Here is a 41,203-nt window from a genome sequence, read left to right as displayed (position 1 = left end):
GGGCAACGGCGACGCCCCGCCCGAAACGGGGCGGGGCGCGGGGTGGAGGGTGCGGGGCTGTGGGGGTCAGGCGGCGTGGTCGATGACGTTGGGCGGCATCTCCCACGCCCACTCGCTTCGTGCGACCGGCGCGGGGGCGGGCGGCTTGCCCTGGGCGGCGTCGCGGCGCCGGGAGGTGAAGCACAGCCGCTTCTCGTAGTCGGTCACGAGGGTCTGGACGAGGTTGACGTGGCGTCCGGTCTGCCAGATGGCCTGTCCCCGGCCCAGCAGCGGGATCTGCCGGACCGCCCAGTCGGGCAGGGAAAACAGGCCGCGGCACTGCTCCGCTTCCCCTTCATCCATCTGGTGCAGGACCCGGGTGGAGGCCAGGCGAAGGAGGTCTTTGGCCTCTTCGGAGGTGGCGTCCTTGGCGCTGTGCGCGACGGAGGTGACGGAGAGGCCTTCGCGGCGGGAGTACTTCATCATGCGCTGCAGCAGTGCGGCCGTGGCGGGGTGTTTGAGGATCTGCCAGGCCTCTTCGACGATGAGCGTCGAGTGGATGCCGTGGTCGGCGCCGCCCTGGGCGAGCCACACCGACTCCAGGAACACCCCCACGACCGACATCAGCGCGGGCAGGGCGATGGAGGTGCGGTCGATGTGGGAGAAGTCGAACACGGTCAGCTTCGCATCGAGCGAGACCGACGTTTCCCCGTCGAGCATGCCGCGGGTGGCGGAGCGGATGAACGGGGACAGCGCCTGCACCACTTCCTGCCCGAAGGCGAGCAGTTGCCCGGCATCGAAGCGTCCGGGGATCGCGTCGGCTTCCAGGGAGGTGACCGCGCCCATCAATCCGGACAGGGTGCGGGCCGCGGGGGATTCCATGGCCGCGTCCAGCGCCATGCGTGCTCCGGGCGACAGTGGCCGGTGCCCGCCGAGTTCGGCGAGCACCGCCACGAGCTGCACGCGGTGCAGCGGGGGGATCCGGGGGTCGAGGGGGTTCATGCACACCCCGTCGCCGAAGCGGACCGGGGTGACGTGCAGGGCCGCGGCGACCGCATCCCATTCCCCCACCCCGTCTTCACCCTTGGCGTCCAGCACGGCGTAACGGCGCCCGGTGCGGGCCATGTCCCGCAGGGACATGACCTTGGTGTTGGTGGACTTCCCGTTGCCCAGCGTCCCCAGCAGGGCCATGCCGGTGGAGGGCAGTACCTCCTGGTCGCAGTCCACGGGGGTGAGGCGGAAGGGGGAGCCGTCCAGCAGTGAGGCGCCGATCAGCGCCCCGTCGGTGACCGGCTTGCAGGCATAGCCCGGGAACAGGCCCGCGGCCTGGCGGGTGGTCGTGGTCAGCATGTGATCTCCCCTCCCGGGAGGGGCTGGGCGGCGTGCCAGCCCTTTTCGTGTTGCCGGTCCATCCACATCAGGTGCGCGCCGGCCGATACCGCGCCCTGCTCCACATCGCGGCGAAACTCCTTCAGTTCCGCCGCATCGCGGGCCTGGACCATCACGTGCGCGGCGACCTTCACGTAGGCGGCGCCGTCGGAGATGTCCTGCTCGTGGAGTTCGGCTGCGCGTCGGCCGGTGCGGGTGGAGGTCTTTTCCCGGCGGGCGTCCTGCTCGTCGCGGGCGGTCGCGGTGCGCAGCATCTCGCCGGTCTCCAGCCGCTTTTCCGCCTTGCGGCGGTCCAGCGGCAGATACTCCACGACGGTGGTGCGGGTGACCCGCGGCAGCGTCGTGATCATCGGGCGCCAGAAGTCCGCTGCCCGCTCGCCCCGGCGGAAGTCGGTGACAGCCGCGGTCGCGGTGACGAAGTCACCGGACCGGAAGAGGCTTTCGTGGATCTCGTAGGGGTCGCTGCCCTGGATCGGTGCGAGGGCGATGTCGAAGGTGGCGCGGTCCCACATGCGGCCGGTTTCGATCCCGCACACCCGCGCCTGCTCGTAGGCGGCCTGAGCCCACGCGGTCTCCTCCTCGACGTCGGGGCAGTGGGCGGGCACGGACAGCAGGATCACGGTGGAGTGCACATCGCACGCCCCGTTCACCAGGTCCATGAGCTGGCGGTAGGAGTCGGCCAGGTCGCCGTCTCCTTCGGCGCGCACGTCGTGCCCACCGGTGTAGGGGCTGACGGCGTGCACGATGCGCACGCAACTGCCGTGGCCGGTGGCGGCGACCCATTCCAGGAACGCGGCCAGTGCGTCGTGCGCGCGGTCGCGGTATGCGCCGTCCTTCAGCGCGGCGCCGTCGGTGACCCACTCGAACGCCGCCAGCAGCCTGCCCGCCCCTTGCGGGAAGGCGTATCCGTCCCGTTCGTGCCAGACCACATCGTTGATGTGGGTGAAGGCGGTGTGGCGGGGCAGGGCCCCCTCCGCATCATCTGCGAAGGAGGCCTGCTCACTCTCATACCGGCGCACGGCCCGCTGCAGGGCGCGTTTCCTGAGCGCATGACCGCCGCGGCGGCCCAGCCGGTCGACCACGGTCGACCCACCCGTCTTGACCAGGGACAGGGCCCCGGCCAACGCGGCGGGCACGATGCAGGTCAGTGTCCCCAGGATGCCGGGGACAGCCATCCCATGGACGGCGCTCAGGGCGACCCCGGCGCCCATGACGGTCAGGTCAGTACGTGACGGGGGGAGCTTGAGCGTCTCGGTCTCGTAGAGCGGGTCGAGCAGATACGTCCGTGACCCGGACATGGCGGATCCTCTCCTGTCGTGCGGGCGTGGTGCGGGACGGGCCGGACGGAGTGGGCTGAGCGGGGTTCGCCGAAGGGCCGGGCGCCTTCAGCGCGGCCCGGACTCCCTTGCCGCCGCCGGGGTAGGGGCGGCGGCCCGGCGCGTGTGCGGACGCCGCCTGGCGGGGCGGCTTGTGCCTGCCGGGGTTGGCCTGCGCGGCGGCCAGTCGCTTGGCGTGGGCCTGGCGTTCGGCGTCGGCGGGCATCTTGGTGACCGCGGTGCGGCCCTCGCTCTGCGTCTTGAGCTTCGGGGCCCGGGTGACGGCCGCGGCGACGCTCTTGGCCATCTCTGGCAGGCTCAGCAGGATGTACAGGCACACGACCGTCGTGGCGGCGGTCAGCAGCAGATCGGTCAGTGCGCTCTTGGGCAGCACCTTGCGGAAGATCAGCACGATGGCGACCGGCACCCTGGCCAGGAACACCGCCGCGAGCAGATGCAGCAGCGTCTTGCCGCTGCGTGAGCGCATCCAGCCCTTGCCCACCCCCAGTGCGGCGGACAGCGGCAGGAACACCATGGCGGCCAGCACGGCGATGGGTGCGATGACGCACAGCAGCCACAGCGGGCCGACCGCGAACAGCACGACCGCGGCCTGCGCCAGCCGCCCGTAGGGGTTGCCGGTGGAGCCCAGCAGGGACTTTTCCATGCCCTTGAAGGGGTGGTCGGCCAGGTCCGCGTAGATGAGCGCGGAGAACTGGCCCAGCGCGAACGCGATCAACGCCACCGCCACCGGAATGACCGTCACCAGGAACAGCAGACCGAAGAACCGGCCCCCGGCCGAGCCCGCCTTCTTGAAGGCGGGCCCCGAAGGGCGGGCGATCCAGAAGATCAGCCCGCCCACCAGAGCAATCGCACCGATCAGCAGGGCCAGGCCCGCCACCGGGTTGTACACCTTGGCCAGCGTGCCGCCCTTGAGGCCGGCCAGCGGATCGGCGGCCGCCATCATCGACTTGTCCATCAGCCGGTACAGGGCGGACGCCTGGTCGGAGAGCCAGTTGGCGGCGGCGCCCAGCGGATCGAGCGCCTCGGGCATCTGTGGCGTCAGGTCGTCCGGCCTGCCTCCCCTGCCGCCGCTCTGGCCCCGCTCGCAGTATTGGTGAGCGGGGCCTTTGATCAGGCTGCACCGGTCGTCGGCCATGCTCAGCCGCCCAGCGCGGTGGCGATGGACGGGCCGATGGCCAGCACGCCGAGCAGCAGCACGATCAGACCGCCGACGGTGACCGCGGTCTTCTTCAGCGCCGAGCCGTCCTTCTTGAACCCGGCCTGGATGCCGCCGCGTCCGGCCGAGATGACCGCCCCGGCCGCAATGGCCAGGATGACCGCGCCGACCAGCACGCCCATGATCACGCCGTACAGCGGCAGGAACCCCGAGACGGGCGCGAGGTCCGGGCCGGTGTCGTTGACCGTCTTGACGACCTGCTTGGCACCCTTGGAGCAGTCCTTGGAGCCGTCCGACTTGGTGATGCACCCATCACCAGGACCGGCGACGACGATGGTTCCGGTGTACTTGCCCATACTCAGTACTCCTTCTCAGACGTGCGGTTGAAAGGTGCGGGCTGCTGCGCGGAGAGGCGCTTGAGGGTGGAACCGAGCCGGAACGCGACGACCACGGCCCCGGCACACATGAGCCCCAGGAAGACCACCAGGACCGTCAGGACGGTCACCGTCGTTTCCAGGCTCTGAGCGGACGAGGCCACGGAATACATGGCCTGCGTCGTCGCAATGCACTGTCCGTTCCCCATCACACCTCCTTGGTGTTCGTGGTTTTCGGGTAGACCCGGCCGGACCCCATGTAGGTGTCCCACCAGACCTTTTCGATACGGACCTTCGCCCCGGTACGCGGAGCGTTCAGGAAATAGCCTTTGCCGAGATAGATCCCGACGTGGTCGATGTCAGCGGGCGTCGCCTTGCCCGTCCGCTTCTTCTGGCTGAAGAAGATGAGGTCGCCGATGCTGAGGTCGTCCTTGTCGACGAGCGCCCCGTCGTTTTCCAGGTACGTGTACTGGGCGCTGGCGACGCGGGGCAGGGTCACCCCAGCCTGAGAGAAGGCGGCTTTGGTGAGACCCGAGCAGTCGAAACCGCCATCGGTGTCCCCGTTGCCGCCCCAGACGTAGTCCTTGCCGATCTGAGCGGACGCGTAATTGACCGCTTCCACGGCGATGTTGCCCTGCCCGCTCACGGCCTGGCCCATCTTCGCGGCCGACGCCATGATGGTGGCGACGTATTCTTCCGTTTCCCTGTATGGCGGTATGCCCCGGTACTTTTGGACTGCTCCGGGACCGGCGTTGTATCCGGCCAGGGCAAGCCGTGTCTTGTCGCCGGGAATGCCCTTCAACTCCCGGGAGACCGAGCACATGTACTTGGCGGCCGAGGGGATCGCGTCTTCCGGATCCCACACGTTCTTGTCGCCGTCGCCATTGCCGTCGAATCCTGAGCTCTCCCAGGTTTTGGGCATGAACTGGGCGATGCCCCGGGCCCCGGCTGGAGACTTCGCCCGGGGGTTGAACTGCGATTCCTGTTTGATCTGTGCGGCCAGAATGCTGGGGGTGAGGGCGTCACACTCGTTGCCCCAGGCGCTGAACAGCGGCGCGTAGGTGTCGGGCACCGACCCAGGCGTCGTGCGGTTGGCCACCGACGTGGCCTTGCCGCTGACCGCCGGGTTGCCGGTCAGGCTCGTGGCAGTGACCGCCAACAGACCCGACCCGACCACCACAAGGCCGATCACGGACCCTTTCATGAACTCCAGCTCCTTCACTGTGTTTTCGCAGGTAGGGCCCCGTGCCACGTGCCGTGACAAGCCTGTGCCGCCCCCTGTGACGGCACGGCACTGGAACGGGGGCGGCACGGGGGTGGCACAAGGGGTGGCACGGATCAGCGACGGAGGATCTCCGCCAGCTCGCGGCCTCTGACACGCTGGCCTTCGATCCGCTTCTGCGCCTGCGGCACGTCGCGGCCGAAGTGCTCATGCAGCCATTCGCCAACGGCTGTCCCGGTCTTCCCGGCGTCTTCTCCACCGGCGATATCCACCCCCAGCTCACGGAGCCGGGACGCGAATTCGACAGTGGAAAGAAACGCATCGTCGCCGTACGCCTCACGGACCAGACGGACGTGTTCGGGCTCCGCCTCCAAGAACTCCTCCGCGCGGGCATCGATGGCCGCCTGGAGTTCGTCGTCGGTGATAAGGAAACCGCGCAACTCCCGGAGCAGGTCCTTGAACTGAAGGATTGCTACGCCGTCGATTCCGGGGAGCTTGGAGGCGTCGTGTCCAGTTGCCGCTGTACCGCTGCCCAGAATCACGTCCGACTGTTTGGTTTCGGCGCATCCGAAGGCCAGTCGCACACGGTGATTCGCGCGAATCGATGTGTTGATGACTTCAGCTTTCGGGCTCTGCGTTGCCAGCACGACGAGGATCTTCGACGAGCGGAACTTCCGGGAAGCCTTCTTCAGCTTCTTCTCGAAATCCGCCGCCTGCTTTTTCGAGTCGGCCTCATCGGTGTAGGTGCTGACCTCATCGATGATGAAGAGCAGAGGCCGGTGTTTCACCTTTCCGTTTCCGGCTTTCACCGATGCACTGTTCTCCGCGGCGCGCTGTGTGTGCCGGTCTTCCACGAAGGAGATGATGTCCATCATCCGGTCGTGGTCGGGGACCTCCTCATAGATGAGGCATGCCTTTTCCGCATAGGCGAGGTCACCGTCTCCCTTGGCGTCGACCAGGACGACGTCCCAGCCGTTGACCAGAGCGAAATAGACGAGCCACTTGATCTCTTCGGTCTTTCCGGCACCGGCCGATCCGGCGATCAGCATCTGGGTATCGCCGACCGGCGAGCGGATTTCGACGATGACGCCGTGCATGTCATACCCGAGAGGGATCACACCTCGGCGGGTGGCCTCCAACGGGTCGGGGAGGGCCGGGGTGCGGCTGTAGACGGGATGGTCCAGGACCGTGATGACCACATGCCGGGAGGTGGGCCCCGGACGCATGGTCACCTTGGTGGCGTCCACGCCGAGCCAGGAGATCACCCGCTCCGACTTGGCCGCCACATCGCCGTACACGCCGCCGGGCGGCAGCTCGATGACCCACTCTTCCCCGAGCTCCACCCGCGCGCGGCTGAGCGTGCGGGGCTTGCCCGCCGCGTAGTCGAGCTTCAGCGCGGCGGCCAGCTTGGGCGCCTCATCACGCTGGAAGGAAGCAGGCGCCGCCGGTGGCTGTACCTCCGGCGCGAGGGGGACCGGGGAATCGGGCCCCTCTTGTGGCGGTGCATCTGGTGTGACCGGGTCCTGTGGCTGTGCATCCAGTGTGACCGGGGAGGCTGCTTGCCCTGTCGTCTCCGGGGAGGTGGTCGGCCTCGTGCCCGGATCCCCGCTGTCCAGGGCGCTTTGCGCTGCGGGGCTTTGGAGGCCTTCGGAGGCGAACGCGGCCACGGCGCGCGCCTGTTTACGCGGACGCGCCCTGCGGGAACGCCGGTAGGCCCGGGTCATCGCCAGCACGCACGATCCGACCAGCAGCACGGCGATGCCGAGCAGCCAGTAGCGGTTGTCGTAGACCCAGGACTCGACCTCGTCGCGGTAGACCAGCCCGGAGGCGGGCACCGTGACAGCGAGCCCGCCGATCAGCCATCGGGACTCCTCCGACATCGGCTTGCGCGCCGCGGGCCGGGGCGGCTTGGTGGTGGGTGTTGCGTCTTTCGTCGCTTCGACCGCTTCGGCGGCCATGCATCCTCATCTCTCAGGTGGGGTGGGAAGGACGAATCCCCCCGTGGCCGGTGCCGGATCTGCGCGGCGGACCTGCGGGACCTGCGGACCGTGTCCGCCAGCCCGCCAGCCGCCGGCCAACCGATGGCCCGGGGCGGTGGTGCACTCGACTGTCTTCCGGCAGTCGTGACGAAGGCCGTCCCCCACGTGCTGGGGGACGGCCTTCATCAGTGGTGCCGGGGGTGTCTGGGGTCAGAGCTGGTTGGGCTCCAGGGCGAAGAAGGTGACGTTGGCGCGCGCCAGGTCCGGATTGCTCCGGGTCATCTCGTTCCTGATAGCCGTATAGGCGTCGTAGCGGGTCCAGCCCCGCGGCGGGGTGAAGGTGCTGGACCCCGTCACGGCCAGGCGCCCGGGGAGGTCCAGCGTCATCACCCAGTGATGGCTGCCCTGCGGCTGCACGGTGGTTTCGGCGCTCTGCTCGGTCTCGGTCGGTACGGGCATGGCGGGCTCTCCTGGTGACTGGTCAGCCTGAGGTGTGCGGGACTATGCGCTCGGCGCGGCGAACTCCGCCTGCAACTGCTCGTAGGTCTTGGCCATCCGCTCGTAACTGGCCGTGGCGCCCTGCGCCTTCATCGCGTTGATGAAGCCGTTGAGCGACTTCGGCGGCGCCAGCTCGGTGAAGATCCGGCGCCCCGTCAGGTACAGCGACCTGTCGCTGATACTGGGCTTGCGCCCCGGTCCCTCGGAAAGATCCGAGGGACCCTCGCAATCCTCCGAGCCGGATTCCGAGGGTTCGCCTCCAACGGGGCGTTCGCGCAGGTCAGAGGATTCCGAGGATTCCGAGGACGCCACCTGCCGACTGGTGGGTGCCGGTGTGTGCGGATCGAGGGCCGTGGACAGATCCGCGTCCCCTGCACTAGCACGGGGGGCAGGGGGAGCAATTCCGAAGGGGACTTCCGAGGGCGCGGTGAGGACGTGCAGCTCGCGGGCGGTGAAGGCCCCGGCCGCCACCCCGTGCTTGTCCTCGGACGACTTCAGCTTCTCCTCGGCGTTGGCGCGCGCCTTGTTGATCTTCTTTTGCATGCCGGTCAGCGCCCTGGCCTTCACCGCCTGCCGGTGTGCCTCGGCGAGCGTTGCGGCCGTCTCGATGACGACCTCGTTCTCGGCGCCCGCCTTCAGCTGGCGGGCATCGGCATAGGTCAGGGCCAGGGTGTTGCGGGCGGCGGCGGACTGATCGGCGATGACGCGAGAGGTCGCGTCGTCCGCGAGCATGTGGTCGGCGAAGATCCGCAGCCCCATGAACACGGCGGCGGCCACCGGGACCAGGGCGAAGACGCGGGCGTGCCCCATCAGCAGCAGGATCGCGACCGACCCGGCCATCGAGAGGGCGGCCACGGACAGCATCACGGCCATCCCCACGACGCTGCGCTGCCGGATGGCCTGCTCGCTCATCTTCAGCGCGCCGATCCACAACGCGTCAAAGACCAGCGCGATGAACCAGGCGACGATGGTGCCGAGCCGTCCGTCCAGACCCAGGATCGGGGCGAGCTGGCCGCCGACGGTGACCGCCACGACGGTCAGGGCCGCCAGCGTCAGCAGCTTCTCGATGACGGCGAACGGGTTGATGCCCCGGATCTTTGCGAGGACGCGCGAGGTGCGCGTCGCCTGCGCCGGTTCGGCGGTCGATGTCTTACGCGGCATGGCAGCCTCCCACCACGTTCAGGGTGCGACGCAGCACGTCGCCGAAGGCGTACAAGGTCACGCGGGCACCGGCATAGTCGGTGTCGGCGCACAGCACCCACGTACGACCGTCGCCCTGCGTGTGGAAGTCGATGTCCTCGCGGGCGATGCCGAGCGCGAGCCGCCACGGCTCGAACGCCCCCAAGTCGCCGTGCAGGGACAGATCCAGCACCGCCGGGAAGACCGGCGAGACGCGCACGGTCGGCGCGGGCATCTTCGCGAAGTCCACGGCCAGCAACCGCAGCGCCGCCAAGGCAGGCGACAAGTCCTGCACGCTGTCGGCGTAGTTCATGGGGTCCTGCCTTCCGGTGCGCAGTGGGTACCAGGGCGCCCTGCGCGGCGGCCGTTGACCGTGCCGAGCGCCGGGCGGTGTTCGTGCGTGGGGGCGATGCTGAAACCGCCGCCTTGCTGCTTGATCCGGTACATGTGCTCATCGGCCAGCCGCAGCAGAGCCGACAGCTCAGCCCGCTCGGAGCGAGCCACCCCGACCGACACGCGCACGTCGATCACGCGCCCCTCGAAAACAACGGGCTGCTCAAGTCGGCCGATCAGATTCAGCAGCTTCGCGCTGAGGGTGCCGGTGACGGTGTCCCTCGTACCGCTCACGTCGGTGATGGCGGCGAACTCGTCCCCGCCCAGTCGTCCGGCCACGCCGTGATGCGCGGCCGCCCATGCGCCCAGGCGCTGGCCGGTCGCGCTGAGGACCGCATCCCCGGCCGCGTGGCCGTAGGTGTCGTTGGTCTGCTTGAACCGGTTGAGATCCAGCACCAGCACGGCCCACTGCTGCTTGTGGCTCAGGCTCTTGCGGGCGTGTTCCTCGAACGCCTCGCGGGTCCACAGGCCGGTCAGCGGGTCGTGGCGCGCGGCCTCGATCCGGCGACGCAGCCACCGGTTGTTCACGGACCATCCGGCCGCGAGGGGCAGGGCGGCGGACAGGGCCGCCATGGTCTGGCTCATGCCGCTACCGCCAAGCCCTGCGCGGTGCACACCGGCGTCCGACGTCCCGCCCGGGCCCTGCGCGAGCGCGGCGCAGGCTTGGGGAGGTCGCTTGCCTTCAGCAGGGCGCGGGCGTAGGCCGCAGCCACCGGATCGGCCTCGCGCAAATCCGCGAGCACCTCGCGCGCCACGGCCAGCCGCGCCGCCCGGTCCTCTTCCGACTCCGTGGCGGCGCCGGTGAACAGTTCCGTATCGAACCCCGCCGAACGCTCGGCGACGCCCATCGCCAGTTCTGCTAACTCCTTTGCGGTAACGGCGGTATGACCGGCAACGATGCACTTCATGGGTCGTACTCCTCTGGGATCAGACGGGATGGGAACGGCCCAATGGCGCCCCCGGAGTAGCCGCTCCGGGGGCGCACGCCGTTGAGGGGGAGTTCAGAAGGTCTTTGAGGCTTCGCGGACCAACCGCTCACAGGCGTCTATCGCCCTCTGCCTTGCGGTATTCAGAGCCTGCGGCGACCCTGCGCCACGCAAGCCATAAGCGGCATCGACCGCGTCCTGCGCCACCCCCGCCAGCACCGGGGCAAGGATGCACAGCGTGGTCAACGGTGCGGTGATCGCGCTCCGCGTCACGTGGCTTTCACCCCGGGCCGCCTCGTAGACGATGTCGTCCACGCCGGTAAGCCGCAGGTCTTCGCGAACCCACATGGCACGACGGTGATCGGCCAGCGCCACCGTCAACGCGCACACCGCCATCAGGCGGTCACGCCGTAGCGCCGCCCGGTCAGAGCCGCGCTGTTGTAGGAAATACGCGGTGATGGACCCCAGCAGGGTCCCGGACACAGCAATCACGCTGGCCCACATGAACAACTCCCTTCGAGTGGAGCGTCGGCCTGTTCCGGCTCCCCTCAACCCCGCCCGTACGGACGCGCCCCGAAGAGCGGCCGGACGGACGGAGGAGGCAACCGGCGCGGCGCTAGCCGCCGCGTCTCGGTAGAAGACGACCGGTTGCCCGGGAGCGTCCTGCTGTGCTCGCGGACCACAGATCAAACGACGTCGCCGTGCCGGTCGACCACGGCGACGCCTTGCGATGTCGTCGGTTCACACCGACCCCCTCAATGAAGTCGGGACACGGCTTCACCGGCAGTTCGTTGCTGCGAACCGCCGGCCCCGAGCCGGGAGAATCGGGGCGTCATCATCACTGCTCTGACGCCAGCAGGGCGGCCCACACCGGGCGGCACCCCCACAGTGCAGGGGTTTATCCGGAGCCGGTGGGCTTGGCGTTGCCGCCGACGACATCACCCGGTCGCCGCGGGGGCGGTCTCACTCTTGCCGCCACATGCATTGGGGCTCCGCTGTCCTTCCCCACACCCGAGACCGGGTGGCGCCTGCCAGGCGCGTAGGGGGAGAGCCACGGTTCACCACGGCGGTTTGCCCCCGGACCCTCGCCCTAGGCACCTACCGTGACTGCCACTCTCGCGTCAGCCCCGCACGATCCCTCTTGAGTTCTCAAATACAGCCAGTCGCTTCCTTCGAGGCGATCCGCCTAGTACGGACCTCTCCGGGCGTTTATGCAGGTCAAACAGGCCTTACGTGTGCTCTGCCGTTACGGGCGAGCAACTGACACTGTTCTAGCACGACTGATACAACCAGCACAAGATTCCGTGCTGTTCGTGCTGGCTGTGCTAGATCAGTAGGCGTTAACATCGGGGCATGACACCGACTGCTGACGACGCGCGACGGGTGAACGAGCAGATCGCTGAGGCCCTGCGGGAGGAGATCAATACCGGCAAGGTGAAGGTCGGGGACAAACTGCCCTCGGTCCGTGCGATCGCTGAACGCTTTGAGGTAGCTCCCGGGACAGCGACAAAGGCTGTCCAGCTACTCACGAAGTGGGGATTGGTTGCGCCGGACTCGACTCGCGGCTACTTCGTGAGCGCTCGCAGTCCAGCAGATCAGGAAGTATCGGCCCCAAGTGACGAGTTCACCGCGATCATGCGGGAGATCGAATCGATGCGTGAGCATCTGGGCCGCTTGGACGGACGCCTGCGGCAGCTGGAGGAGCAGGGCAGGGCGGAGTAACGGGCAATGCCAACCGTTGCGCCCTCTGTGCAAGGGCGCCCACTTCCATGGAGAGCTCTGCAAGGGCCACCATCACTTGGTGCCGTTCCTTAGCCGTCAGAGACATAGCCGCGCCTCCTTGCCACCATCGTTGGCGTCTCGATCTCGACACCCATGACGCTATGGCGCGACCCTGAACTGACCCCGGAAAATCCTTCCGGGGTCCTCATGTCAACTGAGGTGACGCTGAAGTCATGCGAGGAATGACGCAGCAACTGACGATCGGTGAGCGGGTCGCGTGGTACCGCCATCGCCGCGGCGTGTCCCAAGAAGTGCTGGCCGGACTGGTTGGGCGCACTGCCGATTGGCTCGGCAAAGCGGAGAACAACCGCATCGAGCTCGACAGACTCTCTGTCATCCGGGCACTGGCTCACGCGTTGGACGTGTCCATCGGTGACCTCATCGGCGAACCGACGCTGTTGGAGTGGTCCGCAGACAGCGGGCGACGCACGGTCCCTGCCCTACGCGAAGCGCTCATGGACTACCGGCAGTTGACCCCGCTCCTTGGCGCGCCGGCGGACGGCGAACCCCCGAGTCTGACCGCGCTGCGATCCGACGTGAGCGAGGTGTGGGACGCCTACCAGGGGTCCCAATACGGCTTCGCCACACGCCAGTTGCCCCTGATCCTCTCGGATGCCCTGCTCGCCGTGCGCACCTGCGTCGGGGAGGAGCGGGAGGAAGCGAGCGCGCTACTCGCTTTGACGTACCAGGGGGCGGCGATGGTCCTCGGCAAGTTGGGGGAAAGCGAGCTTGCTTGGATGGCTGCGGATCGCGGTCTCGCCGCTGCACAGCAGAGCGGGAACAACGTGGTCATCGGATCGCTCTTCCGGTCGGTGACGCACTGCCTGCTGTCCACTGGACGCTTTGAGACCGCAGTGCAGCTCGTGAGCGATGCCGCCGGGTTCCTTGAGCCTGGGCTGGGGGAGGCGACCCCCGCGTACTTGTCCGTCTACGGAACCCTCTTCCTGACGGGCTCAATGGCCGCAGCTCGCGCAGAGGACCGTGCGACAACACAAGCCTTTCTGCGGGAAGCGGAGGCGACGGCAACGCGTCTCGGGGCGGACGGAAACCATATGTGGACGGCTTTCGGCCCCACCAATGTCGTGATCCACAGGGTGGCTACCGCTGGTGAGCTGGGAGACTTCCAGGTCGCAGCGGATCTGGGGGCTCAGGTCGATACGAGCGGGCTTCCTGTCGAACGCAGAGTTCGGCACGACCTCGAAACGGCGCGGGCACTGACGGCTCGGAACCGCATTGACGACGCGCTCAGCGTGGTTCTGGATGCGGAAGAGCTGGCGCCGGAGCAAGTCCGACATCACTACATGGCCCGAGAGATCGTGCTCGGCTGGGTCCGCGGTACTCGTGGGCGGCCGAGCCGCTCCGTGGCCGACCTGGCCGAGAGGCTTCGAGTGGTGTGACCTGGTTAGGCTCGGTCATGTGAGCGAGACCGAGAACGAACACGAAGCGAAGATGGCGCGCCCGCGGATGGCCTCGGGCGCGCTCTTCTTTGATGACCATGGCCGCGTCATGCTCCTTGAGCCCACGTACAAGGACTACCGGGACATCCCAGGAGGGTACGTGGATGCCGGCGAGTCGCCGCTACAGGCGTGCGTCCGTGAGGTTCAGGAGGAACTCGGCATCGCGCCGGAGATCGGGCGCCTGCTCGTCGTCGACTGGGCACCTAGCCCTTCCGAGGGGGACAAGGTTCTGTATCTCTTCGATGGAGGCACTCTCTCAAGTCAGCTTCAGGCGCAGATCAAGCTGCAAGCCTCCGAGATCAAGGCGTACGACTTCCATCCCGTCGGGGCTGTGGACGACCTCACGATCCCCCGACTAGCGCGCCGCATCTGTGCCGCTGCGGTCGCTCGCAATGAAGGCGCGGTGGCGTACCTGGAGCATGGCGTGCCGCCCGAGTAGTGATGCTGAGTGGGCGCGGGTGCCACGCTGGACGTCCGCGCCCCACGCGCCCGGCCGGTGCCCGTGCTGCGCACAGAACAGTCAGCCATTTGGCGTGAGAAGGGTACGTCGCGGCTGGGGTGGACGACTCCACGGCTTTAGACCGACCGGCGATAGGCAGTGATTGCTGGAGCGGGCACTACTCGGCGTCGGCTCGGCCGCACTCACACTCAGTGGTTGCGGTCTTTGGTCTGGTCAGGAAGTGAGTCCGGCGTCTCGGGCGAGGAGGGCGGCTTGAACCCGGTTGGTGACCTCCAGCGCGGCGAGGATGCGGCTGACGTGGGCTTTGACGGTGCTTTCACGCATGGCGAGGCGGGTGGCGATGTCGGCGTTGGGGGCGCCCTCGGCGAGCAGGGCCAGGACGTCGCGTTCGCGGGGGGTGAGTTTGTCGAGGTGGGCCCGGGCCGCGATGGCGTGGGGTTGGTTGGTGGCGTGGTAGCGGTCGATCAGGCGCCGGGCCGCGTTGGGGTGGAGCATCGCGGAACCGGCGGCGACGAGGTGGACGGCGCGCAGGATCTCGGCGGGGTCGGTGTCCTTGAGCAGGAAGCCGTCGGCGCCGGCGGCGAGGGCGTTGTAGACGTACTCGTCGAGGTCGAAGGTGGTCAGGGTGATCACCCTGGGCGGCTGGGGCAGAGCGCGCAGCCGGGCGGTGGCGGTGATGCCGTCCATCCGGGGCATCCGGACGTCTACCAGCGCAACGTCGACGCGGTGCGCGGTGGCCTGCTCGATGGCCTGGAGCCCATCGGTGGCCTGGGCGACGACCTCGATGCCGGGGTCGCCGTCGAGCAGGTCGGTCAGGCCCAGGCGGACCAGGGCGTCGTCGTCGACGATCATCGCGTGGATCACGAACACTTGCCGTTCCGGTCGGAGGATGTGGGGTGGGGCAGCCGGGCCGCCAAGCGCCAGGACCCCGCACCCGCCGGGCCGGCGTCGAGGTGGCCACCGAGCGCGGCGACGCGCTCGCGCAGGCCGACCAGGCCGTAGCCGGAGCCGGTCGAGGCACCGGGGCCCGGGAAACCGGTGTCGTTGGTGACCTCGACCAAGGTCGCGGGCGGCAGATAGCCGACCCGGACGGCCACCTGACCGCCGTGCGCGTGCTTGCGGGCGTTGGTCAGCCCCTCCCGGACGATCCGGTACGCGGCCAGGCGGTGCGTGGTCGGTGCCTGCGAGGGATCGCCGTCGACGGCCAGGGTGACGTCCTGTCCGGCGGCACGTGCCTGGTCGACCAGGTCGCGGACGTCCTTGAGCGCGGGCTCCAGTGGACCGGGGCCGTCCTCGGAAGCGGGTCCGCGCAGCGCGCCGAGCACCTCGCGCAGGTCTGACAGAGACTCGACGGAAGTGTCGCGCAGCAGGGCGAGGCGCTCGGCGACCCGGGGCGGCAGATCGAGGGAGCGGGCGGCGAGGACACCGGCGTGCAGGGCGATCAGGCTCAGGCGGTGCGCGAGGACGTCGTGCATCTCGGCGGCGATTCGCGATCGCTCGGCGGCCCGGGCGGCGTCCTCGCGCAGCCGGGCCTCCACCCGCAGGTGGTCGACCTGGTCGGACAGGGTCCGCAGCAGGCGGCGGCGGTTGCCCTGCCACAGCCCGACCACCAGGCCGAACAGCAGCACCGTCAGCGTCGCCGCCCACCGCCGGTCGGTCCAGATCGAGCCGGCCTGCACCCCGAGCAGGTTGCCCGCCAACGCGAGCGCCGCACACACCAGGGCGATGCGGGCGCGACGGGCCACTGCCAGGTCGAACAGGACCACGGCCAGGAACGGGGCGACGACCCACCCCCACCAGGCAGTGGCGACGGTGACGACCACCGGCGCCACCGACCGGCGCCCACGGGGCACCGCAAGGACGACCGCGCACACCGCAGCCGCGATCAGCACCGGCACTCCGAACCGGGCCCCGGCCGTCGCGGTGCCGTTCTGGTAGGCCGTCCACACCAGGAACGCCAGAAACGCCGCCCGGCCCACCGCGGCCCACTGCGGGCTCCTCCACCACTTCACCCTCACCATGCTAGGCAGCCCGCCGCACGCGGGGACGGCACGAAATGCGACGCCCAACCCCTACTTTCGTCGGGGAGGACCGTCACATAACGGCAGGTCCGAAGGGCGTACCGGATTCCTAGCGTCGAAAGCATGGACCACAGGCCCCCCTCCCCCCGACTTTCCCGGAAGCCCGCCGCCCGGCAGACCGCCGAGAGCTGGACGTTCCTGCGCGAAGCCGCCCGCGACCTGCGCACCACCGGCGCCGTCGCGCCCAGCAGCCGGGCCCTGGCCCGCACCCTGACCGACCCCGTGACCACCCGCGGCCCCCGCCCGCTGTCTGTTCTGGAGGCGGGCGCCGGCACCGGAGCCGTCACCCGCACCCTTCTCTCCCGCCTCCCGCGCGGCAGCCACCTCGACATCGTCGAAGCCAACCCGCGCTTCACCGAGCGCCTGCGCCGCCTCGTCGACCACCACCCGGCCCCGGTCATCCGACATGTCCGCGCGGAAGTCCACCAGGCGTACGTCGAAGAACTCGACACCGGTCGGCGCTACGACGTCATCGTCTCCGGCCTGCCGCTGACCAACTTCGCCCCCGAACAGGTCGACCGCATCATGGCCCTCTACCTGGACCTGCTCCACCCCGGCGGCACCCTCACCTACTTCGCCTACCTCGGCACCCGCCGCGCCCGCACCCTGCTCGCCCCTCGCGCCGAAGCCCGCCGCCACGCCGCAGTCGACCAGGTCGTGGGCGCCTACCAGCACCGCTACGCCACTGCCCGCTGGACGGTCCTCGCCAACCTGCCACCCGCCCACGTCTGGGAACTGCGCTGCCCCAGCGTGGACGCCGCCGTCCCGCCGCACCCGCTGCCCCTCCTGCCAGGCGTCGAGCAGTGAACCACCTCACCGACGCCCTCGCTCACCTGCCGCCGACCGCCGTCTACACGGTCCTGGCCCTGGTCGTCCTCGCCGAATCCGTGCTCCTGCTGGGCACGTTCGCCCCCACCCTCGCCCTGCTGCTGACGGCCGGAGCCATGGCCCGCGCCGGCGCCGTGCACCTCCTGCCGGTGATCGCGGCCGCCACCGCCGCGGCCATCACAGGCGACCGCCTCGCCCACTGGACCGGCCACCTTCTGGGCGAGCGCCTGCGCACCGGCCGCCTCGGTCACCGCATCCCCGCCGGAGCCTGGCGGCAGGCCGAGACGCTCATGACCCGCCACGCCGGCCGGTCCGTCTTCCTCGGCCGCTTCCTGCCCATGGTCCGCACCCTCGCCCCCCACCTGGCCGGCGCCGCCCGCCTGCCCTACCGCCGCATCGCCCCCTACAGCGCCACCGCAGCCGTCCTGTGGGCCGCCGCCGAAGCCGGCATCGGCTACAGCGCCGCAACCTCCCTCCAGCAGATTCTCACCGTCGGCGGTCCGGCCCTTGCTGTGGTCGCCCTGGCCGCCCTCGCCACCACGCTCTGGTGGCGGCGCTCCCGGCGCTCCGCACCAGGTGCCGCAACCATCCCGCGCGGTCACCCGGGCCGCAAGAACGAGGCCCCGGTGCGCTGACCGCCCCTGCCGCGAGACCCGCGCGTCCGCCGCACTCATCCTCAACACGACCCCGGCGTCATCACGACGGGGAAAGCCCCAGTGATCAGGAAGGGACGGGCTGTGCCCACGCTGCCAACCAGCCTGCTCGAACCGTTGTGGGCTCAGTTCGCCGCCCTTCTGCCCGCACGTGAGGAGTTCGCGGCAAGCCATCCATTGGGCTGCCACAGGCGCAGGGTGCCTGACCGTACGGTCTTCGAGCATGTGGTCCTCGCTCTGGTCCACGGCTCGGGCTACGAACGCATCTCCACCCCCGGATGTTCCGACCGCACCATCCGCCGACGCGTCAAAGAGTGGGCCGAGCAAGGGATTTCGCAGGCCGTGCATGCTCTCGCCCTGGAAGCCTACGACCGCATGATCGGCCTCGGGCTCGGCGAGATCTCGGTGGACGGGTGCATCACCAAGGCCCCGTCCAGCGGTAGGAAGACCGGTCGCTCTCCGGTTGACCGGGGTAAGCAAGGACTGAAACGCTCCGTCGCTACCGACGCCTGCGGCGTCCCGCTCGCAGTTGTCGCCGCTGGGGCTAACCGGCACGACTCGCTGTTGCTCGGCTCCACCCTGGACGCGGCCAGGGCACAGGTCGGCGCGATGCCAGAGACCGTCAACATCAACCTCGACCGCGGCTACGACAGCAACAAGTCCCGTCTTTTTATAGCCGAGTTGGGCTTCACGGCCGAGATCGCCCACAAGGGCGTGCCCGCCCCGATCCAGGCCGCCAAACGCTGGGTGGTCGAGCGCACCCACTCGTGGATGAACGACTACGGCAAGCTGCGGCGCTGCACCGAGAGAAGCGGCGCGGTCGTGGACTTCTACCTCTACCTCGCCGCCACTCTCGTCACGCTCCGCATGCTCATCCGACGCTCCACAAGCCACTACCGCTGGCAGGGCCGCCCGACCACCCGACGCCTCAAGTGATCCATTTGCCGGTCGGTCTTAAGGCGGCCATTTTGGCGCGAGCATCGAAGATCATGCCCTCAACGTCGTACTTCACCGGGCAGACTCACACACTGCCCGACGTGCCGCAAGATTATGGGCCGTGATCACTTGTGCTAAGCAGTGCCACTGCAAAGCCGCTCCACCGACGTTGAATTGGCCTCGACTGCGGCGAGTTGAAACTACGCGTCGTGCATTCCTGATCCTTGCTGGAATTCAACCTCGACCCTGGGCAGCATTCCACTCAATACCTCGCGATAACTTGGATCGAACGGGCCTGATAGGTAGCGAACTTCGGGGAATACATCAGTAAATCTCTGCATCGGCAACTCATCCAAGGTATTTCGCCTCACGAGTTCGATATTTAGTTTCACCAGGTTTGAGAATGAATGCCCGCTCTGGAGGAATGCGTTGAGCCCTATAGGGTCCAGGCGCAGGCGTCTCAGGGTCGGATGCAAGAACACCTCGTCCCATGCAATGACAGGATCTGTTGCTCCTTCATTACTCCAGCGCATAGCTAGCGCTTCTAGGCCTCGTATGTCGCGTAGGCCGCGCAGTCCGGTCGATGCGATTGCCCCTCCAAAAAGAATCAAAGACCTCAAGTTTCCACTCTTAGGCAGCAGTGAGAGATTAGATTGGGAAACAGGCTGCAGGATGCCGAGTCGGACGAGACCGTGTAGGGTATCCAGGCCTCGCAGGTCCAAGAGGCCCTTCATATCATTCAGGCTCAACTCTTCAAGGCGATCGAGCCTGCCCAGGTCAGAAAGATCCCGGATTTGAGGGCAACTATATAAGAACAAGGCCTTAAGGCGAGAAAAAGGCAGGTGCACAAAACTGTCAATTTCCTTGTTATTGTGTAGCCCTAGCGTAACCGGACCATCTCCAGCGATGGCTTTAGTGAGGCGATCAGAGGAACAACTGCCTACGAGAATGAAATTTTCACGTCCGCCGATCTCCTTAAAGAACTCTAACTGCTCAATTGAGTCGAGCCAGAACATTTGCCCTTTCTCTAAATGGGCAACAACTTCCCGGCCGTATTGGCCAATGTCGAACTTTCTCCAAGAACTGATCAGCTCATTTTGCACGGCTACACTCGGGACTTGCCGGTATCGCGCAAGAACTGGCACGGCCGCGTCAGACGCTATCTGGGTAGCTGTAAGGACCACGGCGTAAGCTTGCTCATCACTGAGCGAACTTGGGCCGGGCAGGAGATCTAGGACCATGGGCCCTGCCGACGCCAAGGCTTCTGCAGATTGGTAATCGTCGGGAGGTATTAGCTTTGAAGCGCGATCCTCGACTTCGCGGCGAACATGAATATCGAGCTCGGTTGCATGCTCCAGACAAGCCATAGCGAGTAAGTGAAGTCGCATGCGGTGTTTTTTCACCCGATCACCACGCTTTAGTAGCTTGTTAAGAATCCGGCCTCGTTCCACCGGATATGCGTGAGCCACCGCCATACGTATGACGTCTTCCCACTGATCATGATGAGCATTGCGCACCATGAGGTCGAAGTCGCGCTCTTCAACGGCAGCTTTAGCGCCAAGGTAATCTTGAAATGTTCTATGGATGAAATCCATAGCTCCTTGAGTTGGTTCGCGAAGAAGCCCGCTACGTAGCAGCAAGTAGTCGTAAACTTGTTTGGGGCTCCCGATATCGGCAATGGATGGAATTGCAGGCAACGTCGCATTTATTAGATCGATCGCGTCCGATCGATCCATCTCAACCTGACCGTTCTTAATCAGCCAGTAGGCCAATTTCTGCAACAACCGTATTTGCGGCTCTTCGGAAAGCCGAACCTCTAGGTCGCGCTCACGGTCGCGACGTGCAAGCAGCATGGAAAGGGCTGCATCGTAAAGCTGTTTCCGCCCCTCTGGTAGGTAGCCCCTGCGATCACGATGCAAGGCACATATGAGCCCGCACATGAGTGGATTGGTAGCTAAACGCCCAAGATCTTGTTTGGTTCTAATCGCCTCAATGAGTGCAGATTTGTACGTCCTGAGACGGTTAATTTCTTCTTCATCCTGGCATGCTGCGATCGCCGCAGCATGCCAACGTTCAATGAAAGCCGCAATATCATTGCGGCCCATTGCGCTTAGAGTGAGCTCGACGAAGCCTTCAGTAGCTAGCCAATCATCAGTGACCGCAGAAGGGCGGGAGGTTACTAGCCACATGTTCTGCGGGAACACCAGCATGAGATCGCGAAGCCATTCTCTGACCCGTTCACGATCCCGCTCCGAGATTTCGTCAATCCCATCTATCAACATCAGTCCGCGTTTATGTGACAGGATACTCTCGATCCAACCCTTAGGCTGAATTCCAGCGAGTGGGTTACGCACCGCTGCCAAAAAGTCACTTGGCCCCGGCAATTCTCCGTACCGGATCAACGTCCTCAACGGCAGCACAATGGGTACGCGACTGTATAGGTGATGTAGGTTTTCCCCGAGTTGCTGTTTAGCGGCAGAGACGGCCAGCCACTGCACTAGCGTTGTTTTGCCAGAGCCTGCAACCCCACGCAGAAGAACACGATGGTGGCCGGCGAGAGCTTGATCAGCAGGTTGCACCTGGATCGGATTTCGAGTTGCCAGGCCATCGGTTCCGTCACGTCCGACAGACTCATCTGTTGCCAGTGCTTCAAGACTTAGGTACGCAGCATCCAGGGGCCACTCGGCATTAGTGCGATCTGAGAGATCAATGCCGAATATGGTCAAGGTGCCGTATTTTGAAATGACGTAACCCTGATATCGCCGCTCAAAAGCGGTGAATTCTGGGTTGCGGGTATCGTTCAAGTGAACAACGGATATCTGCACCCCTGCCCGCTCTAGAATTTCCCTAAACTTCAGGTCGGCTTCCAGCACGCCAGTTGAAGTAACTTCGAGCCGGCCGTGCTGCCAGCCAGAAGGGTCGTGGGCTATAACCCCAATCATTGCGTCTTGCTTGAATACAACAGCGCCAGAAAATCCGGCCCAAGGTGATTTTTTGTCCGTGCGCTCAGTAGGAGGATTGTGTGAACTATCCAATACGTAGCGCCCACTCAGTATCTTGGCGCCTGGCTTTAAAGTGCCGACAAATTGCTCTGTATCTAGCTCGCCATGTGGGCTGCGCTGCACGCTAGGGTAACCGATAGCCTGACAGTTAGATATCGGCTCTAGCGAGTCGCGGACAATCGCAAAGGGTGCATCCTGTGTGCTGAATGCGGGGCCAAATGATCCGTCCTGAGGGGTAACTAGTGCAGCATCACATCGTTCATCATGACGCATCCAAATTACCCGACAGCGTATCTGCTCTGCCTGGCCCGGAAGTGCAACGCGTACATCATCAAGTTCTTTCAACACGTGAGCAGCAGTAAGTACTAAGCTAGGGCAAAGAACGTAACCACTTCCCTGACTGCCTGTAGAAAGCACTGCCGCAATTCTGGTGCGCCCTGGCGCTCGCTCATTCATTCGGCGAATCTCCGCTTGCGCCGAACTTGCTGGTGCGCCCCTCCTCGTCACTGGAAACATCCCAGCCTTGATCAGTGAGTGCATCCTTTGGTTTTAATGTAAAAGCAACCCGATGCGTGTGCGTTGTGCCACTGCCGCGCTCTGCCGCTGCATCTATAACCCAGGCCTTCACCCCAGCTCTACCGCGAGCGTCTCGCCGAAGCTCGACAGTGAAATCCATCTCTATGTCCCCGAGCTCAAAGCGCAAGGGCGAGCCAGCACCCTGCTGTGTTGCGGTGAGGATGTCGTCACGGATTGCCGAGATGGCGTCTGCGAGACCAATCTCGCCGATGGTCGCGTCCATGGCCAACACGGTAGGGCTTGTAAGCGCCCTGGCGCCATGGGCTCGGGATAGACGATGGCAGGCACGCAACGGCTCCTACCCGATCCTGTGGCTGGCTCCCGCGTGGCCAGGTGGAGCGTAGTCAGCTACTAGCAACCTCGTTGCATGCCCGACTCAAGAGCCGTGGGCTGAGAGGCGTGCCAGCGTTGGTCGCCGACACCGCAGGCGCATGAGCCGGATGGTCACACTTGCGAGACGCGAGCCAGAGCGTACGGGTAACTGCGGGCAGTCGCTCCACCGCCCACCAGACGCCAACGTCGCTTCGGACCGGGTCATGCCTAACGAAAGCCCTAGCTGCTCTGAGCTTCCCAAGCTGAGAGCCCGAGTTCCGCCTCGTGCCCCACTCCCAGAAGCGACGCCTTGCGTTATGCGGCAGGAGGCGGCGAGCAGTGCGCTCACCTGGATGGACGCCGCCTTAAGGAGGGGCACGCCGGGCCGTCTGTGGGCCGTGCGAGGAGGGCCCACGACGACCAATGACGGGCAGTGACGACCCACACTAATCTCCGTGAGCCCAGGTCAGCGATGTGGATCTGCGACACTGGAAGGACCATGCCTGTACCCGGAGAACTCACTTTCGTCGCGCCCCGCGGTGCCAAGAAGCCCCCGCGGCACCTCGCCGACCTCACGCCCGCCGAGCGCAAGGAAGCCGTCGCCGCCATCGGCGAGAAGCCGTTCCGTGCCAAGCAGCTCTCGCAGCACTACTTCGCGCGGTATGCGCACGACCCGGCCGAGTGGACCGACATCCCGGCCGGGGCGCGGGAGAAGCTTCGCGAGGCGTTGCTGCCCGATCTGATGTCCGTGGTGCGGCACATCAGCTGTGACGACGACACGACGCGCAAGACGCTGTGGCGGCTGTTCGACGGGACGCTCGTCGAGTCGGTGCTCATGCGGTATCCGGACCGGGTGACCATGTGCATCAGCTCGCAGGCGGGCTGCGGCATGAACTGCCCGTTCTGTGCCACGGGGCAGGCCGGTCTCGACCGGAATCTGTCGACCGGTGAGATCGTGCATCAGATCGTCGACGGCATGCGCGCGCTCAGGGACGGCGAGATTCCCGGTGGGCCTGCCCGGCTGTCGAACATCGTGTTCATGGGCATGGGCGAGCCGCTCGCCAACTACAACCGGGTGACCGGGGCCATTCGCCGCCTCACCGACCCGGAGCCCGACGGGCTCGGTCTCTCGCAGCGCGGGATCACCGTGTCGACGGTGGGCCTCGTGCCCGCCATCCACCGGTTCTCCGACGAGGGCTTCAAGTGCCGCCTCGCGATCTCGCTGCACGCGCCGGACGACGAGCTGCGCGACACCCTCGTGCCGGTGAACACGCGGTGGAAGGTGCGGGAGGTGCTCGACGCCGGGTGGGAGTACGCGGCCAAGTCCGGGCGCCGGCTCTCCATCGAGTACGCACTGATCCGCGACATCAACGACCAGGCCTGGCGCGGCGACCGGCTCGGGCGGCTGCTCAAGGGCAAGCCGGTGCACGTGAACCTGATCCCGCTGAACCCGACGCCGGGCTCGAAGTGGACGGCCTCGCGCCCCGAGGACGAGAAGGCCTTCGTGGAGGCCATCGCCGCCCACGGTGTGCCCGTCACGATCCGGGACACCCGGGGCCAGGAGATCGACGGGGCGTGCGGCCAGCTCGCCGCCGCCGAGCGGTAGGCCGAGAGGTAGTCTGGCGGGCGTGCGGTTCCGACAGTTCCGTACGAGCACACACATCTGCATATTCCGACAGGGGAGCGCCACAGCGCTGAGAGTGCGGCACCTTGGACAGGTGGGCCGCAGACCCTCTGAACCTCGCCCAGGTCATTCTGGGTAGGAAGTTCGGGCATCACTCAAGCTGTAGCGCCCTGCCCGCGTGCCGTCGGTGCGCGGGCGGGGCCGCGTCTTCTCCTGGTCACCCAGGAGGAAATTCAGTGAGCAGCACCAAGAAGGTCTCGTTCACCGCCGTGGCGGTGGGCATCGGGCTCGTCGCCGTCTCCGCGTGCGGCAGCTCCGACGGCGGTTCCGGAAAGTCCGACTCGAAGAGCGTGACGCTCGTCAGCCACGACTCCTTCAACGTCTCCAAGGACGTGCTGAAGGACTTCGAGAAGAGCTCCGGCTACAAGGTCAAGGTCCTCAAGGACGGCGATGCCGGCGCCGCCGTGAACAAGGCGATCCTCTCCAAGGACAACCCGCAGGGCGACGTCTTCTTCGGCGTCGACAACACGCTGCTGTCCCGGGCGCTCGACAACGGGCTCTTCCAGTCGTACGAGGCCAAGGGCTCGGACAAGATCAAGCCGGAGTTCCGGGTGGACGGGGACAAGCACCGGGTCACGCCGGTCGACAGCGGCGACATCTGCGTCAACTACGACAAGAAGTACTTCGCCGACAAGAAGCTGGCGCCGCCGAAGTCCTTCGAGGACCTGACCAAGCCCGCGTACAAGAACCTGCTCGTCACCGAGAACGCCTCGACCTCGTCCCCCGGCCTCGGTTTCCTGCTCGGCACCGCCGCCAAGTACGGCGACGACGGCTGGGAGAGCTACTGGAAGAAGCTCAAGGCCAACGGCGTCAAGGTCGTCGACGGCTGGGAGCAGGCCTACAACGAGGAGTTCTCCGGGTCCGCCGGGGGCAAGAAGGCCAAGGGCGACCGGCCACTCGTCGTCTCGTACGCCTCCTCGCCGCCCGTCGAGGTCCTCTACGCCGAGCCGCAGCCGAAGCAGGCGCCGACCGGCGTCGCCACCGGCACCTGCTTCCGCCAGGTCGAATACGCGGGCCTGTTCAGCAACGCCGGGAACGAGAAGGGCGGCAAGGCACTCCTCGACTTCCTCGCGGGCCGGCAGTTCCAGGAGGACATGCCGCTCAACATGTTCGTGAACCCGGTGCGCGAGGGCACCAAGCTGCCGAAGCTGTTCACGGAGCACGGCGTGACGGTGGACGAGCCCGAGACCCTGGACCCGAAGAAGATCGCCGACAACCGCGAGCCGTGGATCAAGTCGTGGACCTCGCTCGTACTGAAGTAACCGACGGAGCCAAGTCCCGCTTCCGCGCGGGCTCCGGTCGCGGGAGCGCGGCGCGGCTCGGCCTGATGGCCCTGCCCGTCGCGTTCTTCGCGCTCTTCTTCGCCTACCCGGTCACGGCGATCGTCGCGCGCGGGCTGCACATCGACGGCGGATGGCAGTTCGGGCGGATCACGGACGTCCTCGGGCAGTCCGACATCCGCCACGTGCTGTGGTTCACCACCTGGCAGGCGCTCGCGTCGACGGCGCTCACGCTGCTGATCGCGCTCCCCGGCGCGTACGTCTTCGCGCGCTTCGACTTCCCGGGCAAGCGGGTGCTGCGGGCCGTCGTCACCGTGCCGTTCGTGCTGCCGACGGTCGTCGTCGGCACGGCGTTCCTCGCGCTGATCGGGCGGGGCGGGCTCTTCGACGAGCTGTGGGGCGTGCGCCTGGACACCACGGTGTGGGCGATCCTGCTCGCGCACGTGTTCTTCAACTACGCGGTCGTCGTACGGACCGTGGGCGGGCTCTGGTCGCAGCTCGACCCGCGGCAGGAGGAGGCCGCGCGGATGCTCGGTGCCTCCCGCTGGACGGCGTGGCGGACGGTGACGCTGCCCGCGCTCGCACCGGCGGTGGCCGCGGCCGCGCTCATGGTCTTCCTGTTCACCTTCACCTCCTTCGGCGTCGTGCAGATCCTCGGCGGTCCCGCGTACTCGACGCTCGAAGTGGAGATCTACCGGCAGACGGCGCAGCTGCTCGATCTGCCGACGGCCGCCGTCCTGACCCTCGTTCAGTTCGTCGCGGTCGGGCTGATCCTGGCGATCCACGCGTGGACGGTGCGGCGGCGCGAGAGCGCGCTGAAGCTGGTCGACGCCTCGGCGGTGACGCGCAGGCCGCGCGGCGCCGGGCAGTGGACGCTGCTCGGGCTCGTCATGGCGACGGTCGCCCTGTTGATCCTGCTGCCGCTCGGCGTGCTGGTCCAGCGATCCTTCGACGGACCGGACGGCCCCGACGGCTTCGGGTTCGCGTACTACCGGGAGCTGACCTCGGCGGACGGCGGTGCCTTCCTCGTGCCGCCGATCGAGGCGATCTGGAACTCCCTGCAGTACGCGGTCGTGGCCACGGCCATCGCCGTGCTGATCGGAGGGCTCGCGGCGGCCGCCCTCACGCGGCGCGCCGGCCGTCTCGTGCGCGGCTTCGACGCGCTGCTCATGCTGCCGCTCGGGGTGTCCGCGGTGACCGTGGGCTTCGGGTTCCTGATCACGCTCGACGAGCCGCCGCTGGATCTGCGGGCCTCCTGGATCCTGGTGCCGCTCGCCCAGGCGCTGGTCGGAGTGCCCTTCGTCGTACGTACCATGCTGCCCGTCCTGCGTGCGGTGGACGGGCGGCTCCGGGAGGCGGCGGCCGTGCTCGGGGCGTCGCCGCTGCGGGCGTGGCGGGAGGTCGACCTGCCGATGGTGTGGCGGGCGCTGCTGATCGCCGCCGGGTTCGCCTTCGCCGTCTCGCTCGGCGAGTTCGGGGCGACGGTCTTCATCGCGCGGCCCGACAACCCGACGCTGCCGGTCGCCGTGGCACGGCTGCTCGGACGCGCGGGTGACCTCAACTACGGCCAGGCGATGGCCCTCTCGACGATTCTCATGGTGGTGTGCGCGGTGTCCCTGCTGCTCCTGGAACGCGCTCGCACCGACCGCACCACGGGGGAGTTCTGATGACGGACGCACTGCTGAGCCTGCGGGACGCGACGGTACGTTTCGGGGCGCGGGCCGTGCTCGACGCCGTCGCCCTCGATGTCGCCGAGCACGAGATCGTCTGTGTGCTCGGGCCGAGCGGCAGCGGCAAGTCGACGCTGCTGCGGGCGGTCGCCGGGCTCCAGGGGCTCGACGCCGGGCAGGTCCTCCTCGACGGGCGCGACCAGCGCGGGGTGCCCGCGCACAAGCGGGGCGTCGGCCTCATGTTCCAGGACCACCAGCTCTTCCCGCAGCGTGACGTGGCGGGCAACGTCGCCTTCGGGCTGCGCATGCACGGCGCCTCGCGCGGCGAACAGGCCGACCGGGTCGCCGAGCTGCTGGAGCTCGTCGGCCTCCCGAAGGCGCAGCGCCGCGGGGTCGCCGCGCTGTCCGGCGGCGAGCAGCAGCGCGTGGCGCTGGCGCGGGCGCTCGCGCCGCGGCCCCGGCTCCTGATGCTCGACGAGCCCCTCGGCCAGCTGGACCGCTCGCTGCGGGAACGCCTGGTCGTCGAACTCAGGGAGCTCTTCGACGAGTTGGGCACGACCGTGCTGGCCGTCACGCACGACCAGGGCGAGGCCTTCGCGCTCGCCGACCGCGTCGTCGTCATGCGGGACGGCCGGATCGCCCAGTCCGGCACCCCGCTCGAGGTGTGGCAGCGCCCGGCCGACGAGTTCGTGGCGCGCTTCCTCGGCTTCGACAACATCGTCCGGGCGGCCGTGGAGGGCGAGGTCGCCGACACGGTGTGGGGCAAGATCCCCGTCCCCGAGGGCACTCCGGCCGGGCCGTGCAAGATCCTGGTGCGGCCGGCCGGGGTGCGGCTCGTGTCCGCCGAGGACGGGCTGCCGTGCGCGGTCACTGCGCGCACCTTCCGCGGGACCCATGTCGCCGTCCACCTGCAGCCGGTGGACGGGCCGCGCCTGGAGGCGGCGTGCGCGCTGCGCCGGGCGCCGGAGGTCGGGGAGACGGTGGGCGTCGGGTTCGACGCGGAGGACGTGGTGGTGCTCGGCTGAGTGCGGCGTGGGCGCCGCGGTCCCGAGGCGCTGAGCCGCAGCGGCGTCGAAACGCGGGTGCAGTGCGCACGGTGTCGATCTAGTGTTCGTGCATGACGACACTCGGCCACGAGCGGTACTGCGACGAAGTCGCCCGGCAGCTCGACCTCTTGCGCACCACACTGACCGGGGCGGACCTCTCGGTCACCGTGCCGACCTGCCCCGACTGGACACTGGCCGAGCTGGTGCGGCACATGGGCGGCGCGGTGCGCTGGAGCGAGCGCCTGGTCGCGACGCGCGCCCAGCAGGACATTCCGGAGGAGGACATCCCGGAGTGCGAAGGGCCCGCGGGCGACGATCCGGCCGCGCTGGACGCCTGGCTGGCCCGCACCGCGGAGCTCGGCGCGACGACGTTCCGCGCCGCGGGCGCCGACGCCGTCGTCTGGTCGTGGGCCGACGACCGAAGTGCCGCGTTCTGGGCACGCCGCATGACGCACGAGCTGGCCGTCCACCGCGCGGACGCGGCCATCGCGGCCGGTGTCCCGTTCGAGGTCGCCCCGGACGTCGCCGCCGACGCGATCGACGAGTGGCTGGACCTCGTCGCGCTCGCCCAGCGCACCGACCCCGAGGACAGTGCGTCGGAGCTCAGGGGCGCGGGGCGCAGCATCCACCTGCACGCGACCGACGCGCCGGAGGGCCTCGACGCCGAGTGGCTCATCGAGTTCGGCGACGACGGCTTCACCTGGCGGCGCGGCCACGCGAAGGCGACGGTCGCGCTGCGCGGCCCGCTCACGGAGGTGCTGCTCGCCTTCTACCGCCGACGGCCGCTGGACAGTGGGTCCGTGGAGGTCCTGGGGGAGCGGGAGTTGCTGGACTTCTGGCTGGAGCGGGCTTCGTTCGGATGATCCAGCGCTCCGGGGACCGCGTCATCGGGGCGCCGACGGTCTGACCAGCCCCAGTTCGTACGCGAGGATCACCGCCTGCGCCCGGTCGCGCAGCCCCATCTTGGTGAAGAGGCGGTTGATGTGCGTCTTCACGGTGTGGTCGGTGATCGTCAGCCGTTGGGCGATCTCCGCGTTCGACAGGCCCCGCGCGATGAGGACGAGCACCTCGGCCTCACGGGCGGTGAGCCCGTCGACGTCGCCCGCGGGCGCCGGGGGCGCGGCGGCCCGCTGACGCGTGAACTCCGCGACCACGCGCCGGGTGATCTCGGGGGAGAGCAGCGCGTCACCGGCCGCCACGACCCGCACGGCGTGCAGGAGTTCGGGGAACGTGGCGTCCTTGAGCAGGAAGCCGGAGGCCCCGGCGGCCAGCGCCTCGTACACGTACTCGTCGAGCCCGAACGTCGTCAGCATCAGCGCCTTCGCCGCGCCCTCGGACGCGGCGATGATCTCGCGGGCGGCGTCGATGCCGTTCTTGTGCGGCATGCGGATGTCGAGGAGGACCAGGTCGGGGCGGTGCTCGGCGGCGAGGCGGACGGCATGGGCGCCGTCCTCGGCCTCGGCGACCACCTGGATGTCGTCCTGGGTGCCCAGCAGGTTGACGAAGCCGGTGCGGACGACGGCCTGGTCGTCGGCGACGAGGGTTCTGATCACCACGGCAGTTCCGCCTCCACGGAGAAGCCGCCGGCCCGGCCCGCGCCCGCGGTGAGGGTGCCGCCGACGAGGGCGGCACGTTCGCGCATGCCGGTCAGGCCGTGGCCCGTGGGGCATCCGCCGGGGCCGGACGGCTCGCGGGGCCCCGGCCCGTCGTCGGTCACGCGGAGCGTCAACCGGTCCTTGCGGTAGCCCAGTTCGACCGTGGCGCGGGCGCCGGGCGCGTGCTTGCGGGCGTTCGTCAGCGACTCCTGCACGATGCGGTACGCGGACAGTTCCCAGGCGGCGGCCAGCGGCACGCGCTGCCCGCTCACGCGCAGCTCCGCGCTGCCGCCCACCGCCCGGTGCTGCGCGAGGAGGTCGTCGAGGCGGTCGAGGGTGGGCTGCGGGGCGGTGTCGGCCGCCGTCTCCGCGCGCTGCGGGGCGCGCAGGACGCCGAGGAGGCGGCGCAGCTCCGCCATGGAGTCGCGGGCCGTCCCCGCGATCTGCTGGAAGCCGTCACGGGCCTGCGGGGTCAGCCCCGGCGTCGTGTACGTCGCGCTCTCCGCCTGGACCGCGATCATCGACACCGAGTGAGAGACGATGTCGTGCAGTTCGCGGGCGATCGCCGCGCGCTCCGCCTCGGCGGCGCGCCGCCGCTCCACCGCGATCAACTGGGCCTGCGCCAGGGCGCGCTCGTGCCGGGTCTCCTCGCGGGCGCGCACCGCGTCGCCCATGCTGACGGCACCGAGGATCACCGCGGAGAGCCCGAACGCCTCCGCGAAGAGGCCGAGCGAGCCCGCGTTGCCGAGCGCGGGGACGTCGGGCAGCCGGTCGTCCCGTGCCCAGCTCAGGATGTGCCAGAGGTTCGTGGCCACCGCGCCGAGCGTGCCGCCCGCCACGAGCAGCGCCGGGTGCAGGACGCGGTGGCGGGCGAGCACGTAGCACCCGATGAGCCCGCTGATCATCACGGCGATGGACAGCGAGGTGTCGGCGCCGAAACTCAGCAGTCCCGCGGCCACGGTCACCAGGGCGACCGGCGGGAAGGCGCGGCGCCACATCAGGGAGGCGGTGGAGAACAGGATGGCGGCCGCGTTGGTCGGCGAACCGGGGAACGCCACGAGTTCGGCGGCCGCCCCCGCGGTGAGGGCCGCGCCCGTGAGCCACGGGTAGGCAGGGGCGGCGGTCAGCGCGCGCAGGCGCCGACGCAGGGTCGTCGTGCTCATGCCCCGATTCTTCCGGGCCGCGCGGTGCGGGTGCGTCGCCGTCAGGGTGGAGGCCGGAGCCCGGTGTCATGCCACGGGTTGACCTCCGGGTGCGGAGCCTCGTGCGACGCGCCGCGGGCCGGGGGTTCCTAGCGTCGGAGCATGCCCCGCACTCTTGTCGTCACCAATGATTTCCCGCCCCGGCAGGGCGGCATCGAGACCTTCGTGGACACGCTCGTACGCCGCTTCCCGCCCGGCGCCGCCGTCGTCTACACCTCGGCCGAGCCGGGCGACGTGACGTACGACCGTACGTTCCCCCATCCCGTCGTACGCGATCGGGCGCGCACCCTCCTGCCGACCCGGCGCACGGGAGAACGGGCCGTCGCCCTCGCCCGGCGGTACGGCTGCGACAGCGTGTGGTTCGGGGCCGCCGCGCCGCTCGGGCTGCTCGCCGGGCGGCTGCGGCGGGAGGCGTCGGTGCGCACGGTCGTCGCCACGACGCACGGACACGAGGTGTGGTGGGCCCGCACGCCGGGCGCCCGTGCGCTGCTCCGGCGCATCGGTGCGGGCGCCGACCGCGTCACGTATCTGGGGGAGAGCACGCGGGGGCCGGTGCGCCGGGCCATGGATCCCGGAGTGCGGTTCGAGCGGCTCGTGCCCGGTGTCGACGCGCGGGCGTTCCGGCCCGGCCTGGACGGGTGGCCGGTGCGCGAGCGGTACGGGCTCGGCGACGGCAGGCCCGTCGTCCTGTGCGCCGCGCGCCTCGTGCCGCGCAAGGGGCAGGACACCCTGATCGAGGCGCTGCCGATGGTGCGCAGGGCCGTCGCCGACGCCACGCTGCTGCTGGTGGGCACGGGTCCGCACGAGGCGCGGCTGCGCGAGCTGGCCGCGGCGGAGGGCGTGGCGGACGACGTGGTCTTCGCGGGCGGCCACCCGCACCACGCGATGCCGCGCTTCTACGCCGCCGCCGACGCCTTCGCGATGCCGTGCCGCACGCGCAGGCGGGGCCTGGAGGTGGAGGGGCTCGGCATCGTCTTCCTGGAGGCGGCCGCGGCCGGGCTGCCGGTCGTGGCGGGCGACTCCGGGGGCGCGCCGGACGCCGTGCTGGACGGCGAGAGCGGCTACGTCGTCGACGGCCGCTCCCCGGCGGCCGTCGCGGACCGCCTCGTACGACTGCTGCGGGACCGCGAACTCGCCCGGGGGATGGGAGAGAAGGGACGGGCGTGGGTGCGCGGGGAGTGGGACTGGGGGCGGTCCTACGAGGTGCTGGCGGGGCTGCTGCGGCAGTGCGGACCGACCCCCTGAACCCGGCGGCTCAGTCCGTGCGGGCCGTCGTCCCGAGCCCGCGCAGCGCGGCCGGTGCCTCCGCCACGTCGTCCACCAGCGCGATCCGCGACTCCATCGAGCGGCCGCGGGCCAGCGACCGCAGCAGCGGCCACACCGGCAGGTGCTCGGTCCAGTGGGCGCGGTCGACCAGGACCATCGGGGTGGGTTCGCCGCGGGACTCGTAGTAGTTCGGGGTGGCGTTGTCGAAGACCTCCTGGACGGTGCCCGCCGCGCCGGGGAGGAAGACGACGCCCGCGTTCGAGCGGGCCAGGAGGCCGTCCTCGCGGGTGGCGTTGGCGAAGTACTTGGCCAGGTGGGAGGCGAACGCGTTCGGCGGCTCGTGGCCGTAGAACCAGGTGGGGATGCCCACCGAGGCGCCGCCGTCGGGCCACCGCTCGCGGACCGCGAAGGCCGCCCGGGCCCAGTCGGTGACCGACGGCGTGAACGACGGGGCCTTGGCGAGGAGTTCAAGGGACTCGTCCAGCATCGGGTCGTCGAAGGGGGCCGCGTAGGCGCCGAGGTTCGCCGCCTCCATGGCGCCGGGGCCGCCGCCCGTCGCGACCGTGCAGCCCGCGCGGGCCAGCGCGCGCCCGAGCCGGGCCGCTCCCGCGTACTCCTCGGTGCCGCGGGCCATCGCGTGGCCGCCCATCACGCCGACCACCCGGGACCCGGCGAGGAGTTCGTCGAGGGCGTCGGAGATGGAGTCGTCGTGTATGGCGCGCAGCATCGAGGAGAAGACGTCGCCGTCGGCCTTGGTCCGCTGGAACCAGTCGTACGCTTGGGCGTCCGGCGTCGCCTCGTATCCGCCCTCGGCGAGGCCCGCGAACAGGTCGTCGGGGGTGTACGGCAGGCCGCGGTACGGGTTGAACGGCAGTCCGGGCACGGGAGGGAAGACCAGCGCGCCGGCCGCCCGCACCTTCGCCGCCGCGTCCTCCTGCATCGGGCAGCCGAGGAAGACGGCACCCGCCACGTCGGCCGCGAGGAGGGCGGAGGTGCGCTCCGTCAGGTCGACGGCCTGGACGCGGCACCCGGCGAGGGCGCCGCGGCCGGACACCTCGTCGAACTCGGAGAGGGTCTCGATCTCGCGGTCCTCGCCGGGCAGTTGCGGGGCGGGCGCGCGTTCGGGAGTCGGCTGCATCCGCCCATGCTAAGCAGGGCGGATGCCGCAAGTCCGGTCAGCCCTGGACCTCGGACGGGTCCATCCACATGATCTCCCAGGTGTGGCCGTCCAGGTCGTCGAAGCCGCGGCCGTACATCGTTCCGTAGTCCTGGACCTTGCCTGCCGTGCCGCCTGCGGCGATCGCTCTGTCGACGAGCTCGTCGACCTTCTCGCGGCTCTCGGCGCTCAGACAGAGCAGCGCCTCGCTGGTCTTCGTGGCGTCCGCGATCTCCTTCTGCGTGAAGTTCGCGTAGTGCTCCTTGCTCAGCATCATCGCGACGATCGTGTCGCTGATCGTCACGCACGCGCACTCGTCGGTCGAGAACTGCGGGTTGATCGTGTAGCCGAGCTCCGTGAAGAACTTCTTCGACGCGGCGACGTCGGACACGGCCAGGTTCACGAAGATCATCTGCTGGTACATGAGTGTCTCTCCCGGAGTATGTGCGCCGTCAGCGCGTGTGCTTACGGAGGGATAGACATCCGTTCGACCCGGAACTCATCGCCGGTCGCGGACTTTCTTTCAGATCTTTTCCAGTGTCGTGTGCGCTGACCTGTCACGGGGTCAGCGGCACCGCTGCCAGCTGGGCGACGAGCCAGGTCAGTGGCCCGAACACGGCGATCAGCGCGCCCGCGCGGAGGGCCGCCGAGCCGCGCAGCATCGTCGCGGGCGCCCCGAGCCGCAGCAGCGCGGACGTCGTGTCCGAGCGGGACTGCCTGGCCTCGACGGAGGCCGTGGCCAGGGTCAGCACGGCGCAGCCCGCGACGAGCAGCGCGCCGAGCGTGGTGAGCGGACCGGCCTCGGGGCGCGGTCCCGCGTACAGCGCGATCGAGGCGTACGCGCCCGACGCCACCGCGCACAGCACGCCGAGCGGACGTCCGATGCGCCGCGCCTCCTCCTGGAGGACACGCCCCGCCAGCAGGCGCACGGCGCCGGGCCGCACCGCTTGGAGGACCCGCCCGCAGAGGTACGTGAGACCGGGGCCCGCCAGGACGAGACCGAGCGCGGTCAGCGCCCAGCCGGCGAGCACGCCCGCTGGGCTGCCTTCGGCGCTGCCCGGCATGGGGAAGGCGGTGCGCGGACCGCTGCCGGAGCGGCTCGCGTACGTCTCCACGGCGAGGCCCGCCGCGAGCAGCGCGACGCCCCAGGGCAGGCCGCTCGGCGGCGGGGCGGGGGCGCCCGGTTCAGGCCCGCCCGCGGCCCCGGCGCCGGATCCGGTGTCCGTTCCGGTCCCGGATCCGTTGTCGGCGTCGGCCCTGGTGGCCTGGGCGGACCGCGGTCGCAGCGCCTGCGCCGGTCGCAGCACGAACGCGCTCGCCGCCGACGCGGCGAGCGGGACCAGGGCGAGCAGGGTGAGCGCGGCGGCGACCGGCAACGGCCGACGGGCGGCCAGCAGATCGGCCGCCGCCCCGTCGAAGGGGAGCCCCGAGACGTCGCCGCGCAGGTGCAGGAAGAAGAGCAGCGCCAGCATGGAGCCGAGCGTGCAGGCCACGGCCGTGGAGATCGCGGCGAGCAGCATCAGCCGGATCGGGCCGAGACCCACCGCGGAGAGGCCGCTGCGGGGCCGGGTGCCGGGGTCGGTACGGGCGACGGAGACGGCGAAGTAGACGGTGGCGGCGATCGGCGCGGCGCACCAAGCGAGCCGCAGCGCGGCCCCCGCTCCGGGGTGCTCCATCGCGTACGCCAGGGTGCACAGCAGCAGGAAGCCGGTGCCGGCGGACGCGGCGGCGACGAGCAGTCGCCGCAGCTGGACGAGCGGGTGCGCGCCCCGGGCTAGACGGAGAGCGAGCACGCGGCCCGGCCTTCCGTCTGGGCGGAGGTGGAGGCTCCGGCGGGGGTGGTGGCCGTGGTGCCGGTGGTGTTCGTGGTGCCTGCGGTGCTTGTGGCGGCCGTGGTGTTCGTGGCGGCTGCGGTGCTCGTAGTGCTTGTAGTGCTCGTAGTGCTCGTGGTGCCCGGAGTACCGGAAGCGTCTGCGGCTGCTGCCGCTGTCCGGGGAGCGGTCGTCCGAGCCGCGCCGCCCGACGCGTCGGCGCCCCCCTCCGACCCCGGCAAATGCACCGTGTTCACGCGGCGGCCGTCCAGGAGGGTGACCGTGCGGTCGGCGAGCGCGGCGACCTCCGGGTCGTACGTGGCGAGGACGACCGTGATGCCGTGCGAGCGGGCCGCCGTCGTCAGGGTGCGCAGCGCGAGCGTGTGGTCGGCGCGGTGCAGGGGAGCGGTGGGCTCGTCGGCGAAGAGCACGGACGGCGTGGTGACCAGGGCGCGGGCGATGGCGACGCGCTGCCGCTCGGACTGGCGGAGCGCGTGCGGGCGCTTGCGTGCGCAGCCGCCGATGTCGAGGCGGTCCAGCCACTCCTGCGCGGCGGGCTTGGAGACCCGGTGCGAGGAGCCGCGCAGCATCATCGGCAGGGCGACGTTCTCCCAGGCGGTGAGCTCGGGGACGAGGTGCGGCTCGGGGTCGATCCAGCCGAAGCGGTCGCGGCGCAGCCGTTCGCGTACGAGGGGACCCATCGTGTGGACGGGGGTGCTGTTGAACCACACCTCGCCCTGCTGGGCGAGGAGCTGGCCCGAGAGGCACTGCAACAGGGTCGTCTTGCCGCTGCCGCGGGGGCCGGTGACGGCGAGGATCTCGCCCTCGCGGACACCGAGCGACACGCCGGTGAGAGCGGGGGAGCCGTTGTGCGTGACATGTAGTGCGCGTGCCCACAGCACGTCGTTGTCCGGCGGGGCCACCATGGCGTACACCTCGGTTCAGATCAGCTCGACTCCCCCGTACGGGGGAACGAAGGCGGGGCCGATCGGTCACTGGGCACGGTAGGGATTCAGGCGGACTTGCCCGGAAACGACGCGGCCCGGGGGCGCTCGTTCTCACTCGAACGGCGGCCCCGGGCCGGTGTTGATCACAAACTGCTACGAAGCGATCAGAGCTTCGTCCACGCCTCCGTGAGGACCTGCCGCAGGATGCCCTCGATCTCGTCGAAGGTCTCCTGGGTGGAGATCAGCGGCGGGGCGAGCTGGACGACCGGGTCGCCGCGGTCGTCGGCGCGGCAGTACAGGCCGTTGTCGTACAGCGCCTTGGAGAGGAAGCCGTACAGGACGCGCTCGGTCTCCTCGTCGTTGAACGTCTCCTTGGTGGCCTTGTCCTTCACGAGCTCGATGCCGTAGAAGAAGCCGTTGCCGCGGACGTCGCCGACGATCGGCAGGTCGAGCAGCTTGCGGAGGGTCTGGTGGAACGCGTCCTCGTTGTCGAGGACGTGCTGGTTCAGGCCCTCCTTCTCGAAGATGTCGAGGTTGGCGATGCCGACCGCGGCCGAGACGGGGTGGCCGCCGAAGGTGTAGCCGTGCAGGAAGGTGTTGTCACCCTTGTAGAACGGCTCGGCGATGCGGTCCGAGATGATGCACGCGCCGATCGGGGAGTAGCCCGAGGTCATGCCCTTGGCGCAGGTGATCATGTCCGGGACGTAGCCGAACTTGTCGCAGGCGAACATCGTGCCGAGGCGGCCGAAGGCGCAGATGACCTCGTCCGAGACGAGCAGCACGTCGTACTGGTCGCAGATCTCGCGCACGCGCTGGAAGTAGCCGGGCGGGGGCGGGAAGCAGCCGCCCGCGTTCTGCACCGGCTCCAGGAAGACGGCCGCGACCGTCTCCGGGCCCTCGAAGAGGATCTCCTGCTCGATCTGGTCGGCGGCCCAGCGGCCGAAGGCCTCGGGGTCGTCGCCGTGGATCGGGGCGCGGTAGATGTTGGTGTTCGGCACCTTGTGCGCGCCGGGGACCAGCGGCTCGAAGGGGGCCTTCAGGGCCGGGAGTCCGGTGATGGACAGGGCGCCCTGCGGGGTGCCGTGGTAGGCGACCGCGCGCGAGATGACCTTGTACTTCGTGTGGTTGCCGTTGAGCTTGTGGTACTGCTTCGCCAGCTTCCACGCGGTCTCGACGGCCTCGCCGCCGCCGGTGGTGAAGAAGACCTTGTTGAGGTCGCCCGGCGCGTAGTCGGCCAAACGTTCCGCCAGCTCGACGGCCTTCGGGTGGGCGTAGCTCCACACCGGGAAGAAGGCCAGCTCCTGCGCCTGCTTGTAGGCGGTCTCGGCGAGCTCGTGACGGCCGTGGCCCGCGTTGACGACGAAGAGGCCGGACAGGCCGTCCAGGTACTTCTTGCCCTTGTCGTCGTAGATGTAGGTGCCCTCGCCACGCACGATGGTGGGGACGGGCGCGTTCTCGTACGACGACATGCGGGTGAAGTGCATCCACAGGTGGTCGTAGGCGGTCTGGCTGAGGTCCTTGCTCACGGCTATCGGGTTCCCCACATATAGGTCTGCTTCTTGAGCTTGAGGTAGACGAAGCTCTCGGTGGAGCGCACGCCGGGGAGGGCGCGGATGCGCTTGTTGATGACTTCGAGCAGGTGGTCGTCGTCTTCGCAGACGATCTCCACGAGGAGGTCGTGCGAGCCCGCGGTCATCACCACGTACTCGGCCTCCGGCATGGCGGCCACGGCGTCCGCGACCGGGTCCACATCGCCCTCGACGTCGATGCCGACCATCGCCTGCCTGCGGAAGCCCACGGTGAGCGGGTCCGTGACGGCGACGATCTGCATCACGCCCTGGTCGAGCAGCTTCTGGACGCGCTGGCGCACGGCCGCCTCGGACAGGCCGACGGCCTTGCCGATGGCGGCGTACGGACGGCGTCCGTCCTCCTGGAGCTGTTCGATGATCGCCAGAGATACGGCGTCCACGGGAGGGGTGCCGTTCCCACTGCCGCTTCCGCCAGGGTTTCCGGTGCGGGAGCTGCGAGGGGTGCTGGGGTCTGCGCTGCGACTGGCCACGACCTCACTGTGCACGACGTCTCGTCACTTCCGCAAGGCCAGATCGATGAAATTCGTTGTCTGGAGCTTCAATCCTCACGGATTCCGCAGTTCTGGGCAGCTGGGTATGTTGAAAGCGTCGGTGCAGCGACTAGGGTGGGTGTCTCATCCACTGGACATCTGACTTGGAGGGCCGCGGAAGTGACCACCGAGCTGCGCCGTCTGCGCAACTACATCAACGGAGAATTCCGGGACGCGGCCGACGGACGGACCACCGAGGTCATCAACCCGGCGACCGGCGAGGCGTACGCGACCGCGCCGCTGTCGGCCCAGGCCGACGTGGACGCCGCGATGAAGGCCGCCGCCGACGCGTTCCCCGCCTGGCGCGACCTGACGCCCGCCGAGCGGCAGAAGGCCCTGCTCAAGATCGCTGACGCGTTCGAGGAGCGGGCCGAGGAGCTCATCGCCGCCGAGGTCGAGAACACGGGCAAGCCGACCGGGCTCACCCGGTCCGAAGAGATCCCGCCCATGGTCGACCAGATCCGCTTCTTCGCGGGCGCGGCCCGGATGCTCGAAGGCCGTGCCGCCGGCGAGTACATGGAGGGCCTGACCTCCATCATCCGCCGCGAGCCGATCGGCGTCTGCGCGCAGGTCGCGCCGTGGAACTACCCGATGATGATGGCCGTCTGGAAGTTCGCCCCGGCGCTCGCCGCGGGCAACACGGTCGTCCTCAAGCCGTCGGACACGACCCCCGCGTCGACCGTCCTGATGGCCGAGATCATCGGCTCCATCGTGCCGCCCGGCGTCTTCAACGTCGTCACGGGCGACCGCGACACCGGCCGCGCCATGGTCGAGCACCCCACCCCGGCGATGGCCTCCATCACCGGCTCCGTGCGCGCCGGCATGCAGGTCGCCGAGTCCGCCTCCAAGGACCTCAAGCGCGTCCACCTGGAGCTCGGCGGCAAGGCTCCGGTCGTGGTCTTCGAGGACACCGACATCGCCAAGGCCGTCGAGGACATCTCCATGGCGGGCTTCTTCAACGCGGGCCAGGACTGTACGGCCGCCACGCGCGTGCTCGTCCACGAGTCCATCCACGACGACTTCGTGACCGCGCTCGCCAAGGCGGCCGCCGACACGAAGACCGGCCAGCCGGACGACGAGGACGTGCTGTACGGCCCGCTCAACAACGCCAACCAGCTGAAGCAGGTCTCCGGCTTCATCGACCGGCTGCCCGCGCACGCCAAGGTCGAGGCGGGCGGCCAGCGGGTCGGCGAGAAGGGCTACTTCTACGCCCCGACCGTCGTCTCGGGCCTCAAGCAGGACGACGAGATCATCCAGAACGAGGTCTTCGGCCCGGTCATCACCGTCCAGTCCTTCACGGACGAGGCGCAGGCCGTCGAGTACGCGAACGGCGTCGAGTACGCGCTCGCCTCCTCCGTCTGGACGAAGGACCACGCGCGCGCGATGCGCATGTCCAAGGTCCTCGACTTCGGCTGCGTCTGGATCAACACGCACATCCCGCTGGTGGCGGAGATGCCGCACGGCGGCTTCAAGAAGTCCGGCTACGGCAAGGACCTCTCGGCGTACGGCTTCGACGACTACACGCGCATCAAGCACGTGATGACGTCCATCGAGGGCTAGTCGCCTCGGGCGGCGTGGGCGGTTCGGCATGCTCATCCGCCGGGCCGCCCGCCGTCGGCCTCCGCGGGTCATCAAGGGCTGGTCGTGCAGTTGCCCGCGCCCCTTGAGGGCGATCCCTGCCCGGCGATAATCATGTGACCCGCATTCCGCCCCCGCGTACCGTTGCGTACGCGGGGGCGGCTCCGTGGTGTGCTTCCTTCTTTCCTTCTCTGCAAAAGATCCGTAGCGCACCCACTCCCCGCCCCCGCCTTTCTCTGCACCACGGGGGTGGGACCTGATGACGACGATGACCGACGACCTCGCGGGGCTGCTGCTGCGCCGTCGGCAGAGCGTGTACGTCCCCGGGGGCCCCGGCCCGTCCGCCGTGACCGGTGCCGGTGTCGTCGTCCTCGAAGCCGAACTCGCCGACCGCGGACACCTGCTGACCGCTCCGCTGCGCCGCGCGCTGACCGCGCTGTCCACCGAGGACCTCGCGGAGACCGGGCGCAAGCTGCTCGCCGACGTCGACGCCCTGCTGGGCTCCGACCGGCACCACGCCCCGCTGTTCGCGCGGTTCCCCGCCGAGACCGCGTACCAGCCCGCGTACGAGCGGTACGTCACCGTCGTCGCCGAGCACCTCGCCGCGCAGCCGCACCAGCCCTGCATGAACTGCGCGGGCACCGAGGCGCGCGTGCGCGCGCTCGACCCCTGCGCCCACCTCCTGTGCGACGGCTGCCTCGGCGCGAAGAGGGAGGTCTGGTACTGCTGCGACCAGTGCTGCGAGTGGTACGAGTGCCCGATCTGCGACAAGCGCTACGAGACCGACGGCCCCATCGACCCCTGGCTCGCCACCGGCGCCGACCTGGGCGGTGACGGCGGCCCCGTCCTGCGCACCCTGCGCCTCGGCGCCCCCGGCGACGCCGCCGCCGAACTCACCGCGCTGCTCGCCCGCCGCACGCCCCTGAACCCGCAGGACCACGACGACCTCGTCCTCCTCCTCGGGCACCTGGACCCGGCCGCCGCCGCGCAGTGGCTCCCGGCCGTCATTCCGCTGCGCGAGAGCAAGGCGCTCGCCCTCGCCCCGCTCCTCGATCTGCCCGAGGTGCGTCCCCTGGTCGAGCGGTACGCGGACACGGCCACCGACGTGCTGCGCATCCTCGTCGTGCGCTCCGCGGGCGACCCCGACCTGCTCGAACTCCCGCGCCTGCGCGGCCTGCCGCGTCCCGTGCGACGCGAACTCCTCGCCCTGCTCGACGGGTTCGACTTCCGGCGCCTCGCGGAGGACATGGCGCGCCACCCGCGCGCGTGGAAGCGCGTCGGCGAAATCCTGCACCCCTACGAGCACGCCCACCGCCACGCGCGCGTGGCG

The 41,203-nt window shown here is 68.9% G+C and carries 38 protein-coding genes and 1 pseudogene; 14 read left to right on the top strand and 25 right to left on the bottom strand.

What is annotated here, in order from left to right:
• Positions 1-66: 66 nt before the first annotated feature.
• From AOK03_RS23425 to AOK03_RS23365, 13 genes are all read right to left on the bottom strand, one after another.
• Entirely contained in the window at positions 67-1,329 is a 1,263-nt protein-coding gene (locus AOK03_RS23425) for an ATP-binding protein (protein ID WP_055567304.1), read from the bottom strand.
• The gene (locus AOK03_RS23420) at positions 1,323-2,666 is read right to left on the bottom strand and encodes a hypothetical protein (RefSeq protein WP_055567303.1); all 1,344 of its coding nucleotides are present in this window, start codon (positions 2,664-2,666) and stop codon (positions 1,323-1,325) included. The genes AOK03_RS23425 and AOK03_RS23420 overlap by 7 nt, the downstream gene beginning before the upstream one ends.
• The gene (locus tag AOK03_RS23415) at positions 2,590-3,840 is read right to left on the bottom strand and encodes a hypothetical protein (protein ID WP_157869050.1); all 1,251 of its coding nucleotides are present in this window, start codon (positions 3,838-3,840) and stop codon (positions 2,590-2,592) included. Before AOK03_RS23415 ends, AOK03_RS23420 begins: the two co-directional genes overlap by 77 nt.
• Before the next feature lie 2 nt (positions 3,841-3,842).
• Positions 3,843-4,217 carry a hypothetical protein gene (locus AOK03_RS23410; protein WP_055567301.1) on the bottom strand — a complete coding sequence of 125 codons (375 nt, stop codon included), beginning with the start codon at positions 4,215-4,217 and terminating at the stop codon, positions 3,843-3,845.
• A 2-nt stretch (positions 4,218-4,219) separates the two neighbouring features.
• A complete protein-coding gene (locus AOK03_RS23405) occupies positions 4,220-4,444 on the bottom strand; it encodes a hypothetical protein (protein WP_055567300.1) in 225 nt (74 codons plus the stop codon).
• The gene (locus AOK03_RS23400; RefSeq protein WP_055567299.1) at positions 4,444-5,457 is read right to left on the bottom strand and encodes a C40 family peptidase; all 1,014 of its coding nucleotides are present in this window, start codon (positions 5,455-5,457) and stop codon (positions 4,444-4,446) included. The genes AOK03_RS23405 and AOK03_RS23400 overlap by 1 nt, the downstream gene beginning before the upstream one ends.
• Positions 5,458-5,573: 116 nt before the next feature.
• The gene (locus AOK03_RS23395) at positions 5,574-7,415 is read right to left on the bottom strand and encodes a type IV secretory system conjugative DNA transfer family protein (RefSeq protein WP_055567298.1); all 1,842 of its coding nucleotides are present in this window, start codon (positions 7,413-7,415) and stop codon (positions 5,574-5,576) included.
• 231 nt (positions 7,416-7,646) lie between these two features.
• Positions 7,647-7,895, bottom strand: a complete 249-nt coding sequence (locus tag AOK03_RS23390; protein ID WP_055567297.1) for a hypothetical protein — start codon at positions 7,893-7,895, stop codon at positions 7,647-7,649.
• A gap of 42 nt (positions 7,896-7,937) precedes the next feature.
• The gene (locus AOK03_RS23385; RefSeq protein WP_055567296.1) at positions 7,938-9,095 is read right to left on the bottom strand and encodes a hypothetical protein; all 1,158 of its coding nucleotides are present in this window, start codon (positions 9,093-9,095) and stop codon (positions 7,938-7,940) included.
• Positions 9,085-9,426, bottom strand: coding sequence for a hypothetical protein (locus AOK03_RS23380; protein ID WP_055567295.1), 342 nt, complete (start codon positions 9,424-9,426; stop codon positions 9,085-9,087). The genes AOK03_RS23385 and AOK03_RS23380 overlap by 11 nt, the downstream gene beginning before the upstream one ends.
• The gene (locus AOK03_RS23375; protein WP_279616331.1) at positions 9,423-10,091 is read right to left on the bottom strand and encodes a GGDEF domain-containing protein; all 669 of its coding nucleotides are present in this window, start codon (positions 10,089-10,091) and stop codon (positions 9,423-9,425) included. Before AOK03_RS23375 ends, AOK03_RS23380 begins: the two co-directional genes overlap by 4 nt.
• The gene (locus AOK03_RS23370) at positions 10,088-10,414 is read right to left on the bottom strand and encodes a hypothetical protein (protein WP_055567293.1); all 327 of its coding nucleotides are present in this window, start codon (positions 10,412-10,414) and stop codon (positions 10,088-10,090) included. The genes AOK03_RS23375 and AOK03_RS23370 overlap by 4 nt, the downstream gene beginning before the upstream one ends.
• 93 nt (positions 10,415-10,507) lie before the next feature.
• Positions 10,508-10,936 (bottom strand): hypothetical protein, encoded by a 429-nt coding sequence (locus AOK03_RS23365; RefSeq protein ID WP_055567292.1) that lies wholly within the window; start codon positions 10,934-10,936, stop codon positions 10,508-10,510.
• Between the two features lie 849 nt (positions 10,937-11,785).
• Between AOK03_RS23365 and AOK03_RS23360 the strand changes: the two genes are divergently transcribed.
• The 3 genes from AOK03_RS23360 (at position 11,786) to AOK03_RS23350 (ending at position 14,110) form a co-directional block, all read left to right on the top strand.
• Entirely contained in the window at positions 11,786-12,154 is a 369-nt protein-coding gene (locus AOK03_RS23360; RefSeq protein WP_079074908.1) for a GntR family transcriptional regulator, read from the top strand.
• Positions 12,155-12,396: 242 nt separating this feature from the next.
• Entirely contained in the window at positions 12,397-13,611 is a 1,215-nt protein-coding gene (locus AOK03_RS23355) for a helix-turn-helix domain-containing protein (protein ID WP_055567290.1), read from the top strand.
• A 52-nt stretch (positions 13,612-13,663) separates the two neighbouring features.
• Complete coding sequence (locus AOK03_RS23350) at positions 13,664-14,110, top strand: NUDIX domain-containing protein (RefSeq protein ID WP_055567289.1); 447 nt, start codon at positions 13,664-13,666, stop codon at positions 14,108-14,110.
• Positions 14,111-14,344: 234 nt separating this feature from the next.
• Here the strand turns inward: AOK03_RS23350 and AOK03_RS23345 are convergent, their stop codons facing one another.
• Together AOK03_RS23345 and AOK03_RS23340 are read right to left on the bottom strand one after the other, a co-directional pair.
• Positions 14,345-14,995 carry a response regulator gene (locus AOK03_RS23345; protein WP_055567306.1) on the bottom strand — a complete coding sequence of 217 codons (651 nt, stop codon included), beginning with the start codon at positions 14,993-14,995 and terminating at the stop codon, positions 14,345-14,347.
• Complete coding sequence (locus AOK03_RS23340; RefSeq protein WP_244177714.1) at positions 14,992-16,143, bottom strand: sensor histidine kinase; 1,152 nt, start codon at positions 16,141-16,143, stop codon at positions 14,992-14,994. Before AOK03_RS23340 ends, AOK03_RS23345 begins: the two co-directional genes overlap by 4 nt.
• A gap of 132 nt (positions 16,144-16,275) precedes the next feature.
• On the opposite strand from AOK03_RS23340, the gene AOK03_RS23335 reads away from it, so the two are divergent.
• The 3 genes from AOK03_RS23335 to AOK03_RS23325 all read left to right on the top strand — a co-directional run bounded on the left by AOK03_RS23335 (position 16,276) and on the right by AOK03_RS23325 (position 18,629).
• The gene (locus tag AOK03_RS23335; protein ID WP_055567287.1) at positions 16,276-17,019 is read left to right on the top strand and encodes a class I SAM-dependent methyltransferase; all 744 of its coding nucleotides are present in this window, start codon (positions 16,276-16,278) and stop codon (positions 17,017-17,019) included.
• A complete protein-coding gene (locus AOK03_RS23330) occupies positions 17,016-17,675 on the top strand; it encodes a DedA family protein (protein WP_055567286.1) in 660 nt (219 codons plus the stop codon). Before AOK03_RS23335 ends, AOK03_RS23330 begins: the two co-directional genes overlap by 4 nt.
• 102 nt (positions 17,676-17,777) lie before the next feature.
• Positions 17,778-18,629 carry an IS5 family transposase gene (locus tag AOK03_RS23325; RefSeq protein ID WP_055567285.1) on the top strand — a complete coding sequence of 284 codons (852 nt, stop codon included), beginning with the start codon at positions 17,778-17,780 and terminating at the stop codon, positions 18,627-18,629.
• Between the two features lie 200 nt (positions 18,630-18,829).
• Here the strand turns inward: AOK03_RS23325 and AOK03_RS41145 are convergent, their stop codons facing one another.
• The gene (locus AOK03_RS41145) at positions 18,830-21,754 is read right to left on the bottom strand and encodes an NACHT domain-containing protein (RefSeq protein WP_157869049.1); all 2,925 of its coding nucleotides are present in this window, start codon (positions 21,752-21,754) and stop codon (positions 18,830-18,832) included.
• Positions 21,755-22,079: 325 nt separating this feature from the next.
• Entirely contained in the window at positions 22,080-22,430 is a 351-nt protein-coding gene (locus tag AOK03_RS42705; protein WP_157869048.1) for a trypco2 family protein, read from the bottom strand.
• 588 nt (positions 22,431-23,018) lie between these two features.
• Between AOK03_RS42705 and rlmN the strand changes: the two genes are divergently transcribed.
• From rlmN to AOK03_RS23300, 5 genes are all read left to right on the top strand, one after another.
• Positions 23,019-24,125, top strand: coding sequence for a dual-specificity RNA methyltransferase RlmN (rlmN, locus tag AOK03_RS23320; RefSeq protein WP_055567284.1), 1,107 nt, complete (start codon positions 23,019-23,021; stop codon positions 24,123-24,125).
• A 254-nt stretch (positions 24,126-24,379) separates the two neighbouring features.
• Entirely contained in the window at positions 24,380-25,465 is a 1,086-nt protein-coding gene (locus tag AOK03_RS23315) for a thiamine ABC transporter substrate-binding protein (RefSeq protein ID WP_055567283.1), read from the top strand.
• Entirely contained in the window at positions 25,441-27,150 is a 1,710-nt protein-coding gene (locus tag AOK03_RS23310; protein WP_079074907.1) for an ABC transporter permease, read from the top strand. Before AOK03_RS23315 ends, AOK03_RS23310 begins: the two co-directional genes overlap by 25 nt.
• Positions 27,150-28,178: an ABC transporter ATP-binding protein gene (locus AOK03_RS23305; RefSeq protein WP_055567281.1), complete on the top strand. Its 1,029-nt coding sequence runs from the start codon at positions 27,150-27,152 to the stop codon at positions 28,176-28,178. Before AOK03_RS23310 ends, AOK03_RS23305 begins: the two co-directional genes overlap by 1 nt.
• 92 nt (positions 28,179-28,270) lie before the next feature.
• Entirely contained in the window at positions 28,271-29,062 is a 792-nt protein-coding gene (locus AOK03_RS23300) for a maleylpyruvate isomerase family mycothiol-dependent enzyme (RefSeq protein WP_055567280.1), read from the top strand.
• 21 nt (positions 29,063-29,083) lie between these two features.
• On the opposite strand, the gene AOK03_RS23295 is transcribed toward AOK03_RS23300, so the two are convergent.
• Together AOK03_RS23295 and AOK03_RS23290 are read right to left on the bottom strand one after the other, a co-directional pair.
• The gene (locus tag AOK03_RS23295) at positions 29,084-29,755 is read right to left on the bottom strand and encodes a response regulator (RefSeq protein ID WP_055567279.1); all 672 of its coding nucleotides are present in this window, start codon (positions 29,753-29,755) and stop codon (positions 29,084-29,086) included.
• Positions 29,749-30,957 (bottom strand): sensor histidine kinase, encoded by a 1,209-nt coding sequence (locus AOK03_RS23290; protein WP_055567278.1) that lies wholly within the window; start codon positions 30,955-30,957, stop codon positions 29,749-29,751. Before AOK03_RS23290 ends, AOK03_RS23295 begins: the two co-directional genes overlap by 7 nt.
• Before the next feature lie 141 nt (positions 30,958-31,098).
• Here AOK03_RS23290 and AOK03_RS23285 point away from each other — a divergent pair, with 141 nt between their 5' ends.
• Complete coding sequence (locus tag AOK03_RS23285) at positions 31,099-32,241, top strand: glycosyltransferase family 4 protein (RefSeq protein ID WP_055567277.1); 1,143 nt, start codon at positions 31,099-31,101, stop codon at positions 32,239-32,241.
• A gap of 10 nt (positions 32,242-32,251) precedes the next feature.
• Here the strand turns inward: AOK03_RS23285 and AOK03_RS23280 are convergent, their stop codons facing one another.
• The 6 genes and pseudogenes from AOK03_RS23280 to AOK03_RS23255 form a co-directional block, all read right to left on the bottom strand.
• The gene (locus AOK03_RS23280; RefSeq protein WP_055567276.1) at positions 32,252-33,400 is read right to left on the bottom strand and encodes an LOG family protein; all 1,149 of its coding nucleotides are present in this window, start codon (positions 33,398-33,400) and stop codon (positions 32,252-32,254) included.
• A 37-nt stretch (positions 33,401-33,437) separates the two neighbouring features.
• Positions 33,438-33,842: a VOC family protein gene (locus tag AOK03_RS23275; protein ID WP_055567275.1), complete on the bottom strand. Its 405-nt coding sequence runs from the start codon at positions 33,840-33,842 to the stop codon at positions 33,438-33,440.
• Between the two features lie 133 nt (positions 33,843-33,975).
• On the bottom strand, positions 33,976-35,211 hold the full coding sequence (locus tag AOK03_RS23270; RefSeq protein WP_055567274.1) for a hypothetical protein: 1,236 nt from the start codon (positions 35,209-35,211) through the stop codon (positions 33,976-33,978).
• A 227-nt stretch (positions 35,212-35,438) separates the two neighbouring features.
• Positions 35,439-36,155, bottom strand: a pseudogene (locus tag AOK03_RS23265) (ABC transporter ATP-binding protein); the annotation flags it as partial.
• Between the two features lie 185 nt (positions 36,156-36,340).
• Positions 36,341-37,720, bottom strand: a complete 1,380-nt coding sequence (locus AOK03_RS23260; RefSeq protein WP_055567272.1) for an aspartate aminotransferase family protein — start codon at positions 37,718-37,720, stop codon at positions 36,341-36,343.
• Positions 37,705-38,250, bottom strand: coding sequence for an Lrp/AsnC family transcriptional regulator (locus tag AOK03_RS23255; protein WP_079074906.1), 546 nt, complete (start codon positions 38,248-38,250; stop codon positions 37,705-37,707). The genes AOK03_RS23260 and AOK03_RS23255 overlap by 16 nt, the downstream gene beginning before the upstream one ends.
• A 165-nt stretch (positions 38,251-38,415) precedes the next feature.
• Between AOK03_RS23255 and AOK03_RS23250 the strand changes: the two genes are divergently transcribed.
• Both AOK03_RS23250 and AOK03_RS23245 read left to right on the top strand, forming a co-directional pair.
• Complete coding sequence (locus tag AOK03_RS23250) at positions 38,416-39,855, top strand: gamma-aminobutyraldehyde dehydrogenase (RefSeq protein WP_055567271.1); 1,440 nt, start codon at positions 38,416-38,418, stop codon at positions 39,853-39,855.
• Between the two features lie 277 nt (positions 39,856-40,132).
• On the top strand, positions 40,133-41,203 hold a 1,071-nt coding region (locus AOK03_RS23245), incomplete at its 3' end, for an RING finger protein (RefSeq protein WP_482256157.1).

Origin of the sequence: Streptomyces atriruber (assembly GCF_001418325.1) — a bacterium.
In the GTDB taxonomy this organism is placed as follows: Bacteria; Actinomycetota; Actinomycetes; order Streptomycetales; family Streptomycetaceae; genus Streptomyces; species Streptomyces atriruber.
The sequence above is the reverse complement of the archived record's forward strand: the minus strand, read 5'-3'. Positions and strand labels throughout refer to the sequence as shown.

Coding starts and splice junctions, on each gene's coding strand:
- rlmN (WP_055567284.1), top strand. CDS start 23,019: ATGCCTGTACCCGGAGAACTCACTTTCGTCGCGCCCCGCGGTGCCAAG.
- AOK03_RS23385 (WP_055567296.1), bottom strand. CDS start 9,095: ATGCCGCGTAAGACATCGACCGCCGAACCGGCGCAGGCGACGCGCACC.
- AOK03_RS23350 (WP_055567289.1), top strand. CDS start 13,664: ATGGCGCGCCCGCGGATGGCCTCGGGCGCGCTCTTCTTTGATGACCAT.
- AOK03_RS23335 (WP_055567287.1), top strand. CDS start 16,276: ATGGACCACAGGCCCCCCTCCCCCCGACTTTCCCGGAAGCCCGCCGCC.
- AOK03_RS23410 (WP_055567301.1), bottom strand. CDS start 4,217: ATGGGCAAGTACACCGGAACCATCGTCGTCGCCGGTCCTGGTGATGGG.
- AOK03_RS23365 (WP_055567292.1), bottom strand. CDS start 10,936: ATGTGGGCCAGCGTGATTGCTGTGTCCGGGACCCTGCTGGGGTCCATC.
- AOK03_RS23420 (WP_055567303.1), bottom strand. CDS start 2,666: ATGTCCGGGTCACGGACGTATCTGCTCGACCCGCTCTACGAGACCGAG.
- AOK03_RS23375 (WP_279616331.1), bottom strand. CDS start 10,091: ATGAGCCAGACCATGGCGGCCCTGTCCGCCGCCCTGCCCCTCGCGGCC.
- AOK03_RS23300 (WP_055567280.1), top strand. CDS start 28,271: ATGACGACACTCGGCCACGAGCGGTACTGCGACGAAGTCGCCCGGCAG.
- AOK03_RS23305 (WP_055567281.1), top strand. CDS start 27,150: ATGACGGACGCACTGCTGAGCCTGCGGGACGCGACGGTACGTTTCGGG.
- AOK03_RS23360 (WP_079074908.1), top strand. CDS start 11,786: ATGACACCGACTGCTGACGACGCGCGACGGGTGAACGAGCAGATCGCT.
- AOK03_RS23280 (WP_055567276.1), bottom strand. CDS start 33,400: ATGCAGCCGACTCCCGAACGCGCGCCCGCCCCGCAACTGCCCGGCGAG.
- AOK03_RS23405 (WP_055567300.1), bottom strand. CDS start 4,444: ATGGGGAACGGACAGTGCATTGCGACGACGCAGGCCATGTATTCCGTG.
- AOK03_RS23275 (WP_055567275.1), bottom strand. CDS start 33,842: ATGTACCAGCAGATGATCTTCGTGAACCTGGCCGTGTCCGACGTCGCC.
- AOK03_RS23380 (WP_055567295.1), bottom strand. CDS start 9,426: ATGAACTACGCCGACAGCGTGCAGGACTTGTCGCCTGCCTTGGCGGCG.
- AOK03_RS23395 (WP_055567298.1), bottom strand. CDS start 7,415: ATGGCCGCCGAAGCGGTCGAAGCGACGAAAGACGCAACACCCACCACC.
- AOK03_RS23425 (WP_055567304.1), bottom strand. CDS start 1,329: ATGCTGACCACGACCACCCGCCAGGCCGCGGGCCTGTTCCCGGGCTAT.
- AOK03_RS23370 (WP_055567293.1), bottom strand. CDS start 10,414: ATGAAGTGCATCGTTGCCGGTCATACCGCCGTTACCGCAAAGGAGTTA.
- AOK03_RS23355 (WP_055567290.1), top strand. CDS start 12,397: ATGACGCAGCAACTGACGATCGGTGAGCGGGTCGCGTGGTACCGCCAT.
- AOK03_RS23390 (WP_055567297.1), bottom strand. CDS start 7,895: ATGCCCGTACCGACCGAGACCGAGCAGAGCGCCGAAACCACCGTGCAG.
- AOK03_RS23415 (WP_157869050.1), bottom strand. CDS start 3,840: ATGGCCGACGACCGGTGCAGCCTGATCAAAGGCCCCGCTCACCAATAC.
- AOK03_RS42705 (WP_157869048.1), bottom strand. CDS start 22,430: ATGGACGCGACCATCGGCGAGATTGGTCTCGCAGACGCCATCTCGGCA.
- AOK03_RS23285 (WP_055567277.1), top strand. CDS start 31,099: ATGCCCCGCACTCTTGTCGTCACCAATGATTTCCCGCCCCGGCAGGGC.
- AOK03_RS23290 (WP_055567278.1), bottom strand. CDS start 30,957: ATGAGCACGACGACCCTGCGTCGGCGCCTGCGCGCGCTGACCGCCGCC.